Consider the following 57671-nt stretch of genomic DNA (forward strand, 5'->3'; position numbering starts at 1 on the left):
TGCGAAACCTACGCTGTCTGTCGCGAAGGGCACAACTATAGCGCAGTTTTGGGCCTCCCCGGCTGAAATGATGGAATTTTCAGTAAAAATCCTATTTATCTCTCGACCGCAAGGTGGTAGGAGCCACTGCCGCGTGTAAACAAACGGTCTTGTGCCAACACGTCACCCGGCTGCAAATCACTTTGGCATGCGATACGCTGGTAGAGCGGGGCAAAATCGATTTGTGCCAGCTCCAGCAACTCATTCAAATCCCGAATGACAAAGTAGCTCTCTTGAAAATCATCTATGCGGTACTGGGTTCGCATGACCCGCTCTAGATCAAAGCGAATCCGGTTGGGCGAGGCATCGTCCAAAGCAAACACGGTTTCTGTGCGTGAGGATGCAATGCCTGCGCCGTAAATACGCAACTCGCCCTCTTCCTGCACCAAGCCAAACTCCACCGTATACCAATAAACACGCGCCAACTTGTCGAGCACCCCCAATTCCTTGGCGCGCATACCGCCCTGGCCATAGGCTTGGATGAAATCGGCAATCGCAGGGTTCATCAGCATGGGGACATGGCCAAACACGTCATGGAATACGTCAGGCTCTTCCAAGTAGTCCAATTCATGCGGCTTACGAATGAACTGTCCCGCCGGAAAGCGCCGATTGGCCAGGTGGTCAAAGAAGACATCGTCTGGCACCAAACCAGGGACGGCCACGATTTGCCAGCCGGTGTGCTGCATCAGGACTTCTGAAAGGCGCCTGAAATCCGGGATTTCATCGGCCCGCATCGGCAACTGCTGCATACCAGCGACAAATTCTTTGCACGCACGGCCAGGCAGCAATTGGCTTTGACGCTCGAACAAGGTTTTCCAGACACCGTGTTCTTCGGCGGTGTAGGCTTCCCAGCCTTGGTCAATGGTCCAGTCCGAGCGCTCTGGCACAGCGCCGGCAGCCAAGCCGTGTTTGCTGGAGCTGTCTAATGCATCTGCCACGCTGCTGGCTGTGATCATGGCGTTGTCTCCTTGCTCTAATGGCTTATGGGCATTGCAAGCGCCTCCCAGGCTCAAGCCCAGGGTGCGCTGCTTGTTGTTGTGAGTTGCCCGTTTGGAATGTCAGTGGTTGGCCTCTGGGCTCAAATGCGAGTCCAAGTATTGGCAATGGTGTCAATCACATGGGCCAAGCCGATGTCACGCTGGCTCAATCCATCGGCATCATGGGTGGTCAGCGTGATCGAGACTTTGTTGTAGACGTTGAACCATTCAGGGTGGTGGTCGGCCTTCTCGGCATGGAAGGCGACCTGCGTCATAAAAGCAAATGCCTGCGTAAAGTCGGCAAATACAAACTCTCTGTGAATCAATCCGCCACGCTCAGGCGCATACCGCCATTGAGGCACGGAGGACAGCGCAGCATCGCGTTCGGTATCGGTCAGTCGTTTCATGGCAGCTCCTTATGGCTATGCAGATTGGCACCTCTGCAATGGGTGCACGACAGCACCACATTGAGAGGTGGTGCTGAATCTACCTTACAGCCTCCAGCTTGTCCTTTATGCCGATGCAGGCTCTACCTGCAACACACCGCGGTTGATTTGGTCACGCTCAAGCGATTCAAACAAGGCTTTGAAGTTGCCTTCACCAAAGCCTTCGCGGTAATCACCTTTGCGCTCAATGAATTCGAAGAACACCGGACCCAGCATGGCCTGCGAGAAGATTTGCAGCAGCAAGCGCGGTTTGCCGCCCTCGGTCGTGCCATCGAGCAAAATGCCGCGCGCTTGCAGCTCACCGACGGGCTGACCGTGACCGGGCAGGCGTGTGTCGAGGTTTTGGTAGTACACGTCGTTGGGAGCGTTCAGCAGTGGCACACCTGCCATTTGCAGTTTGTCGATGGCTTCGATCAAGTCGTCGCACAGCAAGGCGATGTGCTGAATGCCTTCGCCATTGAACTGCATCAAGAACTCTTCAATCTGGCCGCCGCCTTGTTTGGATTCTTCGTTCAGGGGAATACGGATCTTGCCATCTGGCGCGGTCATGGCTTTGGAGGTCAAGCCGGTGTATTCACCTGAGATATCGAAGTAGCGGATTTCGCGGAAGTTGAACAATTTCTCGTAAAAATCAGCCCAATAGGCCATGCGGCCACGATAGACGTTGTGGGTCAGATGGTCCACGACTTGGAAGCCGTGGCCTTCAGGATTGCGGTCTACGCCTTCAATCCATTCGAAGTCGATGTCGTAAATCGTTTTGCCTTCTTCGTAGCGGTCGATCAGATAAATCGGCATGCCACCAATGCCTTTGATCGCAGGCAAATTCAGCTCCATCGGGCCAGTGGCAATGTGGATAGGCTGCGCGCCTTTCTCAAGCAGTTGCTTATAAGCTTTGTGCGCGTCTTTGACACGAAATGCCAGACCACAGGCCGATGGACCATGCTCAGCGGCAAAGTAGCCCGCTAGGCTCTTGGGTTCGCGGTTGACAATGAAGTTGATGCCACCTTGGCGGTACAACGACACGTTTTTGGAGCGGTGCTTGGCCACTTCGGTAAAGCCCATTTGGACAAACAAAGGCTCCAAAAAATTGGCCTCTGGCGCGGCAAACTCGACAAATTCAAAGCCATCCAAGCCAGCGGGGTTGTCAAACAGGTCAGCCATAGCGAATCTCCGTGGGTAATTGAATCAAAAGTACTGGGCCTCAATAGGCAACTTTTATCTCTTGATGGTACGCATGGCCGCTTGCATTTTTATTGCAAACAGTCCCCGTACAAACCCTTGACGTTGCAATATTCATGCAAAATTTGATTTATGAATACAGATTTATCCCTCGACACGCTTGATATTCGCATTATTCGTGTCCTTCAAACGCATGCGCGCACCACTTTTGATGAAATTGGCGAGCAAGTGGGCTTGTCCGCATCCACCGTCTTGCGCCGCGTCAAACGCCTGGAGGATACGGGCATCATCACGCGCTATGCGGCCATCATCAATGCCGAGGCCGTTGGCTTGGGACTGACTGCGTATTTGAATGTGCGTCTGGAAAAGCATACGGCAGCGCATAAGCGCAGCCCCATGGATGCGTTTCGTGCCTCGATCGAGACCTGGCCCGAGGTGGTTGAGTGCAGCGCCTTGACCGGTGAAATGGATTATTTGCTGCGCGTGGTGGTGCGCGATATGGCGCATTACTCACGCTTTGTCATTGACACCTTGCTGCGCCACCCAAGCGTGCAGGATTGCAAAACGAGTTTTGTGCTCGACCGCGTCAAACACACGACAGCGCTGCCGCTTTAAGAACCTGTTTACGATCTTTTCGCAGACCGCGTTGGATTCCAAAAGGATACGGTGCGGCAAAAATCGCAGTCGGGCTAGCTGCCCGGCGAGGATTTTTAACAAAACAGTGCGCCTTTTGGGCTTCAACACTAAGAGCAAGGTATAAAAAAACGCCTGCGGCAATCGCAGGCGTTGTGCTTGAGCGCAGTGCTTGGCTTATGCGCGCGCTGCCAAACGTTCTTGGTGCGCAGCAATTTGCAGGCGAATTTGCGCAGGGGCTGTGCCGCCCAGTGTATTGCGTGCATTGAGCGAGCCGCGCAAGCTCAGGGCTTCAAACACATCGGCCTCAATGGCGCTATTGAAACGCTGCAGGTCTTGCAGCTCCAGCTCGCTCAGGTCCACACCGCGCTCAATCGCAATGCGCACTGCGTGCGCCACGGTTTCGTGCGCGTCACGGAACGGCAGGCCTTTTTTGACCAAGTAGTCGGCCAGATCGGTCGCTGTAGCATAACCACGCAAAGCGGCCTGCTCCATCGCAGCGGCGTTGACGGTGATGCCACCAGCGCGCTGGCCGGTTTGTGCATCGACCTGGCCGCCAATCATTTCGGCAAAAATGCGCAGCGTATCGCGCAAAGTGTCAACGGTGTCAAACAGCGGCTCTTTGTCTTCTTGGTTGTCTTTGTTGTAGGCCAGCGGCTGGCCTTTCATCAAAGTGATCAAGCCCATCAAGTGGCCGACCACACGGCCAGTCTTGCCGCGCGCCAACTCCGGCACGTCGGGGTTTTTCTTTTGCGGCATGATCGAGCTGCCGGTGGTGAAGCGATCAGCAATGCGGATAAAGCCAAAGTTCTGGCTCATCCAAATAATCAGCTCTTCCGACAAGCGGCTGATGTGCACCATCACCAACGAGGCGGCAGCGGTGAATTCAATCGCAAAGTCGCGATCGCTGACAGCATCCAAGCTGTTTTGGCAAATTTGCGGCACGCCGTGCGCATCCACCATACCCAAGGTTTTAGCAACCAAGGCGCGATCCAGCGGGTAGCTGGTGCCTGCCAGTGCGGCCGCGCCCAGTGGCAAGGTATTCGTGCGGCGGCGCACATCTTGCAGCCGCTCTGCATCGCGTTTGAACATTTCCACATAGGCCAGCAGATGGTGGGCAAAGCTGACTGGCTGAGCCACTTGCAAGTGGGTAAAACCTGGCAGGATCACCTCGATGTTGCGTGAGGCCACGTCGACCAAGGCGGTTTGCACGTCCAGCAGCAATGCATGGATGCCATCGATTTCGTCGCGCAACCACAAGCGCACGTCGGTAGCGACCTGGTCGTTGCGGCTGCGGCCAGTGTGCAAGCGTTTGCCCGCATCGCCAATCAAGGCGGTCAGGCGCGCTTCGATGTTCAGGTGCACATCTTCCAGATCGAGCTGCCATTCAAACACGCCGCTTTCAATTTCTTCACTGATTTGCTGCAGGCCACGCTGAATCGCCGCCTCGTCTTCGGCCGACAAAATACCAACTGTGTGCAACATATGCGCATGGGCGCGGCTACCTGCAATATCGGCCCGCCATAAACGCTGGTCGAAAAACACACTGGCCGTATAGCGCTTGACCAGATCGCTCATAGGCTCGGTGAACAAGGCCGACCAGCCATGCTCTTTAGCAGCGAGCTGGTTGGCAGAAGGTTGATATGTGTGGTTTTCAGACATGGAACTCGGGATAATGGCAGCGAATAGGGCTGTTATTTTATGCATGGGCGCGGCGACGCGGCATGCCAAGCAGCCAAGAAGGGGGCAGACAAGCCCCGACCACACACGCCAAGCATGCCATGAACGGGACTCAACGGACTATTCTATCTGCGCCAAGCCCTCGCGCGGCGCCTGCCGGCTTGCTCGCGCCTGACAAACCCTCTTTGCTGATGTTTGACGCCTGTCACACCGGCGTGATGCTGCGGGCCTTGTTATTGGTGGAGTTGCCGCTGGCCTTGCTGCTGCTGTTCAGCAGCCAGTCACTGCCGGACTGGCTGGGTCGTTTTGCGCTGCTGACTGGTGTCTGCTTGCCGGCTGTATTGCTGTGGCTGCTGTGCGGCTGTGTCTGCAAACAATGGCTGAACCGGCAAACCCATAGCGTGCAGTGGAGTTTTTCGCTGCTACTAGGCCTGTGTGGGGGGCTCTTGAGCATGGCAATTTATGACACGCTCAGCACCACGCCGAACAACAAAATCGCCTGGTTGGCAGCGGGCCTGACTGGCATTGGCTTAGCCTGCATGCTCACCAGCATGCTGCTGATGCGCCAGCGCGCCAGCCAACCGGCGCAAACCGTGGCCAAACTGGCGGAATTGCAATCGCGCATCCGGCCCCACTTTCTCTTCAATACCCTCAACAGCGCGATTGCTCTGGTCCGGCAAGACCCGGCCCTGGCCGAAAGCATGCTCGAAGACCTCAGCGACCTGTTCCACCATGCGCTCAAGGATGCGCGCACGACCTCCAGCCTGGACAAGGAAATTGAAATTGCCAAACAGTATTTGCGCATTGAAGGCATCCGCTTTGAAGACCGGCTGCGGGTGAAGTGGTCCATTGACCCTGAGGCGCTGCAAGCCAGCATGCCGCCATTGATTTTGCAGCCGCTGGTCGAAAATGCCATCAAGCACGGCGTCGAGCCCAGCCTTGATGGTGGCAACATTGATGTGCTGGTGCGCCGCAAAGGCGAGCGCGTGTATGTGCGCATTCGCAACAGCGTGGCTGCGAAAGACCGCCACAGCGATGGCCAGGCCTCGTCCGCAGGCAATGGCATCGCGCTGGAGAATGTGCGCGGACGTTTGCGCCTGATGCACGATGTGAACGCCGAATTCAAAGCTGGTATGCGAGGCGATAGCTATGAAGTGCTGCTGAACCTACCTGCGGCCCCACTGATGGGGCGCGATGCTTTGGCCAAACACCCATAAGGCAATAGCGACGATCAGCCAGCGCAACGATTAGCCTGGCAGCCCAGGCCTCCTAAGATGCGTGTTTGCGCTCTTTTCACAGGCCGCGTTGGAGGCAAAAAGCATTGCGGCGCAGTCAGCGTACAAACGCAAGAGCGGTCATAGCCGCCTTGCATTGTCGCTTTCTTGTGCCTTGCGCGACTGCGTAGAGTGGATGTACAGGCTCTTAGAATGCAACCATGAACGTTTTGATTGTTGACGACGAATCACTGGCCCGCAAACGCTTGCGCAGTTTGCTGGAAGAATTGCCTGAGTTTCCATGCCGCATCATGGAGGCATCGGCAGTGAGTCTGGCAGAGGAGATTCTGCAAAAGACACAAGCCAATGCTGCCATTGATCTGGTCTTGCTGGATATACAAATGCCTTGTACTGACGGCGTGAGCTTTGCACAGGCCATCAGCCAACGCCGCAATGCACCAGCCGTGGTATTTGTCACTGCCCACGCCGAATACGCCGCTGCCGCGTTTGATCTGGAGGCCGTGGATTACCTGACCAAACCGGTACGGCTTGAACGCTTGCGCCAGGCCCTCAAGCGCGTGCAGGCCAGGCGTATGATCAGCTCTGGCGTACCCGCCACTGAGGCCTTGCCCCAAGCTACCAGCGATGTGGCTAACGCCCCGCAGGCTGATGCGTCGTTTTTGATCATCAATGAGCGTAACCGCACAGAGCGGGTAGCCATCAGCCAAATTGTGTTTTGCCGCGCAGAAATGAAATATGTGACCTTGCATACCCGGCAGCGGGAATACCTGTGGAATGGCTCGCTGAGCGAGCTTGAACGCGACTACCCCGAGAGCTTTCTGCGCATCCACCGCAATGCCCTGGTGGCGCGCAAATCCCTCAAAGGCCTGATCAAACAAAGCGCCAAGGAAGAAGGCGATCCATGGGCGATTGAATTGCACGGCACCGACCAATTGCTGCCAGTCTCACGCCGCATGCTGCCCACAGTGCGCGCCGTACTCTATGGCCGTCAAGGTTGAATCAACCACGAACAATGCATCCACCATGGCCATGTGGTGCGCACTCACGTGCCGCTGGCTTATAGGTATGATGAACAGCATATGGCGGTCTGGTTGGCACACTTTGTTCACGCCAATGCGGCAAAATACGCTGATTGGCTGAACCTGCCGCTGGACTCGGCCCACCCCATTTTAGAGAACACTTTCTAGCTAGGAGATATCCATGAGTAACGAATCCATTGTGATCATTGGCGCCACCCGCACCCCAATGGGTGGCTTTCAGGGTGTATTCAGCCCTTTGCAGGCCTGGGAGCTGGGCGCAGTGGCCATCAAAGGCGCGCTGGAGCAAGCTGGCGTAGCGCCCGAAAAAGTCGACGAGGTGTTTTTCGGCAACGTGCTGGTCGCCGGCCAAGGCCAGGCACCTGCACGCCAAGCCACACTGGCAGCTGGCTTGCCCAAGGGCGTTGCCGCCACCACCGTGGGCAAGGTCTGCGGCTCGGCGATGAAAGCGGCCATGCTCGGCCATGATGCCCTCAAGGCTGGCTCAGTCGATGTGGTGGTTGCCGGTGGCATGGAAAGCATGACCAATGCGCCCTACTTGCTGAAAAAAGGCCGTGGCGGCTACCGCTTGGGCCACGACAAGATTTTTGACCACATGATGCTCGACGGTCTGGAAGATGCGTACACCGGTGGCTCGATGGGCACGTTTGGCGAACTCTGCGCGGGCAAATACAGCTTCAGCCGCGAGCAGCAAGACGCGTTTGCGTCGGCCAGCGTCACACGCGCCCAAAAAGCCATTGCCGATGGTGCGTTTGCCAATGAAATCGTGCCCGTCACGGTCAAAACCCGCAAGGGCGATGTGGTGGTGACTGAAGACGAAGGTCCAGGCAAGATCAACGTCGACAAAATCCCCACGCTCAAGCCAGCGTTCAAAAAAGACGGCACGATCACCGCTGCGGCCAGCTCCAGCATCAACGACGGCGCTGCGGCGCTGGTACTGGTGCGTGAGTCCACCGCCAAAGAGCTGGGTGCAACGCCACTGGCCCGCATTGTCTCTACAGCCCAGCATTCGCAGGACCCAGAATGGTTCACCACAGCCCCCGTTGATGCCGCCAAAAATGCGCTGAAAAAAGCGGGCTGGAGCGTAGAAGATGTGGACCTGTGGGAGGTCAACGAAGCTTTTGCCGTTGTCACCATGGCCTTGATGGAAGAGCTCAAAGTGCCGCACGAAAAAGTCAACGTCAACGGCGGCGCCTGCGCACTGGGCCACCCCATTGGTGCCAGCGGTGCGCGCATCGTTGTGACCTTGCTGCATGCATTGAAAGCACGCGGCCTGAAAAAGGGTCTGGCGACTTTGTGTATTGGTGGTGGCGAAGCGACTGCCGTCACGGTTGAGATTCTGTAAAAAGAAGGCGGCACAGACCGCCTTCAAACAACAAAAAAGGCGTCCAAGACGCCTTTTTTTGTTGTTTGCATGCCTGCTAAGAACCTGCAAAACCCGTGCTTAGTCAGCCTTGATCGCTTCAATCTGGATCACGACTTTGACCTCTTTCGGAGCTCCCCATTGCAGGCCAAAGTCAGAGCCCCATTTGGTGCGGTCGAGTTTGAACTCGAAATCACCACCGCAAACCTCACGGCCTTGCAGCATTTGGTTGGCGTAGCAATTGAATTTCTCAGCCTCAACTGTGACTGGGTGGGTTTGACCCAACAAGGTCAGCTGGCCTTTGACTTCATCGACTTTATCGCCTTTGAATTCGAATTTTTCGCTGACAAAACGTGCAGTTGGGTACTTGGCGGCATCCAACAGCTGGTCAGATTGCAAGTGTTTGTCAAAGCCGGCTGTGCCCGTGTTGATCGAGGCTACACCCACAGTCACATCCACTTTGCCCGTTTTCGCTGCACGGTCGAATTCGATCGTGCCTTCGACATTGTCAAAGCGGCCACGGTTGGTAGAAGCGCCGTAGTGGTCAATCTCAAAAGTCACGAAAGTGTGTGTAGGGTCAATGGTGTAGTTAGCGGCCATTGCCGAGCCAGCGCACAGTGTCAAAGCCGTGGCGGTAGAGACGATAAATGGAATACGCATGGAACTCTCCTGTTAAACGTTAAGATAAAAGTGAAATAGATAAGCGGGCAACCCGGCGTGAAGGGCTGCGCATCATATACACAGCACGCCTGGCCCTCACACAGCACACCCCAAAGGCAAATCAATTACAGCGCGCCAACACCATCAATGGCCAGCTTGAATGTCACCTTCACATCGTTGGCAACAATAGAAGCATCGCTCCACTCGCCCTCACCGATTTTGAAGTTCAAACGTTGCAGCGGTATTTCACCAGTCGCAACGGTCACTCCACCGCTTTGCTGCAAGCTCACAGGCACGGTGATTGGGGAGCTGACACCTTTGATGTCCAGAGTACCTTGCGCCTCGTACTTGCCATCGCCCAATGCTTTGATGCTGGAAGACGTAAACGTCGCTTGTGGAAATTGGGCGGTATTAAACCAAAGCGGCTTGGCCAACTCGGCATCAGTATCTGGCACACCAATCGTGGCACTGCCTGTATCCACTTTGACATTGACGCTGCTACCAGCCAACTCTTTGGGGTCGAGCTTGATCTGCGCATCAAATTTTTGGAATTGCCCAGTCACCGGCACACCCAGCTGTTTGAAGGTGAATTTGATTTCGCTTTGATCGGCCAGCAGGCTTTGATCGGCCCAGGCACTGGCAGTCAGGCTCAAAACAGACAATGCCGCCACGGCGATGAAGGAAGATTTGGTCATGCGAGTCCCTTGTATAAATGGATGAAAACACAATGTGCGGCAACCGAAGCAGCCAAAAATTGGGAAAAGCCTTAGCAGCCAACTTCACGCAGGCCAATCACCAAGGCAGCATACGTTTGAGCAAACCGTCACGATCGATCACTTGGTGCTTCACCACGGCCAGAATATGCAACACAATCAAAGCCATCAGTGCAAATGCGGACCATTTGTGCCACGGCCTCAGCGCAAATGCCAGCTCCCGATTCACAGGCACCAAATCAGGCAGAGGAATTTGACCAAACAACACGATCGGAAAACCCACTGCCGAGCTATGCGCCCAGCCCAGTAAAGGCACGACAAGAAACAGCAAATACATCATATGGTGCGTGCCGTGATGGGCAATGCGCTGCCAGCGAGGCATTTTTTTGGCCATGCTCTCAGGCAGCGCAGGCGGGCGTTTGACCAGTCTATTGACCAGTCGGAGCACGGAAAACACCAAAATCATGATGCCCACCCATTTGTGCCAGTTCATGTATTTCAGTTTGGCCAAGGAGAACGGCAGGTTCACCATGTACAGGCCAAAGAAAAACAGAAACACAATGGCTGCCGCTAATAGCCAATGCAGTGTAATAGCCAGCAGGCCATAGCGTTTGGGGTTCGAAGTCGGCATACGTTAAAACTGTGTGGAAGAGTTTTTATTTTTGTAATCGTGCCAAAATTTTTCAATCCCATAAAGTGAGACAAAAGAAATAAATAATTTCAAAAAACGGAACAAACCAGTATGGAGCCTGGCTAAAGCCTTGGTTTGCAAAAGCAATATTAAGTTCAACTCGCAGCCAAAATACCGGTATGTGTTGCTGGCATCATCGCACAGCCACTACGTTTGCGTTTCCGTCTACCACGGCAGGCAGGCAAATCCAGCCCGCTCTTTTTACCGCACTCCACGACCATCGGCCGCATCGGGATGATAAACAGGTTCTCAGAAGGGGGTTGGGCGCTGCTTAAGCACAAAAAGCCAAGCATCTGCATGCGAGTCATCGCGCTGGTGCTGACAGTCGCAACAAGCGCCCTTGGTTGCCGTCTTCAAGCAACCACAGCGCACCATCGGGGCCTTGCGCGACCGCACGGATGCGCTCGCCCATGTCAAAACGCTGCACTTCCTGTGCAGACTCACCGGTCAACGCCACCCGCACCAGCGCCTGTGAAGACAGTCCACCAATAAAGGCATTGCCCTTCCAGTCGGGGAATAAATCACCCGTGTAGATGACCAAACTCGATGGCGATACCACCGGTGTCCAGGTGATCGCTGGTGCCTTGAATTCTGGCCGTGTGTCATGGTTTGGAATCGGTTTGCCGCTGTAATGGTCACCGTTAGAGACAATCGGGTAGCCGTAATTCTCGCCGCGCACAATGAAATTGAGCTCATCACCGCCGCGTGGCCCCATTTCTGCAACCCACAATCGGCCTTGTGGATCGAAGGCCATACCCAAAGGGTTGCGGTGCCCCAGCGACCAGACCTGTGCGGCCACACCGCCTTGATCCGCAAAGGGATTGCCCACTGCAGGACTGCCGTCGTCGTTGAGTTTCAGCACCTTGCCCAAATTCGATTGCATGTCTTGGGCGGGATCAAACTGCTGGCGCTCGCCACTGCTGACCCACAAAAACCCATCGCGATCAAACTGCATGCGATGGGCATAGTGGCCACGGCCGGTGACTTTGGGCACTTGGCGCCAAATTACACGCACATCTTGCAAGCCCGCGCCCTCGGCAGTGGGGACCAAAGTGGCTTGGGCAATCGCCGCGCCTGCGGTGTTGCGTTCACCGGCCTCAGCGTAACTGATATAGATCCGCTGGTTATTGGCAAACTGCGGGTGCAAGACCACATCGCCCAGACCTCCCTGTCCGCCGTACACGACTTCTGGCAAGCCTGCGACATTCAGGCTCTGCCCTGTCTTGGGGTCGAGCAGCTTGAGCGCGCCAGCGCGCTCGGTCACCAACAGCTTCCCATCTGGCAAAAAGGCCATCGCCCAAGGCTGGGCAAAACGTGCAATCGCTTCTGACTCAAACGCCTGGGCAGCCGCATCGCTGGCACTGACTGACCCGACTTGGGCCGAACTGGCAAAACCAGTGGCATTGGCGCCCATTAAACAAACAGACACAACCGCAGAGCGTGACCAGGTTTTGGGCAATGCCATTTTCATAAAAAAAATTTAGTCATGGTAGAAAAGCGGCAACATGCGTGTTGCGGTTTTTTTGACTATAAAAGTGCGCAAGAGCCTGTCCATCATCGCCGCACAGTCGCACCTGTCACAAAAAAGAGGCCGTGCACATGCACCAACACAGCGGTGTGTAACAAAAACGTGGTGTCTATGATGGCGCAGTCCCGGACTGCGCCATCCATTTAAACCCGTCAACACAGCGGAAAACGCAGCACACGAACACTTGGCGCATACAATGGCAAATTCACTGTTTTGTATCTGTATGCACAAACAGCCATGGCCGTGCACCGGCGATGGGGTATTTTTCATGCACTGCATGCGTTGCAGCGCGCCTAATCACAACGCAAATAGCTGTCTAATCAATGGCCATTTGCAGTTGTTTTTCGCACGCCCGCCCCCATATGCGGTGCCTTACGCATACGATGAGACTTTTCTTGGAGCTTTGATTCAATGATTTCTACTGCCTTTGCCCAAACTGCCCCAGCTGCTGCTGAAGGTGGCGCCTCCATGCTGACTGGCATGTTGCCGCTGATTTTGATGTTCGTGGTCTTGTACTTCATCATGATCCGTCCTCAAATGAAGCGTCAAAAAGAACACCGCGCCATGATCGATGCTTTGGCCAAAGGCGACGAAGTCACCACATCCGGTGGTATCGTTGGCCGTGTGAGCAAAATCAGCGACCAATGGATCCACCTCGAAATCGCCAACGGTGTGGAAATTCAAGTGCAACGCTCTGCCGTAGGCCAAGTGCTGCCAAAAGGCACTTTCGATAAAAACGCTGCTTGATTATTCAAGTCTGTCCTGTGACAACATGCCCCATTGACTGTGTTGAAAGCATCGTCAGTCGCATGCTGGCACAGGATTTTTTGTTTTGAGATCCTGTCTCATCGGTCTCCCGCCTCCGACTTCAAGCGAACGATTCAGTAAAGAAACGATCATGAACCGCTATCCGGTATGGAAATACGCAATCATGGTGATTGCGTTGATTGTTGGGTTCCTCTATACGCTTCCCAATATTTACGGTGAAGACTACGCCGTACAAGTAGCTTCGCTGCGCACCGATGCCCCAATCGACAATGCCTTGCAAGCGCGTGTGATGAATGTGCTGCAAAGCCAGGGCATCACAGCCAAAAGCATTGAAATCGAGGATGGCTCCTTGCGTGTGCGCTTGACACAACAAGACGACCAGGCCAAAGCACGCGATGCGATTGCTGCTGTGCTGGTGCCCAATGAAGACAGCCCGGCCTACTCAGTCGCGCTGAACCTGCTCTCGCGCACACCAGCTTGGCTGCGTGCCATCAATGCCAAGCCAATGTACCTGGGCCTGGATTTGCGCGGCGGCGTGCACTTCACCTTGCAAGTGGACATGGAAGGCGCGCTGGTGCAACGCAGTGAAGCCATTCTGAGCGGCCTGCGCAGCAGCTTGCGTGAAAAAGACATCCGCGCCGGTCTTCGCCGCGACGGTCAAGCCATCGAAGTGAGTCTGCGCTCACCAGATGACGCCACCAAGATTCGCAATCTCGTCAGCGACACGTACCCAGACATGGTGCCAGCGACCACGCCTACCGGCCCTGACACACTGCGCTTTGTGTTCTCGCCTGAAGCCACGGCACGCGTGCAAGAGCAGGCTATCAAGCAAAACATTAGCACGCTGCACAACCGCATCAACGAATTGGGTGTGGCTGAACCTGTGATCCAACAAGCGGGCCCAAACCGCATTGTCGTGCAGTTGCCTGGCGTGCAGGATGTAGCCCAAGCCAAACGACTGATTGGCCGCACAGCCACCTTGCAAATTCGCCTGGTCGACGAGTCGTCTGAAGGCCGAGCCGCTGAGCGTGGCGCAGGCCCAGTGCCATTTGGCTCGGAAGTGTTTGAAGACGCCTCAGGCCAAAAAGTGGTGGTGCAACGCCCCGTCATCCTGACCGGAGAGAACCTGCTCAACGCCCAGCCCGGCTTTGATCAGCAACAAGGCAATATGGCCGTGGTGAATCTGGAGTTTGATGCGCCTGGTTCGCGTATTTTCCGTGACATCACACGTGCCAACGTCAACAAGCGCATGGCGATTGTGCTGTTTGAGCGTGGCCAGGGCATGGTCGTGACCGCGCCAGTGATTCGCCAAGAAATCAGCGGCGGACGCGTGCAGATTTCCGGCTCAATGACCGCGCGTGAAGCCACAGAAACCTCCGTGCTGCTGCGCTCGGGGGCCTTGGCTGCGCCTATGGAAATCATTGAGGAATACACGATTGGCCCAAGCCTGGGTAAAGAGAACATTGAGCGCGGACAAAACAGCGTGATCTGGGGCATGGTTCTGATCATGGTGTTCATGTGTGTGTACTACATGGTCTTTGGCGTGATTTCCTCGCTGGGGCTGCTGGTCAACGTCCTGCTGCTGCTAGCGGTACTGTCGATGCTGCAAGCAACTCTGACCCTGCCGGGTATTGCCGCACTGGCACTGGCGCTGGGCGTGGCGATTGACTCCAACGTGTTGATCAATGAACGGATTCGCGAAGAATTGCGCGCGGGAGCATCGCCCCAAGCGGCGATTCACGCCGGTTACGAGCGCGCCTGGGCCACTATTTTGGACTCCAACGTGACCACCTTGATTGCCGGCTTTGCTTTGCTGGCATTTGGCCACGGGCCAGTGCGCGCCTTTGCGGTCGTGCACTGTTTGGGCGTGCTAACCAGCATGTTCTCTGCGGTATTTTTCTCACGTGGTTTGACCAACCTCTGGTATGGCCGCCGTAAGCGTCTGAAATCGATTGCAATTGGACAGGTCTGGAAGCCTGCCGCCCCGTCTGCGACCAGCACTGCCATCGCCAATAGCGATCTGGCAAGCAGCGAGTCTGAGTCTGTTAGCAAAGCATAAAGAGCGCCATCATGGAATTTTTCAAAATCCAGAAGGACATTCCTTTCATGAAGCACGTGTTGGTCTTCAACATCGTGTCGATCGTGGTGTTTGTTCTGTCCGTCTTCTTCCTATTTACCAAAGGCCTGAACCTCTCGGTAGAGTTCACCGGCGGCACGGTCATCCAAGTCCAGTATGCGCAAGCGCCCAACCTTGAGAAAGTGCGCGGCACCATCTCTGCCATGGGCTACCGCGACGTGCAGGTGCAAAATATCGGCACAGCGCGAGATATCTTGATTCGCCTGCCAGTGCAAGAGGGCGCGACCTCTGACCAGCAAAGCGCACAAGTGCTCGCTGAGCTGCAGAAAGAAACACCCGATGTGCAATTGCTGCGCACCGAATTCGTCGGCCCCCAGGTTGGCGATGAGTTGACGCAGCAAGGCTTATTGGCGCTGGCCTTTGTGGCGCTGGGCATCACGATCTATCTGGCATTCCGCTTTGAATGGAAGTTCGGTGTGGCTGCGATTGTGGCCAACTTGCACGACGTGGTGATTATTTTGGGCTGCTTTGCGTTCTTCCAGTGGGAATTCTCCCTGGCCGTGCTGGCAGGCGTCTTGGCGGTGTTTGGCTACTCGGTCAACGAAGTGGTGGTGATTTTTGACCGCGTGCGCGAAATGTTCCGCAAGCAACGCAAAATGACCACCAGCCAAGTGCTCGACCACGCGATCACCAGTACCATGAGCCGCACAATCATCACCCATGCCTCGACTGAAGCCATGGTCTTGTGCATGCTGTTCTTTGGCGGCCCAAGCTTGCACTACTTTGCGCTGGCACTGACAATTGGTATCGTGTTTGGTGTGTACTCGTCGATCTTCGTTGGCTCAGGCCTGGTGCTGTGGATGGGCGTGAAGCGCGAAGACCTGGTCAAAGCACCCAAAGCATCGGTTGACCCCAATGATCCAAACGCAGGAGCGGTGGTGTAATTCATCAAACTGGCCTAGCAGATCAATCACATGGACCATTCACCTGCCAAAGACAATGACCCTGAAGTCCTGATCCGCTTGGCCAGGAAATGCTTTTTGCAAAGCCTGTGCAATAGCATTCCTGAGCTCGACCGCCTGCTGGTCAGGCGCTTTGAAGCTGGTGGGGATACCAGCTCCAAAGACAACAGCGTCGATGTCCGCCTGATCCCCGAATGGCTGCGCAGCTACATGCAACACCGCCGCAGCTGGGCACAAAACCTGCTGACCATTTGGCGCGCTGGCTTGGTCAGCAAACCAGACCATCCCCCACCCTCTGCGTTCGAAGAAACCAGCAGCCTGGCGCAGCTGAGCCTGATCAGCAACGATGCGATTGAAGGCATGATTGCCTCTTCGCGCCTGAATACGCGGGTGCTGGAGGTCATTGAGCCGCTGTTTACACAGCTGCGCAAGCGGCTGCTCAGCCTCGACCCCAAAGGCCTGGCCAACAAAGACTTATTGCAGCCCTTGGCAGTGGCCCAATCGCTCATGGACGCCTGGAGCGAAGCCAAACTCGACCAGCGTGCCTTTGTATGGGTCATGGACGGCGTCGCCAAAGAATGGGGTGAGCACATGCTCAAGGCCTACGAGGCCAGCAACGCTTTGCTGCAAGAAAAAGGCATTCAACCATATGCAAGGCCCACGCCATCGCCAACCTCTGCCTCGGCAGCATTGGCCAGCTCGCACCCAGGCCTGCCACACAGCGGCGCATTCGCCCCTTCGGCCGCTGCCACCATCGCCCAGCCCGCTGCGGTATTAGGCCCAGCAACGCACCTTGGCCCCCCCGCAACAGCCATCCATCAACCATTTCCTGGTGCCCTGCCGAATCCGCCAGAGTATTTGGCGCCCCAGTTTCTGGCGCCGCAAATGGTGATTCCTGGTGGCTACACGCCAAGCTCGGCCACGGCCTCGCTGCACACTTCTGTGCCAGGCCAAATACCAGTGTCAACAGCGCCAATGGCGCACATGGCGCACATGGCGCAGTTGCCACAATTGCCCCAGCCATCGATCCAGCAAATCCATGCACTGTGGGCGGACATCCGCCAACGCTTGGAACAGGTGGTCGGGCCTGGTCATAAACCCACGCCTGGCAATACCGTCACCGAGCTGGCACCGTCGGTAGAGCTGATGGATGCAATGCAGGCGCAAGTCCAAGCGGGGTATGTCCAAAAACTGGAAAAAGCGGCCAGCCACTCGGCCTTGATCAGAACCCCTGCTGAGGTCAGCGCGGAAGTCGCGCAACTGGCCAAAGCGCAGTCCGAATCGCTCAAGCAAGAAGCAGCTCGCCCCAATGAAAAGGCCATCATTGAGATGGTCGCCTTGATGTTCCAAAGCGTGATTGCAGAGGACCGTGTGCCCGCCTCAGTGCGGGTGCTGTTTGCGCGCCTGCAAGTGCCAGTGCTGCGCATCGCCCTGACCGACAACGCCTTCTTCAGCGACGAAGCGCACCCCGCGCGCCGCCTGATTGACCGCATGGGCAGTGCTGCAATGGGTTTTGATGGCGCCAACTTCCAAGGCAGCTCCTTGGAAATGGAGCTCAGCCGCATTGTCCAAATGATCGAGCAATACCCGGATACCGGCATCAAGGTGTTCCAGCTTGCACTCAATGAATTTGAAAAATTCCTGCAACAATTTTTAGCAGAAACACGCCAGGCGGGCAAAGCCATGTCGGTGGCGCAGCAAGTCGAAGAGAAAGAAACGCTGCTGGTGAAATTCACCATCGAGCTGCGCACCATGCTGCAGGACTTGCCAATCCAGGATGATATCCGCGCCTTCCTATTCAAAACATGGGCCGAAGTGCTGGCCGTCTCTGCCGTGCGTGCAGGCGCGCAAAGCCCGCAAACCCAGCGCCATAAACACACCGCCGCCTTGCTGATCTGGGCCCTGAGCGGCACCAGTGACGCTGTGCAGCGCAAACGCGTGGCCCAGGCTTTACCGGGGCTGCGGGCACGGCTGCGCGCGGGCATGGCGATGGTGGGTGTGACCGAGATAGCGCAAGAGGCGATTCAGACCCAGATTATTCAGTCGATCCAGAACACCTTTCTCACCCATACCGAGGGCTTGTCGATGGCCCGCCTGGAGCAAATCGCAGCACGCCTTAAAGGCCTGGAAAACCTGGTCTCCGAGGGCCAGGTCCAGGACATTGCGCTGAGCCCTGAAAACCTGGAGATGATGACCGGGCTGGAGTTGACAGGACTCGTGGTGATTGAAGAGCCAGTGAACACGGGTGTGAGTGATGCGGTTGTGGACTGGGCGAAAAACCGCGCAATTGGCGAGTGGTTTTACCTGGCCCCCAAGAATGCCAAAACCACCACGCAAACGAGCGAGCGTAAAGCCGGCCCGCGCGTGCAATATGCGTGGCATAGCGCGCAGCGCCACCTGCATCTGCTGTTGATGCCCGATGGCCGCAGCCTGCTGATGAAACTCAAAACCTTTGCCGTCTGCATTGAGCAAGGCCAGTTGATCCCGCTGGACCAAGAAGGCCTGATGCTGCGCGCCACCCGTGAAGCCTTGAACCAGTTTCAACCCAGCTCGGTGTATTTGATGACCGATATGCCCGAAGGCGAGATGGCCGAGTCACAGGCACACTTCACCCATGCGATGGCCTTCGAGCAACCCACCAAGCCCCGCACCACGAGCAGCCCATCAGCGCTGAGCAATTAAGTCCATGCCAGCGGCCACGTTGGCCAGCGGCAGACACAGCGCACAATGGGCAGCGCCGCAATGCGCTTTCTGGTGCCTTGCAGCTCCTTTGGGTGTTGGTGTTGGGGTTGAAACCCACAGGCACACTGCTGTGTTAAAAATCCTCGCCGGGCAGCCAGCCCGACTGCGATGTTTGCCGCGCATTACATCCTTTTGGGCTTCAACGCGGCTGCGTCAAGATTGTGAACAGGCTCTTAGCCCTCGCCACCGGATGCCCGACTGCGCAGCACACGGTGAGGATTGAGCAACTGCTGCGGATCCAATGCCTGTTTAATGCGCTGCATGAGCTCCAAGGCCACTGGCGATTTGTAATGCGGTAACTTGTCGCGCTTGAGCGCGCCTATGCCATGCTCAGCAGAAATCGAGCCACCATGCTGGTGCACCGCCTGGTAGACCACCTCCCCCACAGCATCTTCAAACTGCGCGACAAAAGCGGCCGCGTCGCTGCCCTCAGGCGCCTGGGTGTTGTAGTGCAAATTACCATCGCCCAAATGGCCAAAATTAACCAAACGAATACCGGGCACCAAGGCCTGCAATGCAGCATCGGTCTGCGCAACAAACGCGGGAATGCGCGAGACTGGCAGGGATACATCGTGCTTGACATTCACCCCTTCTGCCGCTTGCGCAAGCGTGATGCTTTCGCGGATATGCCATAAATCATGGGCTTGCTTGAGATTCTCGGCAATGATCGCGTCAACCACCAGCTCTTGCTCCATGGCCGCTTCGAGCAAACGCTCGAATGCTGCTCTGGCATGGCTTTCAGACTCACTGTCCGAAGCTTCAAGCAGCACACAAAAAGGCGTTTGCTGCCACATCGGCACACGCAAATGCGGGTAGTGTTTATCCACCAATTGCAGCGCTTGCTGGTTCATGACTTCAAAGCCCGTCAAGGCCGCGCCCAGCTGCGTATGCGCCAGCGCCAGCAGCGCATTGGCCGCTTCCAGACTGGCTACGGCGGTCCACGCAGTCAACTGCGCTGCAGGCTGCGGGAACATGCGCAGCGTCGCCGCGGTGATGATGCCCAAAGTGCCTTCGCTGCCAATGAACAGGTTGCGCAAGTCGTAGCCGGTGTTGTCTTTGCGCAGGCCGTGCAGACCCTCCCAGACCTGGCCATCGGCAGTGACCACCTCCAGCCCCAGACACAAATCGCGCGCATTGCCATAGCGCACAACCTGCGTGCCGCCAGCATTTGTTGCCAGATTGCCGCCAATCGTGCAACTGCCCTCAGCGCCCAGGCTCAAGGGGAATAAAAACCCCGCCTCATCCACCGTTTTCTGCAAGTTTTGCAGCACCACGCCGGCCTCGACTGTGATGGTCATATTGTGCGGATCAATCGCCCGCACCGCCGCCATGCGGCGCAAGCTCAGCACCACCTGCTCGCCGGTGGCTTGAGGGATCGAGCCTTCCACCAAACCGGTGTTGCCGCCTTGTGGCACGATCGCCACTTGTGCCTGCGCGCAGGCCTGGACGACCTCAGCGACTTGCTGCGTGCTGCCAGGGCGCACCACGCACAGCGCCTGGCCGTGCGTGCGCTGTCGCCAGTCAGTCACATAGTCTGCTGTGGCATCGCCCACCAGCACATTGTTATCGCCCACGATGCGCTGCAGCGCAGCAATCAATTGCGTTTGCATCTCAGTGTTTCTTGCCTGTTGTTGTCGTTTGTTTGCCCAAGCCGTTTACATTTTTTCTACGCCAGCGGCTTCAATCACCGCGTTCCAGCGCTTGTATTCGTCTTGCGTATAACGCTTGAATTCTGCAGGTGGCATTGCGCGGGGCTGGCCGCCCATTTCAGCGACTTTTTTCTGGAAATCCGGATCTTGCGCAGACTTGATCACAGCGGCACTGATGCGCTCGGTGATCTCAGCCGGTGTGCCTTTAGGTGCCAGCACGCCATTCCAGGTGCCCGTGACAAAGTTGTCATACCCGCTCTCAATCATCGTCGGCACATCGGGCAAAGCGGCCACGCGCTCTTCAGAGGCCACAGCCAGCGCCTTGAGCTTGCCCGAGGTCACAAACGGCATCGCCGGGGTGATGTTTTCAAAAATGAAATCGAGCTGAGCACCCATCAAATCGGACAGTGCTGGCGCGCTGCCGCGGTAAGGCACATGCAGCAAGCTCAGATCCGCTGTTGTGCCCAGCATTTCTGCCGACAAATGGATGGTTGAGCCTGCGCCTGGCGAGCCATAGCTCAGGCCTTCTGCTTGCTGTTTGGCAAATTCGACAAACTCGGCCACATTTTTGGCTGGCACGCGGCTTTCATTCACAACCAGAATATTGGGGATGTAAGCGACCAAACCCAGGTACTCGTAGTCATCGAGGTTTTTCTCGCTCAGACTTTTGTAGAGGCTTTGGTTAATCGCCTGTGTGCCAGCCGTGCCAAACAACAAGGTATAGCCATCTTTGGCTGCACTGGCAACGCGGCTGGCGCCGATCGAGCCATTGGCACCCGCCACGTTTTCCACCACCACTGGCTGGCCCAGTTCTTCGGACAGGGACTGGCCCAAAATACGCGCCATCAAATCGGTATTGCCGCCCGGAGCAAACGGCACAACCAGACGGATTGGGCGATTCGGGTAAGCATCGGCGGCGACAGCGGACATGGGCGCAATGCAGGCGGCAACGCCCAGCGCCAGCATCGATTGAAGGAAATTTTTTCTAGTGAGGCGGGTGTTGGACATGCTTGTCTCCTTGTTGGTGTGTGCGCGAAAAAAATGACAAAAAATCAGACTGCAGCCGCAGCGCCCAGTGCCACAGCGGCGTGCAGCGCCGCTTGCACCTGGTCTTGCGAGCGCTGCTGGGCTTGGGCATACAGAGCCAGCTCATCCAAGGCGGCAGCGCCAAGGTCGTGCTCAAACGCCTGTCTGGCCGCATGCGCCTGGTATTGGCGCTGCTCTTGGCCGCCCAGATTCGACTGGAAAATCCCAGCAGCACTGACCGGCAAAAAGTCTTCATAAGTAATCGGCTCGGCCGCCACCCAAGCGGCAGCCACCAACGCGTCCATTCCGGCGGCAGGGTCTTGCAACAAAGCCAAGGCACGCTGGGCCTGCTGCGCGCCAGCCTCGGTCAGGCTGTAGCGGTAATACGCCAAGCCTTGCTCACGCATCTGCACATGGCTGTCAGGAAACTGCTCAAAAGCCTGGGCCAAGCGGGTTACATAATCGGGCGCGGCGCTGCCCGCATTGCCCATGCTGCGCACTTGTGCCAACAAATCGTCGTACAGCGCGCGGCCTTTGGCTGTCAGCGCAACGCCACGTTGCTCAATTTCGCCAAAACGCGCGGTGTGCGAGCCAGTGTGGTCGCTAAAGCGCACGGTCTCTTCCAGCGCCTTGAAGCTGGTTTGCCGCAGCAAAATGGGGCAGGTACGGCGCGGTGGGCCTTCAACCACATCCTTGGCGTTGATGCCACGTGCAGGCATCAAGGCTTGAATCGCATCGATATCCAGCGTGCGCGGTGTCAAGTGGTTGATGTGCGGGCCTTTGAAACACACCACATCGGCCAGCAGACGGTGCGACTGCTGCAGGCTCTCGTATGTGGCCAAATCCACGGTGGCATCGCTGTGCCAACGGAATGTCTCCAGGGCAGCAGCCACAAACGCATTGGCCTGGTCATCGCTCAAACCGCCTGCGGTTTCGTGCAGGTCGATCAAGTGCAATGCCTCTGGCGTGAAGATCTGGCGCTTGGCCACGATATCCGCTGCTTTGGCGCGCAGGTCGGCATCGGCAATCAACTCCAGGCGCAGCAAGGAGGTAAAGACCCGAAACGGGTTATTGCGCAAGGCCTCATCGGCCACTGGCCGAAACGCCGTCGCATGCACAGGCACACCGGCGACCGACAAATCATAATAACCAACCGCTTGCATGCCCATCACGGCAAACAAACGCCGCATGGTGCTGAGCTCATAGGCCGTGCCCAAACGGATCGCACCGTGGCGCTCCAAGTTCAAACGCTCTAAGTCGCCTGCGCGTGCCAGCTCCTGCTGCACCGCTGGCTGGCTTTGCAATACGTCGGCATTGACCTCGGCGACCAGGTCCAGCAATGTGCCGTACTGCGGCACTTCATCGCGGTACATGTCCGACATCGCACGCGAGAACCGCGTGCGAATTTCGTCGGCCGAAACAAAAGGCGTAAGACTGCTGGTGGCTTGGGTGTCTGCCATAGTGGAGCGTGGGTGTGTAAGAGCTGGTGCCCCATGTCCGCAGCTGCGTGGATGATGGTGCACCGGCTCTAAGAGTAATAAAAGCGCAGATACTAGGAGTGCTGCAGGCCACTAGCAAACAATGATTTCCACTGCATGTATTCCCAAATGGAATAGATCCGTACAAACCCTAGGAAAAACGCGCGCAAAACCCTGCCATGGTCTAGGCGCGGCTTCAGGGCAGTAGGGCCGCCGATGCTGCACAATGCGGCACGCCCAAACCCAGCGTTCACACAAGTTTTACTGCCGCACAGAAAACGATGCAATACCTATCGCAATGGACCTTGCTGGAGCCGCTTTACTTGCTGATGGACGACCCTTTTGGTGCGCTGGATGCGTAGAACGCCTGACCTGTGCGACTGATTTAAGCGGCCCGCACCCGCGCAGCTGGCATGCGCCACGCACGCCAAAGCAACAGCGGTGCATCCCCTTTGGCAATGGTTGGGCGCTGCACATAGCATTGATAGCCGCCTTGCTCCATTTTTTCAAGCACGCGCAAACCGGCCTGGATAATCACCCGAATCTCCCAGCCAGCGCGGCCTGTGAGGCGCTGCGCCAGCGGCATGCCCTGCTGCATGCACTCTTTGGCCCAGCCGACCAAATGGCGCATCAACTCGGTCAAGGCTTGGTTTTGCTTGCCCAGCGCAATCGCTTGCTGCTGCAGCGGCCTGGAGACCGCAAACGCGCTGGCATCGCGCTCGGGCACATACCAGCGCCCGCGTGGGATGTCGTGCTGCAGGTCTTGCCAGAAATTGATCAACTGCAAAGCAGTGCAGACCGCATCGCTTTGTTGTAGCGCCATCTCGTCATGGACGCCATGCAAATGCAGCAGCAGGCGACCGACCGGATTGGCCGAACGCTCACAATACTCCAGCAACTCGGTCTGGTCCTGGTAGCCTTGGCCGGTCGCGGTTTTTTTCACATCTTGCTCAAACGCACTCAGCAACGCGTCCAGTAACGACACTGGCAGGCCAAACACCTGGACATTCTGGTGCAAGCTTGTGAAGATGGTGGCCCATTGGGCTGGTGGCTCAGCCTCTTGCCACAGGCACAAACGGTACTCGCGCAGCAAGCGCAGGCGCTCACCCACCGGCAGATCGCCTTCATCGGCAATGTCATCGGCGGTGCGGGCGTAGTGGTAGATCGCTGCGATTGGCGCGCGCAAATGCGCAGGGCACAACCACGTGGCGACAGGAAAATTTTCGTAGTGCCCAATGGGCTGGTGAGCAGCAGTGACTGAAGGCATGGCTCGTATTAGAACCTGAATCGCGCCTGCTGCAAATTAGCCAAGTGCGGCAATGAGCGCTTGGCCTGCATCAAACTGGCACGATTGCGACGTACTGTCTCCCAAATCACCCGGAAATCGGCCAAAATCTCTCTGAACTTGTCCAAACGCACCAGCAATGGCCGCCTTGAGACATCTTTGTATCTGGCCTGCTTGGTGCCTCTGTGCTGAGTGCCTTTGACTGAATGTGCTTTTGCGATGCCCTACTCACCTTCTTTTTATGTGTATCGGCTCTTCGTGGCGATCTGCTCTGCGATCTTGCTGGGCAGCGTGCTGAGCGCCTGCTCCAAACCAGAGACACCACCACCACCGGTACGTGCCGTCAAACTGGCCACCGTCGGCACCAGCGGCCAGCAAAGCGCGATCCAGTACGCTGGCACTGTCACCGCACGCAGCGAAGCGGCCGTGGGCTTTCGGGTCGCTGGCAAGTTGCTCAGCCGTCCCGTTGAGCAAGGCCAGTCGGTGCGCCAAGGGCAGTTGCTGGCCCAACTGGACCCGACTGACTACCAGCTCTCAACGGCGGCCGCACAAGCCCAGCTCAATGCCGCGATTACCGAGCGTGATCTGCAACAAGCCGATTTAAAGCGTTTTGAAGAATTGCGTGCGCAAAACTTCATCAGCGCCGCCGAACTCGACCGCCGCACCGCCAGCCTCAAAGCCGCGCAATCGCAAGTCGCCCAGGCCCAGGCCCAGCTCAAGGCCCAGGGCAACCAAACCCAGTACACACAATTGGTGGCTGACGGCGATGCCATCGTGATTGCGACCCTGGCCGAACCAGGCCAGGTCGTCGCGTCTGGCACACCGGTACTGCGCCTGGCCATGGATGGCGCGCGCGATGTCAGCTTTGCGGTACCTGAGCAGCGCCTGGCGCAAGTCAAAGTGGGCCAGGAAGTCACGGTGCGGACCTGGGGCGACAACCAGACACCACGGGCGGCGCGGGTGCGAGAGATCGCCGCCAGCGCCGATCCGGCAACCCGCACCTATGCGGTCAAGGTAGAGCTGCTCGATGAGCCACAGCCGCCACTGGGCGCGACGATCACCGTCGATTGGCCGATTGCCCACAGCGCGCCTGACAGCATCCGCCTGCCAAGCACGGCCATCTGGCGCAACAATGCGGGTCAAAGCGCCGTCTGGGTATTTGATGGCAAGACCCACACCGTGCAAGCGCGCCCGGTTGAGATCGAGCGCGCCGATGGCAATGATTGGGTGCTCAAAAGCGGTTTGCAAGCCGGTGAGCAAATCGTCGTCACTGGCGTGCATGTGTTGCAAGCTGGCGAGAAAGTCACCGTCTTCAAAGGCGATGCACCCGATGTGCCCAGCATCGCCTCGTCCACAACGCCTGCGGCTGGAGCCACACCATGAGCACCAGTCCTCCCGTCTCGCGCCACAACCTCTCCAAATGGGCCTTGGACCACCCGGCCCTGACCCGCTACTTATTGATTGTGCTGCTGGTGCTGGGTTGCTTGGCCTACTTCCAGCTCGGCCAGGATGAGGACCCGCCCTTCACCTTCCGGGCGATGGTGATCCAAACCCAGTGGCCTGGCGCGACCGCCGAGCAAGTGGCAGAGCAGGTCACCAGCCGCATCGAGCGCACCTTGCAAGAGGTGCCCTACGCCGACAAGATTGACAGCTACTCCAAACCCGGCGTCTCGCAGATCATCTTCCAGTTGGCCGAGAACAGCCCGCCCAATGAGGTGCCGCAGCTGTGGTACACAGTGCGCAAGAAAATTGGCGACATGGCCTACCAGCTGCCGCAAGGCGTGCAGGGGCCGTTTTTCATTGACGATTTTGGCGATGTCTATGGCGTGATTTACGCGCTGTCTGGTGAAGGCTACACCTTTGCCGAACTGAAAGTGCAGGCCGACAACATTCGCCAGCAACTGCTGCGCGTGCCCGATGTGGCCAAAGTCGAGCTGTTTGGCGAGCAGGAGGAGCGCATTTACATTGAAGCGCCCCAGCAGCGTCTGTCGCAGCTGGGCCTGAACATCCCCGAAGTGCTGAACCAACTGGGCCAGCAAAATGCCGTGACACCAGCGGGTAGTGTGCACAGCGTGGGCGAGCAGGTGCGCATTCGCGTCCAAGGCCAGTTCGATGCGCTGGAAGACCTGCGCGCAATGCCCATTCGCGCCGCTTCCGGCCAGCAATTGCGTCTGGGCGATATTGCCGAGGTTTGGCGCGGCTACGAAGACCCGGCCTCAGTCAAAGTGCGCTTTCAGGGCCAGCCGGTGATTGCGCTGGGCATCTCGATGGCCAAGGGTGGTGATATTGTCAAGCTGGGCAAATCGCTGCACCAGTTGGCCGACGCGATTGACCGCCAACTGCCAGCAGGTATGCAGTTGCAAAACGTGCAAGACCAGCCCAAAGCCGTCACCACCGCAGTGGATGAATTCGTCATGGTCTTGATGGAGGCCGTGGCGATTGTGCTGGTGGTGAGTTTTCTCAGCCTGGGCCTGCACAAGCGCCCCGGCCAGCACCCCATCTGGCGGCGCTATACGCTGGACATGCGGCCCGGCCTGGTCGTGGCGATCACGATTCCGATGGTGCTGGCTTTGACGTTTTTGGCCATGCTGTACTGGGGCATTGGCCTGCACAAAATCTCGCTGGGCTCCTTGATCATTGCGCTGGGCCTGCTGGTCGATGATGCGATCATTGCTGTCGAGATGATGGTGCGCAAAATGGAAGAAGGCTACAGCAAGTTCCGCTCAGCGCTGTTTGCCTACGACATCACAGCCAAGCCGATGCTGACCGGCACCCTGATCACTGCAGCGGGCTTTTTACCCATTGGTATTGCCAAGTCGACGACCGGCGAATACACCTTTGCCATTTTTGGCGTCACCGTCGTGGCGTTGCTGCTGTCGTGGCTGGTATCGGTGTATTTTGTGCCGTATTTGGGCGTGTGGCTGCTCAAGCCACCAGCGAATGTGCCGCCCCGTGACGATGACGAATACGCCAACCATCCAGCCAATGGCCCAGTGGCTGCGCAACACGCCGCCCATACCGCCCATGCGGATGCGCCAGCCAACCATGGGCACGATGTCTACAACACGCCTTTCTACCAACGATTCCGTGCCATGGTCGACTGGTGTCTGGTACACCGCTGGACCACCATCATTGCGACGCTGCTGCTCTTTGCCGCAGGCCTGTTTGGCATGAGCAAGGTGCAACAACAATTCTTCCCCGACTCAGCCCGACCTGAAATCATGCTGGACATCTGGTTGCCTGAGGGTGCTTCATTCGTGGGCATTGAGGCGATTGCCAACCGTGCAGAAGCGCAACTGCTGCAAATGGAGGGCGTGGACAACGTCGCCACTTGGATTGGCTCGGGCGTGCCGCGCTTTTACCTGCCACTGGACCAGATCTTTCCGCAGTCCAACGTCGCGCAATTCATTGTCATGCCTGGCTCGCTCAAAGAGCGCGATGTGCTGCTCAAGCAGCTGCCGCAGTACATGGCCGAGCACTTCCCCGAAGTCAGAGCGCGTATCAAGCTCTTGCCAATGGGCCCCCCCGTGCCCTACCCGGTGCAATTCAAAGTGATTGGCCCGGAGCCCGACAAACTCAGAGCCTACGCAGACGAGATCAAAGCGGCGATGATTGACAACGCCTCGATGCGTGGCGTGAATGACAGCTGGAACGAACGGATCAAAACCTGGCGCCTGAACATCGACCAGGACAAGGCTTTGGCGCTGGGCGTGAACAGCCAATCGATTGCGCGTGGCACGCAAGTGATTCTGGAGGGCGAGACCATCGGCCAGTACCGCGAGGATGACAAGCTGATCAGCATCGTGCTGCGCCCACCGCTGGACGAGCGCGAATCACTGTCGGCGCTGAGCAATGCCTACATCAGCACCAACACTGGCGGCGCGATTCCGCTGTCGCAAATTGCCGAGCCTGAGCTGGCCTGGGAATGGGGCGTGCTGTGGCGCAGTGGCAAGGAATACGCCATCACCGTGCAAGGCGATGTGATCGCCGGCATGCAGGGCGCCACCGTGACCAACGCCTTGCTGCCGCAGCTGCGCGATATCGAAGCCAGCTGGCACGCCAAAGGCGACCGGGACTACCGCATTGAAGTGGCCGGCGCGATTGCCGAAAGCTCCAAAGGCTCGGCCTCGATTGCTGCGGGTGTGCCGCTGATGCTGTTCATTGTGTTCACTTTGCTGGTGATTCAAATGCACAGCTTCTCCCGCGCCATGTTGGTGTTCCTGACCGGCCCACTGGGCATCGCCGGCATTGCCGCAGCCTTGCTGATCACCGGCAAGCCGTTTGGCTTTGTTGCCCTGCTGGGCGTGATTGCGCTGATGGGCATGATCCAGCGCAATGCAGTGATTCTGATCGACCAAATTGAGCTCGAACGCGCTGAAGGCATTGCGCCCTGGCAAGCCATTTTGGATGCGGCCATGCACCGGCTGCGCCCGATTGTGCTGACGGCTGCAGCAGCGGTGCTGGCGATGATTCCGCTCTCACGCAGCGTGTTCTGGGGCCCAATGGCTGTGGCGATCATGGGCGGCTTGATCATCGCCACGATTCTGACCTTGCTGGCCTTGCCTGCGATGTATGCCGCCTGGTTCAGAATTCACCGCGACACGCCAGCTGCGCCTGCTGCTGCACTGCCACGTTGACAGCCACACACTAAGAACGTGTTTACGATCTAAAGTGTGCCCCATTGACCGTACTGGCAGTGGGGCGACACGCACCTCTTGGTTTGGGCCTTGTTGCCCAAACCAGCTAGTGGCACAGCCGCAAAACGGCGCTGCGCAGCGTGAGGAACATCGGGTTTTACCAGCAACCGGTGCACAATGCAGACCATCTTTGCCGCTTGTGTAGCACCCTGCCAAGCCAAATTGACCATCCAAAACCTCGCAGCGATGTGCTGCCGTCCAGGATTGCTACTGTGGAAATCATCTCTCTGCTTATCGACTTCATCCTCCATGTAGACCAGTATTTGGAAATGTTTGTCGTCAACTACGGCGCTTGGGTCTATCTGATCCTGTTTTTGATCGTGTTTGTCGAAACCGGCGTCGTCGTCATGCCATTTTTGCCTGGTGACTCGCTGCTGTTCATTGTCGGCGCGCTGTGTGGCGCAGGCCTGATGCATTACTCGGTGGCCGTGCCCGTGCTGCTGGTGGCGGCCATTGCCGGCGACCAATGCAACTTCTACATTGGCCACCGCATTGGCCCCAAGGTCTTCCAATGGGAGAATTCGCGCTGGTTCAACCGCAAGGCTTTCGAGCGCAGCCATGCGTTCTACCAGCGCTATGGCGGCATCACCATTGTGCTGGCGCGCTTTATGCCGTTCATGCGCACCTTTGCGCCTTTTGTGGCCGGCGTCTCGCGCATGCACCGCCCCACCTTCACGTTCTACAACGTGCTGGGCGCTTTTTTATGGGTTGTGGGCATTTGCACCGCTGGCTATTTCTTTGGCAACCTGCCCTGGGTCAAAAACAACCTGGAAAAAATCATCTGGGCCTTGATTTTGATTCCAGGCCTGCTGGCAATTTTCGGTGCCTGGCGCGCTGGCAAGCAGTCCGAGACAGCCTTGCCCGAGCAAGAAAAAACACCTGCCCAGCCATAAACTGCAGCCCCCACAAGGGGCTTTGTGTATGCTTTGTGCTTGGCAAAATGGCCGCAAACCAGCAGTGGCACAGGCCTTGTGCCAGCTTTTGCATGCCTAAACACTGCTCTTTATCGTGATTTTGCATTTTAAATGGGCAAGAAATGCGGCGCAGAGTCGAAATATCTGTAGAATCTGCCGGTTTTACTGAGTCATAATTTGCCGCTCATAGAATCCCAAGAAGATCTGAGCGGCGCTGAAACTACCTTCAGCACCATGATTGAGCGAAATTCAGTGCGCGGGTGGCGAAATTGGTAGACGCACCAGGTTTAGGTCCTGACGCCAGCAATGGTGTGGGGGTTCGAGTCCCCCCCCGCGCACCACCTTTTTAAACAAGTTGCACTCGCACTAACAGCGGGTGCACTGACGAATTTTGAGTGTGTGGTGGTTTGGCCAGCGGCCATTGCCAAGGCAATGGCGCACCCAAACCTTCACCCTTTAGCCCTATAGGATAGATCTCATGGCAGTGAATGTTGAAGTACTGGAAAAACTCGAGCGCAAAATTACGCTGAATGTGCCTGTCAACGCCATTCAGGGTGAAGTTGAAACACGCCTCAAGCGTCTGGCCCGCACGGTCAAAATGGACGGTTTCCGTCCAGGCAAAGTGCCGATGTCGGTCGTCGCCCAGCGTTACGGCAACTCCGTTCAGTACGAAGTGCTGAATGACAAAGTCAGCGCCGCATTCAACGAAGCTGCCAACGAAGCCCAATTGCGCGTAGCTGGCCAGCCCCGCATCAGCGAGAAAGAAAGCTCGACCGAAGGCTTTGTCGATTTTGAAGCCATCTTCGAAGTATTCCCAGAAGTCAAGATCGCCGATTTGAGCGACCTGGAAATCGAACGCGTCAACGTCGAAGTGGACGATGCCGCGATTGACCGCACCGTCGACATCCTGCGCAAACAACGTCGCACCTTTGCCCAACGCGGCAAAGAAGACGCTGTGCAAGACGGCGACCGCGTGACTGTGGACTTCGAAGGCAAGATCGACGGCGACGCCTTTGCTGGCGGCAAGGCCGAAGGTTTTGCATTCCTGGTTGGCGAAGGCCAAATGCTCAAAGAGTTTGAAGATGCGGTGCGCGGCATGAAAGTGGGCGAGAGCAAAACTTTCCCATTGGCATTCCCAGCTGACTACCACGGCGCTGAAGTTGCAGGCAAAACCGCCGACTTCCTGGTCACTGTGAACAAAGTCGAAGCGGCCAACCTGCCAGAGGTGACTGACGAGCTGGCCAAGTCTTTGGGCGTGGAAGCAGGCACTGTCGAAGGTCTGCGTGCAGACATTCGCAAAAACCTCGAGCGCGAAGTGAAGTTCCGCGTGCAGGCACGCAACAAACAAGCCGTACTGGACGCATTGCTGACCAAGGCCGAGCTGGATCTGCCAAACGCCAGCATCCAAAACGAAATCGCACGTCTGGAGCAAGGTGCTCGTGAAGAGCTGCGCCAACGCGGCATCAAGGATGTGGACCAGTCCCCTATCCCTGCTGAAATCTTCCGCCCACAAGCTGAGCGCCGCGTGCGTTTGGGCCTGGTGGTCGCTGAGCTGGTGCGTGCAAACGAACTGCAAGCCAAACCAGAGCAACTGCGCGCCCACATCGAAGAGCTGGCCGCCAGCTACGAGAAGCCAGAAGAAGTCGTGCAGTGGTACTACAGCGACCGCAACCGCCTGGCCGATGCCGAGGCCGTTGTGATCGAAAACAACGTGACCGACTTTGTGCTGCAACAAGCCAAAGCACTGGACAAAACCATTGGCTTTGAAGAGCTGATGAACCCACAAGCGGCGCAAACTGCAGAAGCTTAAAAAGCGTCTAACGACCAGGGCTGGCGCGAGGTGACTTGCTGCTGCCCTAGCCACATTCAAGGGCTTGTGTTTTTGACACAAGCCCTTATTTATTGGTGACGCGCATCCACTGGGCGCTGCGATGGATTGACCTGATGCCATAAACAATGTGTGCAAGCCAGCAATCACGATGGCAGTGTTTCATGTACCATGCCCTCAGTTAGGCCTCAACCCGCTCACACGGCGTGTGCGAGCCGCAGAGTCATTCCACTTACAGGAGATTGCAAAGTGCATTTGCTGGAAACCCAAAATCTGGGCTTGATCCCTACCGTCATTGAACAATCAGGCCGTGGTGAGCGCGCCTATGATATTTATTCGCGCCTGCTCAAAGAGCGCGTGGTCTTTTTGGTCGGCGAAGTCAATGACCAAACTGCCAACCTGGTCGTGGCCCAGTTGCTGTTCCTCGAGAGTGAAAATCCAGACAAGGACATCTCGCTCTACATCAACTCACCTGGCGGCAGCGTCACCGCAGGCATGTCGATTTTTGACACCATGCAGTTCATCAAGCCCGATGTCTCGACCATGTGCTTGGGCTTTGCCGCCAGCATGGGCGCGTTCTTGTTGGCAGCCGGTGCCAAAGGCAAGCGTTTCTCGCTGCCGAACTCGAAAATCATGATCCACCAGGTACTGGGTGGTGCACGCGGCCAGGCAACCGACATCGAAATCCATGCCCGTGACATCTTGCGCACCAAGGACCAAATGAACCGCATTTTGGCCGAGCGCACGGGCCAGCCACTGGAGAAAGTCGTGCACGACACCGAGCGCGATTACTTCATGACCGCTGGCGAAGCCAAGGATTACGGCTTGGTCGACTCGGTGGTGGAAAAACGCAGCTAAGCCACTACAGCCATAGAACAAGGCCGCCCTGTGCGGCCTGTTCTATGGCCTTATGCCTAGTTGCTTCGCGGTGTGTGATGGATCGCTGCCCGCACTGTGAGTGCCTGCGCCACACTTTCAGAAAACTGTGCCTGAAGCCAAAAAGAAGGCACAATAGCCGCCATGAGTATTGATCAGCACGTCATTCGCATCGCCGCAGAGGTCATGGGCATAGCCCCTAGTGAGCTGCAGCTCGATGCCCCTCTGCAAGACTGGGGCCATAAGTCCACCATCAATGATGAGACCTGCATGGCCTTGAATATCAATATCAGCACCCAATCGGCCAGCCAATGCCGCAGCATTGCCGAATACCTCGCGCTGGTAAAAAACATGTACTGAACGCGGCAAGCACAGACTCACAAGCGCCAGCCCACCCAGCAGGCAACCTCAGGTACACAGTCCCATCCAATCAGGCCAATACCTGCTGGCTTTGCCAACTGCCAGGCCCATTGCAGCCAAGGCACAACCGCCGCATGTCGCTGCACTGCCAATCAATTCCGACAGCGACTGCAGCTGGCGCCGCTGCTTCATGGCTTTAATTGTTATTATTTCGTCACTTATAGGCTTATGATGCCGATATGAGTACGTGCGTGCACGCGCCAATTTGCAGCGGCATGGCCCTGCCTTAAAGGCGCTTAGAGCCTATGCACCATCTCCACGCAGCACATTGGAGCACAGCAAAGCGCATTGCGGCATTGCCCGTTGTGCTCATACAGGCGTATGGGCAGCAACAGCCGCCTTGCACTGCCTCTTTTTGTGCCTTGCGCAACTGCGTGAAGATTGTGAGCAGGCCCTTTAGCAACTTGCGCGTTACGCAGCGAAACTTCATAGAAAACATGCAGCTCGAGTGAAGCAGGTGTGCGAGCACCAGCTCCACGTTTGCTTGTTCGTGTGTGACCCTTCCTGATTCAAGCCTTCTGTGCCAAACCGACACGCCCAGCCATCAAGCTTTCAAGCGTTGCAATCGATTCACGAGACGCTCAAAGCCGCCGATGCGGACCTGCAACAACTCGATGTGATGCTCAGCCACCACAGCGAGCGTTTGCTTGCGGCCTTTGAAGGCGCGATGGAGACGGTCGATGAAGCCAAGCATGCACCCACGGCCAATCTGACCTTGACGATCGAGTCGATTCAACAGCTTCGTCAACAACTTGCGCAAGCGGTGCTGCATCTACAGTTTCAAGACATATCCTCGCAAATGCTCAGCCATTGCCAAGTACGATTGCAGGCCTGTCAAACACTGCTTGAGCAAGTGCAAACCCAGCCATCGCAGCTTGCTGAAGCCATGACCATCCCTCCTCTCCAAGGCCCAGTCACACAAGCGAGCTTAGATGCAGGCACGATCGAGCTGTTCGACACCCTTGCCCACCCCTCTATTTCAGGAGACCACCCATGAGTGCTGAGCCTATCCAAATTCTGGCAGTCGACGACTCGCCTTCCATGCGAAAAATGGTCGCCTTCACACTGCAAGAGGCTGGCTTTCACGTGATTGAGGCCGTGGATGGCGAAGACGCCCTGGAGAAGGCCCAACAACACCAAGGCATCTCGGTGGTGTTGGCTGACCAGAATATGCCTCGCCTGGATGGTTTGGGCCTGACACGCAAACTGCGCTGTCTGGACAATTTCCGCACAACCCCGATTTTGATTCTGACCACCGAGTCCAGCGACGCAATGAAGCAAGCTGGCCGCGCAGCTGGTGCGACTGGCTGGCTGGTCAAGCCGTTTGATCCAGCCAAATTGGTCGATGTGATTCGCCGTGTGGCCACGCCTGCGGCGCCTTCAGCGGCCTGATAACGGCCTCGCGTATGCCCGATCGCTCACCACCGCCAGATTTTTCGCCTCCGCAAATTGACTTGCGGCAGTTCTACCAGCTGTTCTTTGAAGAAACGCAGGAAAATCTGGACCAGCTCGAGCGCATGCTGCTGGACAGCACGTGGCAGCAGGCGACAGACGAAGACTTCCATGCGCTGTTTCGCTGCGCGCATTCGATCAAAGGCAGTGCAGCCACCTTTGGCTTTGATGCGGTTGCCCAGCTCGCGCACCACATGGAATCACTGCTGGATCTCTGGCGCAAGCGGCTGGTCGTGCCAAACACCGAAGCCATTAACCACATGCTGGCAGCAGCCGATGTGATTCGCGGCATGGTGCAAGCGCACGCGCAGCAGCAGCCAATCAACGCTGCGCTGCAAGCGCAAATCGCCCCCGTCACGGCCGCACTGGAGGGCCATTACGCAGCCCATGAACAGGCAGCGGCGCCTGCCACCGCAGCCGGAGCTGCAGCGCCCGCTACGGCGCCATTGTCGTTGCCGCCAGCCGTAGCTCCTGCGGTTATAGATACGCACAACACCCTAACCAGCGCGGTACCCGCCGTATATGAAGAAGACGAATTTGGCTTTTTCAGTGATGCGCCTGGTGCGCCCGCAGACTTAGAGACTAATCCTGCACCAACAGCGCCAGCAGGCGCTTTCACCACCGTCGAATCCAGCGAAGCGAGCCAAGCTCCTACACTCGTCACACCGCCAGCCAACCAGCAAGACACGCCAAGCACCGCCAGCCTGCTCAATCCAACAGACGCGGCCATGCAAAGCGTGCGCGTGCCGGTCGAGCGGGTCGACGAAATGGTCAATTTGTTGGGCGAGCTGGTGGTGTCACAAACGGCTTTGCAGCAAAGCATTCTGCGCCTTGAAAAAAGCCAGCGCGATGCGCTGCAAATCCAACTCGACGAGCAACAGACGCTGATTCGCAAGATGCGTGACACCGTCATGCACATCCGCATGGTGCCTGCCTCGCAATTGTTCAAACGCTTTCCGCGCCTCATCCATGACCTGTCACAGCGGCTGGGCAAGCAAGTGCAATTGCGCACCGAGGGTGACGCTACTGAACTCGACAAAGGCATCATCGAGCGCATCAGCGACCCTTTGACCCATTTGCTGCGCAATTGCATGGACCATGGCTTTGAGACGCCACAAGAGCGTGTGCAAAACAACAAGCCTGCCGAAGGCAGCTTGTGGGTGCGTGCGCAAACCCACGGCAGCCAGGTAGCTTTGCAAGTGCAGGACGATGGCCGCGGCTTGTCACGCGACAAACTGCTGGCGATTGCCGCCAGCAAGGGCATTGAGATGCCTGCCAATGCGCCCGATAGCCAAGTCTGGCAGCTGGCATTTTTACCAGGCGTCAGCACGTCACCAGCGGTCTCCGACGTCTCTGGCCGTGGGGTCGGCATGGATGTGGTCAAACGCAATATTGAAAGCCTTGGCGGGCGGGTGGAGATCGAATCAGCGGCCCAACAGGGCACCACCATCACGCTATGGCTGCCCTTGACCTTGGCCATCACCGATGGCCTGCTGATCCAGTCCGGCGCCGAGCAATACATTGTGCCGCTGGCCTCGGTGCTGGAGTCGATGCCAGCCAAACCACTGCGCATGGAGACACTGGGCAATCGCGCCCGCGTAGTGCAATTGCACGACAATTACTACCCGGTGCTTGCCTTGGATGCCTTGATGGGCATTGCCCGACCCACGCCACCTGCGCCGGATGACACACACAACACCACCTTGCTGCTGCTACAAGCAGGCTCGCACCGGGTCGGTTTGCTGGTCGACACGTTGATTGGACAGCAGCAAGTGGTCATCAAAAGTGTCGAGACACACTACCGAAAAATCCCCTACATCTCAGCGGCCACGGTGTTGGGCGACGGCCAGGTAGCCTTGATCCTGGACGCGCCCGAGCTAGCGGCGATGGGCCAACGCACTGACTGGAAGGGATCCGAAAATAGCGCCAACGCAGCCGTGCATGGCGCTGGCGCAAGGAGTGAGAGCGTATGAGACTGACCCCCTCTTTCAAAGTGGCACACGCCACCCAAGAGCCCAGCACCACTTATTTGAGCTTTATTCTGGCTCAGGAGGCTTACGGCGTCGATGTGGCTTATGTGCGTGAAATCCGCCACTACCAGAGCCCAACACGCATCGCCAATACGCCTGACTTCGTCAAAGGCGTGATGCACCTGCATGGCGCCATCGTGCCGGTGATGGACCTGCGCATCCGCTTCCAGTGCGCGCAAGCTGACTACGGTCCGTTTACCGTGATGGTCGTATTGCAGCTCGATGAGCGCATGGTCGCCCTGGTGGTCGACGGTGTGGCGGAAGTCGCTGAAATTGCTGCCAGCGCCATCCAGCCCGTGCCAGACATGCAAAGCGTGATTCATAGCAGCAGCTTCACCGGCCTCGTGCAACAAAACCAACAGCTGCTGATTTTGCTGGATGCCGAGCGACTCATCGCAGAAGTGGACGATTACTTGCAGCAACAAGAGGCGGCCACAACACGCAACGAGAATGCATGAAACGCCCCTGAATTGTCCGTTTCTCAGCCCAGCCACGCACTGCCTTAGCGCCAACGCACCCACTCCAGCTCCGCCCATAGACCGTGTCTGCTAGCCCAAACCCACCGCCTGTGCCAACCACTCCTTTGCCCTCAGCTCAGCATGCGATGACCAGCCGCTCAAACGCAGCCACGGCCAATAGCGCGATCGAGTTGGACTACCAGGACCAGGACTTTCAGCGCATCCGCAGCATGATTTTTGCGCAAGCCGGCATTTACCTGCACGAGGGCAAACGGGCGATGGTGTTCAACCGCCTCTCAAAACGCCTGCGGCAAACCCAGCAGCGCAGCTTTAGCGACTACCTGGATGCCTTGGACTGCTCGGCTGACAGCCCAGAGTGGGAGTTCTTCATCAATGCGCTGACCACCAACCTCACGGCCTTTTTTCGTGAGGCTCACCACTTTGACATGCTGCGTGAGATGCTGCAAAACAAGCCGGCCAAGCAGGCTTGGTCAATCTGGAGCGGCGCCACCGCCAGTGGCGAAGAAGCTTACTCGATTGCCATCACTGCTGCTGCCAGCCTGCCCGCAGCGCAAGAGAGTGTGCGCATCATCGCCAGTGACATCAATACCCACACCTTGGCACGCGCCAGCCAAGGCATCTACCCACTCAGCAAAGTGGAACACCTGGGCGATGGCATCCTGAAAAATTACTTCCAACGCGGCACCGGCGAGCGCGATGGCCTGGTGCGTATCCAACCTTGGCTGACCCAATGGATTGCATTCACACAAATTAACCTGCAAAGCCACAGCTGGCCAACGGACATCGCCCAACTCAATGCCATCTTCTGTCGTAACGTATTGATTTACTTTCAAGAAACCACCCAGCGCCAGGTGCTAGAGCGGCTGCACCACGCATTGGCCCCAGGCGGCTACTTGTTCATGGGCCATGCTGAACATCTGGGCAAACACGAGGACCTGTTCAAGCCGATTGGAAAGACGGTGTATGCAAAACGCTGAAGCATCCAAGCCGCACAGCGATGCCGATCTGACCTACTGCCAAGGAGCAACCAGCCGCTACTTTGACCGGGAGTTCCAGCAAGCGGCGATCAAAATCCATCCCGGCGGCTATGCCGCCACTGCCAGCGACTACGCTATCACCACGGTGCTGGGCTCCTGCATCTCGGCCTGCATCTGGTCGCCGCAACTCGGTATCGGCGGCATGAACCATTTCATGTTGCCCGACTCGGACAATACCGCACCGATGTCACAGGGGCTCTACGGTATCATGGCCATGGAACTGCTGATCAACGCCTTGATGAAACTCGGCGTGCCACGCGCGCAATTACAAGCCAAGATTTTTGGCGGCGCTCAACTGCTAATGCCAACCGGCAATAGCCTGGCCTTTGGCAACGTCGGCGAGCGCAATACCCAGTTTGTCGAAAACTACCTGCAGGAAGAGCGCATCCCCATCATTGCCAAAGACCTGCTGGGCAGGCAGCCCAGGCGCTTGGTGTTTTTTCCAAAAACCGGTGCAGCCCTGGTCAAACGTCTAGGTGCAGTCTCCTTCACGGAACAAGAAATGGTGCAGCAAAGCCGCAGTGCGCTGCGGTTGGCGCAGCGCAATGCGGGTGGCTCGGTCGAGCTTTTTGACTAAACACATAACGGCCCCTGCACACTGACCACCACGATTGATTAGCCCCTGATGTCCACCACTTTGCCGCACGAGACCATACCCACCGCTTCGCTCATCAAAGTGCTGGTAGTCGATGACTCTGCACTGGTGCGCCAGCTGCTCAAAACCATCATCGATGCGCAAGAGGGCATGCAATGCATTGGTGTGGCCAAACATGCCGATATGGCGCTGCGCATGGTCAAGGAGCTGCACCCTGATGTGCTGACACTCGATGTCGAAATGCCCGGCATGAGTGGGCTGCAGCTGCTCAGAATCTTGATGCACTCACAGCCACTGCCTGTGATCATGGTCTCCTCGCTCACCCTCGACGGTGCCCAAACTACCTTGGACGCACTTGAATTAGGCGCGCTGGACTTTGTCACCAAACCCAGCGTAGGGGTGGCCGACGGTTTGACACAACTGGCCCAGCAAGTGGTGGAGAAAATACGCACCGCCGCAACAGCCCGCATCGGCTACGCCGTCAAGCCGCAGCCAGCGCGCCGTGTGGCAGAGCCAGCTGCAGCATTCACGCCCACCAAGCCATTCCCACCCAATCCGCTGCACTGGCACCCAACCGGACCTCACGCTCATCCAACAGCCAAAGCCCCCCCCAAAGTCGCGGCGCATGCGCCAAGGCACACGCAGCACCTGCCCCATACCGCAATCAAGCTGATTGCCATTGGCGCATCCACTGGCGGAACAGATGCCATTCGCACCATTTTGCAAGCAATGCCTGCGCTTTGCCCACCCATTGCCATCGTGCAGCACATGCCGGCCGGCTTTACACGCAGTTTTGCCGAGCGCTTGAACAGCATGTGCGCCATTGAAGTGCACGAGGCAGAAGACGGCGAGCGGCTGCAACGCGGCCACGCCTATATTGCCCCGGGCGGCCGACACTTGCGCATCCGCCAGAACGCCGGCATCGCACAGATCGCTTTGGGTGACGATGAGCCGGTGCTGCGCCACCGCCCTTCAGTCGATGCCTTGTTCCGCTCAATCCCCCACACCATAGGTGCCACGCACTGCGTGGCCGCGCTCCTGACCGGCATGGGCGCCGATGGCGCAGCTGCGATGCTGGAGCTGCGCTTGGCCGGCGCCCACACCATTGCACAAGATGCAGAGTCCTGCGTGGTCTATGGCATGCCGCGCGAAGCCGCGCTGCTGGGTGCGGCCAGCGAAATACGGCCGCTAGCGCACATTGCCCAGGCCATTCTGGACTATGCCGAGACTCGCCAAGCACCACTAAGCAAGCCCCATTCATAAGCTTGGCATACGAGCTGCGAAGCTGAAAGCGTCACCACCTCCCTGTTGACCAAACCCTGCTCAGGCGGCTGGGCTGGTGCAGAAAAAGATGGGTTAATACAAGCAAGCAATCAGGCTGTCTTTAGTAGCGCGTGCATGTGCAGGATGTTGGACTTACACCCTAGCGGTTATTACGCCTGGAAGCCCAAGCCTGAGAGTGAGCGTGCCCTTGACGACCTTAGGCTGCTGGGAGGCTCAAAACTGTCTAGTAAATACTGGTCGATTCATACTCGCTCTAACCCTTCACGCAAAACCACAGACATCTCCTCCAGTATGATTCACCTATGAAACGCAAGCATACTCGTATAGTTATCGAATTTTTTACTCTGGAATCGAATTTATTTATATAAATTAGCTACTTATCAGGGTGAGGGGAGCCATTAGGCTGTGGTTAAACCGTCGAACCCGAAGGGCTGTCCACATCAGGTTATCCACGGGCATAGCCGGTGGGTAACGTGTTGTGGTCAGGACGGCTTATCCACGGTCAACGGCGTTGGGGGCGGGGCTCCGCCTCCAGGTCACCGACTAGGTGACAGTGGTTTCAAGTTCCCTGACCTGCTATGCTTCGCCTATGTCTACACTTAAACCCATTCAAGGCAAAACACCTCCAGCAACCGAGCAAGAGGTGCAAGAGCGCTATGCGTTGATGGACAAGGCCATCCGTCAAACAGGGCTGCAAATTGACGAGCTTGAATCAGCACTGGGTATGTACATGGTAGGCTTTCACTTTGGCTGGAAAGTGCTGCATGTCATCCACAGCAAAAAGACTATTGCCAAGTACGAAGGCATCTTAGGCATCAAGGTGCGCGAGGCTTTTCCAGAGTACGGCCCTGATGCAGATCGCACCAATGCATTCAAACTGATCAAGTCAGTTTCCAGCTTCTGGAAGCTGGTTTCAGGTGACGAGCGCCCACCGATTCAGCTGGATAAGCGCACAATTCAAGATTAGGGAACTTTAAATCCCTTGACAGGAATTTTATATTCCCTTTAAATAGGGAGCATGAAATTCCCTATCCGTTTTACACAACCAGCGCCTAGCGCTGCTCCCGCATCTGCAAGCGCCACGCATGACGCGCAGAGGGGCCCCGCTTGCGGGGAGACTGGCGCGGCATCGGGGCGCTTGCAAGAAGCGGGCGGAACGCCTGCTTCTGGGCTTGTCAAAATATCAACAAGTGCGACGACCTATCGTGACTTCATTGAAATTGACCCCAAAAAAACACGAGTCCAAAGACTCAGAAAAACAATTCCCTCAGCTGCTAATCTGCTGCAACAAGCCCTAGGCCCAAAACGCTACAAAGCGGCCATGATCACCTTGACCTACCGGGGTGTGGACGACTTCGAGCCCAAGCACATTTCACGCTTCTTGGACTCAGCCCGCAAGTGGATGGCAAGACGCGGCTACAAGCTGCATTACGTGTGGGTGGCAGAGCTGCAAAAACGCGGGGCGCTTCACTACCATGTGCTGATCTGGCTACCCAAAGGCTTGACCCTGCCAAAGCCCGATAAACAAGGCTGGTGGCCGCATGGCATGAGCAAGATTGAGTGGGCACGCAACGCAGTAGGCTATATGGTTAAGTACCTGTCGAAGATGGACAGCGAAGGAAGCTTTCCAAAAGGGTGCAGACTCAGCGGTCGTGGTGGCTTGGACGCTTCGGCACGCTCTATTTGCCGGTGGATCAATTACTCAAGCTGGCTCAAACGCATAGCCGGTGTCAACACTCCCATCAAACGCATCAAAGGCCTTGGACTGGTCAACATGGCAAGCGGGGAAGTGCTGCGCAGTCCTTGGCAGGTCATCGTGGCAGGAGGAAAAATCATCGTTTACCAAGTCTTCGAGCTGGTCGGTGGCGTCGACTACCACGGCCCCTACTCCATGCTGAAAGAATCGCATGACTGACAAGATGCCGCCACGTTTGAACCAAAAGGGCCGCATGTGGTTTCACACTACCAAAGGCCGTAATCGTGTCTGGACACCTCTGTCAAGCGACCTAGAGGAAGCCAAAGTCTTATGGGCGCAGATTGAGGCCAACACCACCATAGACGCGCCAGACTCCGTATCCGAAGTCATCAAGCGCTACATGCAAGACGTGATGCCCAAAAAAGCCCCACGCACACGCAAAGACAACGAAGCAGAAATGCCCAATCTGTTGCGTGCTTTTGGTGCCATGCGCATAGGCGATGTACAGCCGTTTCATGTGCGCAAGTACATGGACCAGCGGGGCGAGTCTGCACCAGTCAGAGCCAATAGAGAAAAGGCTCTGCTCTCTCACATCTTTAACAAGGCACGTGAATGGGGCTACACCAACACAGCCAACCCATGCCAAGGCGTGCGGGGCTTTCGTGAAACGGGCCGCACACGCTACGTGCAAGATGCAGAGTTTGCCGCTGTCAAACGTGCGGCAAGCCCTGTGGTAGCTGACGCTATGGACTTGGCGTACTTGACCGCTCAACGCCCTGCTGACCTGCTAAAAATGCAATGGGCAGATGTGTACCTTGGGGCATTGCATGTGCGCCAGAACAAAACTGGGGCACGTCTGGCGATTGAGTTATCGGGTGATCTCGCTTCGGTCGTTGAGCGTATCCAAAGCCGTGAGGTGTCACAGAAAAGCGATTGGATTTTGCAGCGTGACAACGGCGAGGCGTTGAGCTATGCGGGGCTGTTTCAGGGCTTTGACAAAGCACGACAGGCCGCAGGCGTGATTTTCCAGTTCCGTGACATTCGCGCTAAAGCGGCTACCGATCTTGGCGACCTGGCCCACGCTCAACAGCTTTTAGGCCATAGCAAACGGGATATGACGGAACACTATGTCCGCTCCCGGCAAGGCATCAAAGTGATGCCACTGCGCCTTAGATAAAAGTGTGTACATCAGGTGTACAAAAGGGCTTACACCTTTTAGAGTGTAAGCCCTTGATTTATATGGAGGCGCGACCCGGAATCGAACCGGGCTAAACGGATTTGCAATCCGCTGCATAACCTCTTTGCTATCGCGCCATGTCTGCTTTTGTTCAAACAGAAAAACCTATTCTACACAAGTTTTTGGCTTCGTGCAGCGAGTGCATGAAAGCACCGTGTTTTTTCTGCTCAGCCAACAGATTTTCACTCTGTTGGCTCGTGGTTTAGGCTTTTTTGCTTTCCTCGCGCAACACCATCAGTGGTGGCTTGTTCTCGGTGATGGTGGCTTCTTCGACAACGACTTTGTCGACGTTGCTCATCGAGGGCAGCTCGTACATCGTCGACATCAGCGCTTGCTCCAGAATCGAACGCAGGCCACGCGCACCGGTTTTGCGGGCAATGGCTTTGCGGGCCACGGCTTTGAGCGCTTCTGGGCGGATCTCCAGCTCGGCGTCTTCCATCGCAAACAGCTTGGCGTATTGCTTCACCACCGCATTGCGTGGCTCGGTCAGAATTTGCACCAAAGCATTTTCGTCCAGCTCGGTCAATGCAGTGACCACCGGCAGTCGGCCAATCAGCTCGGGGATGATGCCGTACTTGATCAGGTCTTCTGGCTCGATCTCCGAGAACAGCTCGGTGATGCTGCGGTTTTGTTTGGATTTGACGGCTGCGCCAAATCCAATGCCCGAAGCTTGCGTGCGGTTTTCAATGACTTTTTCAAGGCCCGCAAACGCACCGCCGCAGATGAACAAGATATTGGTCGTGTCGACCTGCAAAAAGTCTTGATTGGGGTGCTTGCGCCCGCCTTGTGGTGGAATGCTGGCGACCGTGCCTTCAATCAGTTTCAGCAGCGCTTGTTGAACACCTTCGCCCGAGACGTCGCGGGTGATCGATGGGTTGTCCGCCTTGCGCGAAATTTTGTCAATTTCGTCGATGTAGACAATTCCGCGTTGCGCTTCTTCGACTTTGTAGTCGCAGCTTTGCAAAAGCTTTTGCACGATGTTCTCAACATCCTCACCCACATAACCGGCTTCGGTCAGCGTGGTTGCATCTGCCATCACAAAGGGTACGTTGAGCATTTTGGCCAGGGTTTGGGCCAACAAGGTTTTGCCTGAGCCGGTGGGGCCAATCAACAAAATATTGCTTTTGGACAACTCGACATCGTCTTTGGCGCCGCTCAAGTCTTTGTGCCACAAACGTTTGTAGTGGTTGTAGACCGCCACGGCCAAGGCTTGTTTGGCCTTGTCCTGGCCAATCACATAGTTGTCCAGATTGCCTTTGATCTCTGTGGGGGTAGGCAAGCTGGGGCGCGCATTCGCGTCCACGCCGACCTCCTTGACCTCTTCCTGCACGATTTCATTGCACAGGTCGATGCATTCATCACAGATGAATACGGACGGCCCTGCAATGAGCTTTTTCACTTCATGCTGGCTTTTGCCGCAAAAAGAACAGTAAAGCGTTTTTTCGCTAGAAGGGTTTTTCTTCTCAGCCATTCAAAAAGTACCTTTGAATCATAGAAACCGGATGATTTGCTGCAGGCGATGCCGACTTAAACGACCAACAAGCACTTGCACAAGCATCTTACATATACCTGTCAATAAGGAGGCCGTTATAACCGAAAACGCCGACCACTGCATCAAATGTCTAAATGTCTGCACGGGCAACGGGATTGTTTGGCCTCGGGCTCTTAGAGCCTGTTCAAGGCGCGATTGCAAGCTATGCAAACGTCTCCTCGCAAGGCCATAAGCATCTTTACCCTGCTCCCTTGTGTAAATACCTGCGACCAGGACCTGCCTCTTGGCACTTAGAACAGATCAACCTCACTGTTTTGCACCGGCAGATGCACTTTGCCCGATGCCAGTAAATCTTCATAATAGGCCACTTGGTTTTTGCCGTTCTTTTTGACGAAATACAAGGCGCGATCGGCTTGTTCGAGCAAATTGGCCAGCACAACGCCATCAGCACGCGCAAAGCCGATGCTGACGGTGACCTTCCCAACCTGGGGGAAGCTAAAGGCAGCCACCGATTGGCGCAATTGCTCCAAAATGGCTTTCACACCGCACAGCTCAGCTTCCTTGAGCAGCACAATGAACTCCTCTCCGCCATATCGAAATAGGCGGTCGGTATGGCGAAAATTTTTCCGCAGGATGTTCGACACCAAAATGAGCACTTCATCGCCATACAAATGGCCAAACTGGTCATTGATTTGTTTGAAGCTGTCAATGTCAATCATCGCCAGCCATTGGGCAAGGGGTTTATCGCTATGTGCGTGCTTGCACTGGCGGTCATCGCACTGGCATCTGTTGCCCATCGATCCAGCAGCATTGTGCGCGGCTGCGCCGTCGCGCAGCTGGAACCGCAAGTCGTCGAATGTTTTTCGGTTGAGCAATCCAGTGAGCGCATCACGCTCGCTGTAATCGAGCAGGTTTTGGTAGTTTTGATAGACCTGAAAAACGGCGCAAATGAGCTCGATGCGCTGCGCATTAAAAGACTCGTATTGACGCAATTCAATGCATTGAATGGCTTTTTGCTGCCGCCAGACAATCAACCAAATACCATGGCCGAACTGGCCGCTGGCATCGCGCCAGCGCATCAGGCAATAGCTGCGCCCAGCCGAAATGGCCTGGCGTAAATGGGCTACGTCTTGGAGGGGTTGTTTGTCTTCTAAGCGCTGCATTGGCGGCGCAATAAATGCAGACAGTTCAGACACCCCAACTTGCCGGTACTTGTAGAACAAAGAGTCCGCGCCGTTGTCTTGCAGCAGATCCACCATGCCCACGCTGTGCACCTGCGGCAAACGCAGCAGCGTGCCGATGACTGATTCTTCCAGGCGCGAATGCGTCCTGTGGCCAGTCATTTCGGCCAGATCTTGCAAAATAGGGGAAATATGGTGGGGCTCTGGCATAAATTGACAAACCAAGTCACGCAGCTCTTACCAACACTGCATATTGTGCTACAAACATCGCTCCAGAGTCTAATGGAATGCTTTTTCGCTCCCTATGACATCATCAAAAACTGTCTTTAGAGCCGCCAACACCACCCAGAAAAACCGTAGGCAGTACGCAGGTACGTACCAGGTTTTACAACGACGTACCAAGGGTGGTGTTAGCGGCTCTTATTGCTTATGAAAAACAATGTCCCAGACGCCATGGCCTAAGCGCAGGCCACGTTTCTCAAATTTGGTGACTGGGCGGTACCAAGGCCGCTCGGCAAAGCCTTGCGGCAAAGCACTTTGGTTGCGCAAACCGGGCGTGGCCTGCAGCACATCACGAATTTGAATTGCATACTCTTCCCAGTCAGTCGCGCAGTGCAAGTAACCACCAACGGCGACGTGTTTGAGCAAGCCATTGATAAACGGGGCCTGGATCAAACGGCGTTTATGGTGGCGTTTTTTATGCCAAGGATCTGGGAAGTAAATATGCACTCCGGCCAAGCTCTCAGCCGGCACCATGTGCTCAAGCACTTCGACCGCGTCATGCTGCACAATGCGGATATTTTCAATGCCCTCTTCCTGAATGCGTTTGAGCAATGCGCCCACGCCTGGGGTGTGGACCTCGCAGCAGAGGAAATTGTCTTCAGGGCGCGCCTTGGCAATGGTGGCGGTGGCATCGCCCATGCCAAAACCGATTTCGAGAATGACCGGGGCCTTGCGGCCGAAGGCCTGCTCCATATCCAACGCAGCGGCGCTGTAAGGGATCACATAACGGCTGGCCAGCGCGTCAATGGCTTGCTGCTGGCCTGTCGTGGTGCGGCCAGCGCGCACCACAAAGCTGCGAATGCGTTTGAAATGGGCAGGTGCCGCGTCGCGGCTCGAATCGTCGGTCGATGGAGGGATTGGGTTATTGTTTTCTGCAGTCATCGCAGTCAGTCGGCAAAGGCTTGAAAGCCGCACAGGGGCATGCCTGAGGCTTTCAAAACACACTATAAAGCGCAGATTGTGCCGCATTCTGGCAGCGCACTGGCAATCTGGCCTTTGCATACCACCGGGCCAAGTCCATCAAGGGCCTTGGTGGAGGCTTGTATCTAGCATGCCCAGCATGGCGCATGCAGTGAATGGCTGTTGTACGTTTCCCCAAAAACAGTGTGGGCGCGCGCGCAAAAAAGCAGGTGTTTTCACACCTGCTCTGCGAGTGCATGCATGGTGCATGCTGCTTGGGCCTTATGCGTCCGGCAACAAAGCGTGCGGATTGAACAGGTTAAGCGGGTCCAACGCGCCTTTGATCGCACGCATCATGCCCAGCGCTACCGGGTCTTTGTAATGGGCCAGGTCGTGGCGTTTAAGGCGGCCTACGCCGTGCTCGGCCGAGAACGAACCACCGAAGGATGCCACCACATCGTAAATCGCTTGCTCAGCCGTTTGCTGGCAGGTATCGACAAACTCGCGTGGGTTCGCACCCTCTGGGGCCTGCACATTGAAATGCAGATTGCCATCACCCAAATGGCCGAAATTGATCACGCGAGCGTCTGGCAGCACTTTGGCCAACTCTTCCTTGGCTTTGCGCACAAACGCCGGAATGCTCGATGAAGGCACCGAGATGTCGTGTTTCAGGTGCAAGCCTTCGGCCGCTTGTGCCAGCGTGATGTGCTCACGGATATCCCACATTTTCTGCGCTTGGTCGAGGTTTTGGGCCACCGCACCATCGGTCAGCAAACCTGCTTCAAAAGCCGCTTCCAGCAAACCTTCCAAGCGTGCACGCGCCCGGTCTTCACTTTCGTCGTCAGAGTATTCGAGCAAGATGAAAGCAGCGCCAGTGCTGGCATCGATTGGCATGCGCATATGCGGCATGTGCTTTTCCACCAGCTTGAGCGCATCCTGCTCCATGGCTTCAAAGCCGGTCAAGCCAGAAGCGAGCTGCTGCTGGGCCAAGGCCAGCAACTCGACAGCATGGTCCAAAGTATCGACGGCCAACCACGCGCAGGTTGTGGCCGCTGGCTGTGGGTACAGCTTCAAGGTGGCTGCAGTGATGATCCCCAACGTGCCTTCGCTGCCAATCATCAAATGGCGCAGGTCATAGCCGGTATTGTTTTTGCGCAGACCAGACAGGCCATTCCAGATCTCGCCTTTGGCATTGACCATCTCGATCCCCAGGCACAAATCGCGGGTATTGCCGTAGCGCACGACTTGCGTGCCTCCGGCGTTGGTGGCCAGGTTGCCACCAATCACACAACTGCCTTCTGCAGCCAGGCTCAAAGGAAACAACAAACCTTGCTCAGCCGCCAGGTTTTGCAGGTTTTGCAAAATGCAGCCAGCTTCCACCGTCATCGACAGGTTCTGCTTGTCAAAAGCCCGCACAGCTTGCATGCGCTTGAGGCTCACGACTACTTGCAGGCCGGACGCATCTGGCGTGCCGCCCAGCACCAGGCCGGTATTGCCGCCTTGCGGCACGATCGAGACATTCAAACCGGATTCTTTGGCCGCCAGACAAGCTTGCACCACAGCAGCTACCTCAGCGGTGGACGCTGGACTAACTACGGCCAAGGCCTTGCCTTTGGCCAGCTGACGCCAATCCTCTTCCCATGCCGTCAGGTCACCACCAGAACGGGCGTGGTCTGCGCCCAGCAAGCTTTGGAGTTGTTCTACGAGTTGTTCAGCGGTGATGGTCATTGGCAATCCATGTGTCAAAGAGCGGGTCAAAGAGCGAAATAGCGCGCGTATTATCGCGCGCCAGACGGTGAGTCAATGGCAATGGCCCCCATCCCCGTTGCCTACGCCAGCCATTACCCGCAATAATTTGCTAAGAGCCTACTCAAAGAAAGCGCTGTATAACACCCGCTCGCAGGAATACTACGGCACCAGGATGGGCCGTCAGGCGCCTTGGTCGCTGATAGCCACCGCTGTAGGCGACAAAGAGTGGCGCAGCAAATCGCCTGTGACCGGGCTCAGACTACAACAGGCAGTGGTGCAGCGCTTTCCTCTGTGCTTGTGTGTTTGGCGTGGTCGTTATTGATCCGTGCCTTCTGCAGGCTTGGGCGAGGACGGTGATTCCGCCGGCATGTGGTGCAAACGGGCATACAAGCCGTTCTCAGCCAATAAGCTGGCATGCGTGCCCTGCTCGACAATCTGGCCGCGGTCCATCACCACAACGCGATCAGCATGCTCGATCGTGCTCAGGCGGTGGGCAATCACCAAGGTGGTACGACCGACCATCAAGCGCTGCAAGGCCTCTTGCACCAAACGCTCAGACTGGGTGTCGAGCGCCGAGGTCGCCTCATCCAAAATCAGGATCGGCGCGTCTTTGTACAAAGCGCGGGCAATGGCCAGACGCTGACGCTGGCCACCAGAGAGCTTCGATGCGTTGTGGCCTACCAACGTATGCATGCCCTTGGGCAAGCCGGCCACCAAATCGCCCAGATTGGCCGCGTCCAAACATGCCTGCACGCGCTGCTCGTCGGGTTTGCTGCCAAGCGCGACGTTCTCGGCCACGCTGACGTTGAGCATCACCACATCCTGACTGACCATCGCAAACTGGTTGCGCAGGGCTTGAATGTCCCACTGCTCGATCGGCTCGCCGTCGAGCAGCAATTGCCCACCACTGGGTTCAAGAAAGCGTGGCAGCAAATTCACCAATGTGGTCTTGCCAGCCCCAGAGGGGCCGACCAAGGCCACAGTTTGCCCTGCCTGCACTTCCAGGCTCAGCTCACGCAACGCGGGTACCCCGTGGCCATCAAAATGCACGCTGACGGACTGGAGTTGAATGTGGCCCTGCGCCCGCGCTTTGGTATAGCGGCCGCCTTTTTCATCGCCCAGTGAGTCCAGCAGTGCCAGGCCGCGCTCCAGCGCAGCGACGCCGCGTGTGAGTGGGTTGGCCACATCGGTTAGGCGACGCATTGGAGCCACCAAGCCCAGCATGGCCAGCGCAAACTGCATGAAGGCCCCCACCGTGAGCGGATCTTGCGTACGGCTTTGCCACATCGCCAAACAAACAATGACTGAAATCGCGCCAGCGGCCATCACTTGCGTCATAGGCGTCATCGCTGCAGAGGCAATGGTGCTGCGAATCGCAAGGCCCTCTAGCCGGCGACTGAGGCCATTAAAGCGTTGAATCTGCTGGTTTTGCGCTGCATGCAGGCGCACCATGCGATTGGCCAGCGAGTTCTCTTCCACGACATAGGCCAGTTCATCGGTAGCGTCCTGGCTCATTTTGGTGACTTTATAGAGCCGCTTGGAGAGCACCTTCATGATGAAGGCGATGAAAGGCACCATAAAAAACACCAGCAATGTCAGCTGCCAATTCAAATACAGCAAAAAGACGATCAAGGCGACCAAGCTGAAACCATCACGCGAGAGAATCAGTGCCGCGCCCACCAGCATTTGGGCGCCATTTTGCGTCTCATACACCACCGTGTTGGCCAGTTTGCTGGCGGAGTTTTGCTGAAACACCCGGATATCAGCACGCATCAAGCGTTCAAACAACATGGTTCGGATCAAATACATGCCGTGGTTGGAAATGCGCGCCAGCGAATACTGGTTGATGAACTGCGCAATACCGCGAATCACGAAAATCCCCACCAAACCCAGTGGAATCATCCACAAAGGCATGGTTTCTTTGGTAAAACCATCATCTACGATGAAGCGAATGGCAGTGGCCATCATGACCTCGGTACCACCGATCACCGTTGAGGCCAACACCATCACCACCCAAGCCCAGCGATGCTTGCCAAAATAGGGCACAAGACGTTTGAGTCGATCGAGCATCGAGCCGTTCATGGCTGCGGACTTGGAGGGGGCATCAAAACCCTCGTTGTTCTCTGGAGTATCTTTAGGGGTCGCTTGCATAATGCGGCAGATTCTACGGTCTATCACGGAACTGCGAAGCACGAAAAAGCTCACACTTACTTTCAGTGGTGCTTTAGGCCTTGAAAAGGCTTGATTTCAACCTTAAAGAGCAACAATGCATGCAGTGCAATTGCAAAAAAAGATTGCAGCATGCGTCAAATGAAAAATATTCTTTTCGTACGGCAAGGGGTTAGTATTCCTCTGTACGCTTTGGGGCACAATCTCTTCCGTTTCAAACAACGGACTCAATCAACTTGGCCTTTGACAAGTGTCCATTGAGTGATTGTTCTGTTCAGTATTTTCGGCAACGCAAACATCAAATTGTGCGGCACACAGCAAGAGTGGAAAAAGGCATGAAAAAACGCAGTGATCTGTGGAATCAACCCACTATGAACCACACCATGGCAATGACGACACGCCGCAGTGCCGTAGCAGCCTTGTTGGCTGCAGGTGCTGCACCACAGTTGTTTGCACAAAGCCCACGTGTGGATATTGGTGGCCGCGACTACCAGTACCCGATTGCAATTGCCACCTTCCGAGGTGAGGCCCAATCGCCTCAAAAAATCTCCGCCATCGTGCGCGCTGACCTGGAGCGCAGTGGCTATTTCCGCAATATCGATACAGCCGGTGTGACGCTGGACGAATTGTCCCGCCCCGACCTCAACGAATGGCGCCAACGCTCAGCCAGCTGGCTGAGCGCCGGCAGTGTCACACGCCAAGCCGATGGCCGCTACGACGTGCGCTTTCGCCTGTGGGATGTGGCGCGCGGCGAGGACATTGGCGGCGAGAGCTATCTGGTGCCAGCGGCTGATTTGCGTTTGGCCGCACACCGCATCTCTGATTTCATTTACGAAAAAATCATTGGCCAACCCGGCGTGTTTTCCACCCGCATTGCCTATGTGACCAAGGCCGCTCGCTACACCCTCTGGGTCGCAGATGCCGATGGCGAAAATGCCCAAGCAGCGCTGATCAGCTCCGAGCCCATCATCTCGCCAGCCTGGTCACCCGATGGCAAGCAACTGGCCTATGTGTCATTTGAATCGCGCAAGCCCGTGGTCTATATCCACAACGTGGCCACAGGCCAGCGCCGTTTGCTTGCCAACTTCCCGGGTTCAAACAGCGCCCCAACATGGGCGCCTACCGGCGACCGCTTGGCTGTGACCCTGACGCGTGACGGCAACTCGCAGCTCTATACCATCAGTGCCAATGGCGGTGAGCCCACCCGCATCATGCAAAGCCCTGGCATTGATACAGAACCCGATTACTCCGCTAACGGCCAGTACATTTACTTCGTTAGCGACCGTGGCGGCTCGCCACAAATCTACCGCGTCGGCGCCACTGGTGGTGCCGCACAGCGCGTTACCTTCTCAGGTAACTACAACATCTCTCCATCGATCAGCCCGGACGGCGCCTTTTTGGCTTTTATTTCCCGCTCAAACGGCTATCGCTTGCATGTGATGGACTTGGCCAATAGCAGCGTTGCTGCCTTGACCGATACAACTGCTGATGAAAGTCCTAGTTTTGCACCTAACAGTCAACAGTTACTGTATGCAACACGTTTAGGAGGAGCGAGTGCACTGATGACTACTACCGTGGATGGCCGAGTCAAAGTGCGACTACCCGCCCAAGGAGGAGAAATCCGAGAACCAGCCTGGGGACCTCTGTTGCGTTAAGCAGCGAGCACACCCTCTGGAAGAACCAGTAAGTTCGCGTCATTCGTCTTTCGTCTGTCAGTTGTTAATAAAAAAGTCCTTGCGTTAAAAACGCAAACATTGGAGTAAATCATGTTGAGTCTCAAACATACCCTGTCCTATTCCTTGCTGGCCGCGGCCGTCGTGCTGGCTGGTTGCAGCTCTAAAACCAAGTTGGATGACCAAGCCAACGCCGCAGGTACAGGCACAGCCGCCTACGATGCCAGCAGCCAAGGCCAAAGCACCATCTCTGGTGTAGACTTGTCCATCTCGCCTATCGACGGTGAAGGCCCTGTCAATGTCGCGCACACCATCTACTTTGACTTTGACAGCTACTCCGTCAAGCCAGAGTACCAAGCCACGCTGCAACAGCACGCTGATTTCATGCGCGCCAACCGCAACATCACCGTGACCCTGGAAGGCCACACCGACGAGCGCGGCGGTCGTGAATACAACCTGGCACTTGGCCAGCGTCGTGCTGAAGCCGTGCGCCAGACTCTGGATCTGCTGGGCGTGCCAGCATCCCAGCTTGAAGCCATCAGCTACGGCAAAGAAAAGCCAAAATTGAGTGGTTTTAGCGAAGAAGCTTTCGCCCAAAACCGTCGTGTAGAAATCCGCTACAACAAGTAATCACACTATGAAACGACTCGTGCTGCCACCTGTTTCCGCGACCATTCAGCGCATTGCCGCCCTGGCCTTGGTCAGTACTGCGATGCTTCCTGGCGCAGCTCACGCGCTGTTTGAAGATGGTGACGCCAGGCGCGCTATTTTGGAGTTGCGCAGCCGAGTCGATCAACTGCAATTGGTGGATCAAAACACCGCCTCTGAAATCCAGCAAATGCGCTCCAGCCTGCTGGAATTGCAAGGCCAGATCAGCACTCTGCGCAGTGAAATGTCTACTTTGCGTGGGCAAAACGAAGAATTAGCGCAAAACCTCCAGCAAGCAGAAACCCGCCTCAAAGCCTTTGAGCCGCAGCCAGTGCAAGTGGACGGAGCCAGCTTCCAGGCTCAGCCAGCCGAGCAGCAAGCCTTTGATGCCGCGTTGCAGTTATTGCGAAACGGTCAATACGAGCAAGCGCGCAACGCTTTCAAAAGTTTCATCGACCAGCACCCTAATAGCGGCTACGTGCCATCGGCGCAGTTCTGGCTGGGCAACTCGCAATATGCGACCCGCGAATACCAGCAAGCCATTGCCACTTTCAACGAATTGCTGAAACAGTCGCCACAGCACGAACGCGCACCCGACGCCGCCCTGGCCATTGCGAACTCGCAAATCGAGTTGAAAAACGTGCCTGCAGCGCGCCAGACCCTGCAAAACTTGATCACCGTTTATCCCGAATCTTCTGCCGCCAATGATGCACGCGAGCGTTTAGCACGTTTGCGCTAAGAACCTACGCACGAACCCCACAGTCGCGCAAGGCACGCAAAGAGGCTACGCCGCAATGCGCTTTGAAGCCTTGTCTCTCTTTGTCGTGTTGAGGGTTGGAGCCCGAAAGGCACCCGACTGTGTGGCGATGATCAACAGGCTCTAAAATCGACCTGACACCAACAGCAGCACGGCATTGGCCGTGCTTTTTTCTGCAGTGAACGCATGGCTGCAGCACTCACCCTGAGACCCTTGGCATGACAGAAGTGGATCACCAGCGTCGTTTTGGCGGCTTACAACGACTCTATGGCGTCAGCGGAGCACAACGCATTCAGCAAGCCCATGTGGCCGTAGTCGGCATTGGCGGCGTCGGCTCTTGGGCGGCCGAAGCGCTGGCACGCAACGGCGTTGGCAGCATCACTTTGATTGACCTGGACAATGTGGCTGAATCGAACATCAACCGCCAAATCCACGCCTTGACCAGCACCATCGGCCAACCCAAAGTCGAAGCGATGCAAGCGCGTATTGCCCAGATCAACCCGGCCTGCACCGTGCATGTTGTTGAAGATTTTCTGGATGAAAACAATGTCACGCAGCTGCTAGGCTCACAAGCGCTGCACGCAGTGATCGATGCCTGCGACCAAGTACGTGCCAAAGCCGCGATTGCCAACACCATGGTGCGCAGCAAACGACCATTCATCACAGTCGGTGCGGCAGGCGGCAGAACCCAGGCCCAGCTCGTCGAGATCGAAGACCTGGGCCAACTGACCCATGACCCGCTGCTCGCGCAATTGCGCTACCGGCTGCGGCGCTACAACGGCTTTCCCAGCGCACCTAAAAAAATGCAGGTGCCTTGCGTGTTTAGCCGTGAAGCCGTGCGCCCTGCCGACAGCAGCTGTGAAATCCAGCAAGAAGGCTCGCTCAATTGCGCAGGCTACGGCTCAGCCGTGGCAGTGACAGCGACTTTTGGCATGGTGGCTGCAGGTTGGATTACAAATAAATTAAGCATTTCTTAGTTTTTCGCAAAAGTCCAAAAAAAATGCTGCTATACTCACGTTCTTCGCAAAACAGCATTAAACACTGTTAAGCCTAGGTCGGGTCGTTAGCTCAGTTGGTAGAGCAGCGGACTTTTAATCCGTTTGTCACAAGTTCGAATCTTGTACGACCCACCACAATTCAAAGGCTTAGCGCTCACGCGCTAAGCCTTTTTTCTTGCTCCTATTACAAACCTTTCGGAATGCACAAGCCATTGGCTTAGCCCACCGAGGCCCTCCCCGATGATTCCTGTTGCGCTGCCTTCACTGAGCTTTGTCTTAATGGTAGTGTGCTTGCTCGGCACCACACTGCTATGGCTGCTCTGGACGCTGAGTTTGGCATTAAAACCTGCCCAAACAAGACTGCCAACGCGCTGGAGTAAAGCTTTCTACACACTGATCTCTTGCATCTCGCTGTGGACGCTCTACCAATTACTGGATTTCAAATGGCAAATGGATGCTTACAAAGCCCAGCTACAGGCAGAGTTTGAACCGACACTGCAAGTCGCCACCCACTTAGATGGCATTGACATGCCAGCTGGGACGCAATTGACTCTGACGATTGCCAATACACCAGAAAGCTTTCGAAAAGCCCAATTTCCCTTCCCCATTGAGATTGCCAACATATCCGCCACGCAGATTGAGCGCCATATAGCGATTCAAACGGATGCGAAGCACCACACCAGCGGTTTTCAGCCTGAATCCATGCGCATCACTGGACAAGGAGTCACGCTTCAACAAGGCTGGCGCTGTGATGCCAGCCAACCAGTGGAATTTGATTTGCAAAGCGATGGAGGTATTGCAGCATTCAAGCGCTGCACACTGGCAGCCGGCAATCATGCTGCAGACATAGAACTGCCCAAAGGCACCGCCGTCTGGCGCACTACAGGCAATACCTACACCGATGGCTTTGTCGACGATGACCGCTGGAGCCTTGACATACCAGCCAACGAAGTGGTCGCCATTACAGGACTGCCATTGCAGAGCCCATTCATCCGTCTAACAGAACAGCGGCAACTGCATGAGGTCAGCAGAGCTACACTGGCACAGACGGCGCAGTTTGCCGGCCAGTCTTACCCTGCAGGAGCACAAGCGAGCTTCAATGCACGCAGTGAACGCGCCCTGCGCCCTCTGCAATGGCGCATCGCCGCATCACCGTAAAGCCCGCAATGAGCCATCACGGCAACCAAGCCGGGCTATGGCAGTGCAAATGGCAGAAACCAAAAAAAGCCTGAACAGTCGCTCAGGCTTGATCTCGCAGAACCAGTATCAGACGCTGCCACGACATGCCGCAGCGGCTTAAGGTCTATTTTGCATATTGCGCTGGATGTCTGAAAGGGTTTGTTGCTGCTGGTCTTTATCCATCGCAGTGAACTCCGCAGGCGAAATTCCCAGCTCACGCAGCTGCTCTTCCAGCATGACTTGCCCAGCAGTCATCAAGGCTGAAGTGGCAGCAATCACAGCACCAAAAATAGTAAAGGCAATAATGGCTTTGCGCTTGCTGATGCCATGCACCTCGACGCTGGCAATCACCAGCAAATACATGGTCCACACCACATTGACCCAGAAGCCAATCATGGGAATTAAGGCCACAATCGCCGTGACCGGTGTTATGGCCAACGTGGCAACCGAGCAGCGAAACGCCACACCATAGCCTTGCCTAGAGCCCAGTACCTTCCAGAGCAGGAACAAAATTCCGGCACCGATAATCGATGCCGTCACAATCATTCCAGGTGCCAGAATCAACAAGTCAAGCACCGACATGCCATCGTTTTGATTCAGTGCAGCGCCAATCAAAACAGAGATCAAGGTCGTCGCAATCGACAACACAATCGCAAAAGCCAATGGCTCAGCCAAGCTGCCCTGCCTAGGCATGGTTCGGAAATAATCTGCCGGGCGCACAATAATGTACAAAGCCATTTGTACAATGCGCATCAAATTGAATGGGGATGTGGTTGGCATAGGTATTTATCAAACAGGCATCAAACGGTCCACGAGCAGTTTTGCAACTGCCCGCGCGCTAACAGCCTACAAACATGGAGCGGATCAAGCGCGTCTATTCCTCCAGCCCGAGCACAATCAGCAACAGATCAGCTAAGCGCCACCACCCAACTTGGGTGGGCATACCTAGCGTATCACGCTACAGCGCGCTCAACCTCACGTTCAAACGCTATTTCCCCAGCCACGATGGTTGTTTGTACACGGCCAGGCAATGCGCTGCCATCAAACGGCGTGAACTTGCCTTGGCTTAGCAAGGCTTGCGCTTGCACTTGCCATGTCGCATTTGGATCGTAAACTGCAACGTCAGCAACGCCGCCTTGCACCAATTGACCAATGCTGGCATTGAGCGTGCCCAAGGCATGCTGCAGAATACCTGCTGCGCCACTGGTAATGCGTGCCAATGCCTGCGTGAAAGAGATATCCTGCGCCTGCGCCCATTTATGGGCCAAGGGCAGCAGTAGCTCAACTCCAGTGGCACCTGGCTCTGCTTCCGCAAAAGGCAGCTCCTTCTCATCATTGTCCACTGGCGCATGGTCAGACACCAATGCATCAATCGTTCCATCCAGCAGACCTGCAACCAGAGCATCTCTATCACGCTGCTGGCGCAGCGGTGGCTGCAATCTGGCCCGGCTATCAAAATAGCCAATATCCATATCGGTCAAGAAGAGCGAGTTGATACTCACATCAGCAGTCACATTCAAACCTTCTCGCTTGGCCTGACGGATCAGCTCTACACCTTGCGCGCTGCTGATACGACACAAATGCACATGGCAAGGACTGCTGCGCAATAATTCAAAGATCGTATGCAAAGCAATCGTTTCAGCCGCCACCGGCACCCCCGATAAGCCCATGCGCTGGGCCAAAGCACCACTGGCTGCTACTCCACCGCCCAAAGCAGCGTCTTGCGGGCGCAACCAAACCGAAAAATTGAAAGTACCTGCATATTGCAACACGCGCTGCAGCACCTGGTTGTTTTTCAAGGGCCACTCAGCCTGGCCAAAACCAATACAACCTGCGCGCGTCAGATGCGACATTTCAGTGAGCACTTCGCCTTGCAAGCCCTTGGTCAACGCACCCAGCGGCAACAAACGCGCCTGGCGTACATTTTTGG

General features: G+C 56.4%; 48 protein-coding genes and 3 tRNA genes (1 of these 51 running past the window's edge). 31 read left to right on the forward strand and 20 right to left on the reverse strand.

Annotated elements, in window-relative coordinates; all coding sequences use genetic code 11:
• Positions 1-95: 95 nt before the first annotated feature.
• The 3 genes from phhA to hppD form a co-directional block, all read right to left on the reverse strand.
• Positions 96-995, reverse strand: a complete 900-nt coding sequence (phhA, locus tag E8K88_RS15350; protein ID WP_136407559.1) for a phenylalanine 4-monooxygenase — start codon at positions 993-995, stop codon at positions 96-98.
• Positions 996-1117: 122 nt separating this feature from the next.
• A complete protein-coding gene (locus tag E8K88_RS15355) occupies positions 1118-1423 on the reverse strand; it encodes a 4a-hydroxytetrahydrobiopterin dehydratase (RefSeq protein WP_136407560.1) in 306 nt (101 codons plus the stop codon).
• Between the two features lie 105 nt (positions 1424-1528).
• Positions 1529-2623 (reverse strand): 4-hydroxyphenylpyruvate dioxygenase, encoded by a 1095-nt coding sequence (gene hppD / locus E8K88_RS15360; protein WP_136407561.1) that lies wholly within the window; start codon positions 2621-2623, stop codon positions 1529-1531.
• Positions 2624-2773: 150 nt separating this feature from the next.
• On the opposite strand from hppD, the gene E8K88_RS15365 reads away from it, so the two are divergent.
• Complete coding sequence (locus E8K88_RS15365) at positions 2774-3256, forward strand: Lrp/AsnC family transcriptional regulator (RefSeq protein ID WP_136407562.1); 483 nt, start codon at positions 2774-2776, stop codon at positions 3254-3256.
• Between the two features lie 195 nt (positions 3257-3451).
• On the opposite strand, the gene argH is transcribed toward E8K88_RS15365, so the two are convergent.
• On the reverse strand, positions 3452-4936 hold the full coding sequence (gene argH, locus E8K88_RS15370) for an argininosuccinate lyase (RefSeq protein WP_136407563.1): 1485 nt from the start codon (positions 4934-4936) through the stop codon (positions 3452-3454).
• Positions 4937-5055: 119 nt separating this feature from the next.
• Between argH and E8K88_RS15375 the strand changes: the two genes are divergently transcribed.
• From E8K88_RS15375 to E8K88_RS15385, 3 genes are all read left to right on the forward strand, one after another.
• Complete coding sequence (locus E8K88_RS15375) at positions 5056-6171, forward strand: sensor histidine kinase (protein WP_240754560.1); 1116 nt, start codon at positions 5056-5058, stop codon at positions 6169-6171.
• A 218-nt stretch (positions 6172-6389) separates the two neighbouring features.
• A complete protein-coding gene (locus tag E8K88_RS15380) occupies positions 6390-7187 on the forward strand; it encodes a LytR/AlgR family response regulator transcription factor (RefSeq protein ID WP_136407564.1) in 798 nt (265 codons plus the stop codon).
• 202 nt (positions 7188-7389) lie between these two features.
• Positions 7390-8571, forward strand: a complete 1182-nt coding sequence (locus E8K88_RS15385; protein ID WP_136407565.1) for an acetyl-CoA C-acyltransferase — start codon at positions 7390-7392, stop codon at positions 8569-8571.
• A 99-nt stretch (positions 8572-8670) separates the two neighbouring features.
• On the opposite strand, the gene E8K88_RS15390 is transcribed toward E8K88_RS15385, so the two are convergent.
• From E8K88_RS15390 to E8K88_RS15405, 4 genes are all read right to left on the reverse strand, one after another.
• A complete protein-coding gene (locus E8K88_RS15390) occupies positions 8671-9249 on the reverse strand; it encodes a YceI family protein (RefSeq protein WP_136407566.1) in 579 nt (192 codons plus the stop codon).
• A gap of 125 nt (positions 9250-9374) precedes the next feature.
• Positions 9375-9944, reverse strand: a complete 570-nt coding sequence (locus E8K88_RS15395; RefSeq protein WP_136407567.1) for a YceI family protein — start codon at positions 9942-9944, stop codon at positions 9375-9377.
• 97 nt (positions 9945-10041) lie between these two features.
• Complete coding sequence (locus E8K88_RS15400) at positions 10042-10593, reverse strand: cytochrome b (protein WP_136407568.1); 552 nt, start codon at positions 10591-10593, stop codon at positions 10042-10044.
• Between the two features lie 364 nt (positions 10594-10957).
• Positions 10958-12124 (reverse strand): PQQ-dependent sugar dehydrogenase, encoded by a 1167-nt coding sequence (locus E8K88_RS15405; protein WP_205880103.1) that lies wholly within the window; start codon positions 12122-12124, stop codon positions 10958-10960.
• A gap of 468 nt (positions 12125-12592) precedes the next feature.
• Here E8K88_RS15405 and yajC point away from each other — a divergent pair, with 468 nt between their 5' ends.
• The 4 genes from yajC to E8K88_RS15425 all read left to right on the forward strand — a co-directional run bounded on the left by yajC (position 12593) and on the right by E8K88_RS15425 (position 18670).
• The gene (gene yajC, locus E8K88_RS15410; protein WP_136407569.1) at positions 12593-12928 is read left to right on the forward strand and encodes a preprotein translocase subunit YajC; all 336 of its coding nucleotides are present in this window, start codon (positions 12593-12595) and stop codon (positions 12926-12928) included.
• Positions 12929-13079: 151 nt separating this feature from the next.
• Entirely contained in the window at positions 13080-15008 is a 1929-nt protein-coding gene (gene secD, locus E8K88_RS15415; protein WP_136407570.1) for a protein translocase subunit SecD, read from the forward strand.
• Between the two features lie 11 nt (positions 15009-15019).
• Positions 15020-15970 (forward strand): protein translocase subunit SecF, encoded by a 951-nt coding sequence (gene secF, locus E8K88_RS15420; RefSeq protein WP_136407571.1) that lies wholly within the window; start codon positions 15020-15022, stop codon positions 15968-15970.
• 30 nt (positions 15971-16000) lie between these two features.
• Positions 16001-18670 carry a DUF1631 family protein gene (locus E8K88_RS15425; RefSeq protein WP_136407572.1) on the forward strand — a complete coding sequence of 890 codons (2670 nt, stop codon included), beginning with the start codon at positions 16001-16003 and terminating at the stop codon, positions 18668-18670.
• Between the two features lie 233 nt (positions 18671-18903).
• Here the strand turns inward: E8K88_RS15425 and E8K88_RS15430 are convergent, their stop codons facing one another.
• The 4 genes from E8K88_RS15430 to hpnC form a co-directional block, all read right to left on the reverse strand.
• Positions 18904-20340: an FAD-binding oxidoreductase gene (locus tag E8K88_RS15430; RefSeq protein ID WP_136407573.1), complete on the reverse strand. Its 1437-nt coding sequence runs from the start codon at positions 20338-20340 to the stop codon at positions 18904-18906.
• A 45-nt stretch (positions 20341-20385) separates the two neighbouring features.
• On the reverse strand, positions 20386-21387 hold the full coding sequence (locus E8K88_RS15435) for a Bug family tripartite tricarboxylate transporter substrate binding protein (RefSeq protein ID WP_136407574.1): 1002 nt from the start codon (positions 21385-21387) through the stop codon (positions 20386-20388).
• A gap of 44 nt (positions 21388-21431) precedes the next feature.
• Entirely contained in the window at positions 21432-22865 is a 1434-nt protein-coding gene (gene hglS, locus E8K88_RS15440; protein ID WP_136407575.1) for a 2-oxoadipate dioxygenase/decarboxylase HglS, read from the reverse strand.
• 403 nt (positions 22866-23268) lie between these two features.
• Positions 23269-24150 carry a squalene synthase HpnC gene (hpnC, locus tag E8K88_RS15445; protein ID WP_136407576.1) on the reverse strand — a complete coding sequence of 294 codons (882 nt, stop codon included), beginning with the start codon at positions 24148-24150 and terminating at the stop codon, positions 23269-23271.
• A gap of 237 nt (positions 24151-24387) precedes the next feature.
• On the opposite strand from hpnC, the gene E8K88_RS15450 reads away from it, so the two are divergent.
• From E8K88_RS15450 to E8K88_RS15530, 17 genes are all read left to right on the forward strand, one after another.
• A complete protein-coding gene (locus E8K88_RS15450) occupies positions 24388-25551 on the forward strand; it encodes an efflux RND transporter periplasmic adaptor subunit (protein WP_136407577.1) in 1164 nt (387 codons plus the stop codon).
• A complete protein-coding gene (locus tag E8K88_RS15455) occupies positions 25548-28805 on the forward strand; it encodes an efflux RND transporter permease subunit (RefSeq protein WP_136407578.1) in 3258 nt (1085 codons plus the stop codon). Before E8K88_RS15450 ends, E8K88_RS15455 begins: the two co-directional genes overlap by 4 nt.
• A 272-nt stretch (positions 28806-29077) precedes the next feature.
• The gene (locus tag E8K88_RS15460) at positions 29078-29758 is read left to right on the forward strand and encodes a VTT domain-containing protein (protein WP_136407579.1); all 681 of its coding nucleotides are present in this window, start codon (positions 29078-29080) and stop codon (positions 29756-29758) included.
• 275 nt (positions 29759-30033) lie between these two features.
• Positions 30034-30120, forward strand: a tRNA-Leu gene (locus tag E8K88_RS15465).
• Between the two features lie 137 nt (positions 30121-30257).
• Positions 30258-31589 carry a trigger factor gene (gene tig / locus E8K88_RS15470; RefSeq protein WP_136407580.1) on the forward strand — a complete coding sequence of 444 codons (1332 nt, stop codon included), beginning with the start codon at positions 30258-30260 and terminating at the stop codon, positions 31587-31589.
• 267 nt (positions 31590-31856) lie between these two features.
• On the forward strand, positions 31857-32465 hold the full coding sequence (gene clpP, locus E8K88_RS15475) for an ATP-dependent Clp endopeptidase proteolytic subunit ClpP (protein WP_136407581.1): 609 nt from the start codon (positions 31857-31859) through the stop codon (positions 32463-32465).
• Positions 32466-32627: 162 nt separating this feature from the next.
• Complete coding sequence (locus E8K88_RS15480) at positions 32628-32843, forward strand: hypothetical protein (RefSeq protein ID WP_136407582.1); 216 nt, start codon at positions 32628-32630, stop codon at positions 32841-32843.
• Between the two features lie 580 nt (positions 32844-33423).
• Positions 33424-33900 carry a hypothetical protein gene (locus tag E8K88_RS15485; RefSeq protein WP_136407583.1) on the forward strand — a complete coding sequence of 159 codons (477 nt, stop codon included), beginning with the start codon at positions 33424-33426 and terminating at the stop codon, positions 33898-33900.
• Positions 33897-34295, forward strand: a complete 399-nt coding sequence (locus tag E8K88_RS15490; protein ID WP_136407584.1) for a response regulator — start codon at positions 33897-33899, stop codon at positions 34293-34295. The genes E8K88_RS15485 and E8K88_RS15490 overlap by 4 nt, the downstream gene beginning before the upstream one ends.
• A 14-nt stretch (positions 34296-34309) precedes the next feature.
• A complete protein-coding gene (locus E8K88_RS15495; RefSeq protein WP_136407585.1) occupies positions 34310-36328 on the forward strand; it encodes a chemotaxis protein CheA in 2019 nt (672 codons plus the stop codon).
• Positions 36325-36843, forward strand: a complete 519-nt coding sequence (locus E8K88_RS15500) for a chemotaxis protein CheW (RefSeq protein WP_136407586.1) — start codon at positions 36325-36327, stop codon at positions 36841-36843. Before E8K88_RS15495 ends, E8K88_RS15500 begins: the two co-directional genes overlap by 4 nt.
• A 146-nt stretch (positions 36844-36989) precedes the next feature.
• Positions 36990-37841, forward strand: coding sequence for a CheR family methyltransferase (locus E8K88_RS15505; protein WP_136407587.1), 852 nt, complete (start codon positions 36990-36992; stop codon positions 37839-37841).
• On the forward strand, positions 37828-38478 hold the full coding sequence (cheD, locus tag E8K88_RS15510; RefSeq protein WP_136407588.1) for a chemoreceptor glutamine deamidase CheD: 651 nt from the start codon (positions 37828-37830) through the stop codon (positions 38476-38478). The genes E8K88_RS15505 and cheD overlap by 14 nt, the downstream gene beginning before the upstream one ends.
• A gap of 48 nt (positions 38479-38526) precedes the next feature.
• Positions 38527-39759: a protein-glutamate methylesterase/protein-glutamine glutaminase gene (locus tag E8K88_RS15515; protein WP_136407589.1), complete on the forward strand. Its 1233-nt coding sequence runs from the start codon at positions 38527-38529 to the stop codon at positions 39757-39759.
• Between the two features lie 610 nt (positions 39760-40369).
• The gene (locus tag E8K88_RS15520; protein WP_136407590.1) at positions 40370-40747 is read left to right on the forward strand and encodes a hypothetical protein; all 378 of its coding nucleotides are present in this window, start codon (positions 40370-40372) and stop codon (positions 40745-40747) included.
• Between the two features lie 171 nt (positions 40748-40918).
• Entirely contained in the window at positions 40919-41695 is a 777-nt protein-coding gene (locus E8K88_RS15525; protein ID WP_205880104.1) for a rolling circle replication-associated protein, read from the forward strand.
• Positions 41688-42653 carry a tyrosine-type recombinase/integrase gene (locus E8K88_RS15530; RefSeq protein WP_240754561.1) on the forward strand — a complete coding sequence of 322 codons (966 nt, stop codon included), beginning with the start codon at positions 41688-41690 and terminating at the stop codon, positions 42651-42653. The genes E8K88_RS15525 and E8K88_RS15530 overlap by 8 nt, the downstream gene beginning before the upstream one ends.
• Before the next feature lie 63 nt (positions 42654-42716).
• Here E8K88_RS15530 and E8K88_RS15535 read toward each other — a convergent pair.
• The 6 genes from E8K88_RS15535 to msbA form a co-directional block, all read right to left on the reverse strand.
• Positions 42717-42790, reverse strand: a tRNA-Cys gene (locus E8K88_RS15535).
• A 125-nt stretch (positions 42791-42915) separates the two neighbouring features.
• Positions 42916-44184, reverse strand: coding sequence for an ATP-dependent Clp protease ATP-binding subunit ClpX (gene clpX / locus E8K88_RS15540; protein WP_136407592.1), 1269 nt, complete (start codon positions 44182-44184; stop codon positions 42916-42918).
• Between the two features lie 311 nt (positions 44185-44495).
• Complete coding sequence (locus E8K88_RS15545; RefSeq protein WP_136407593.1) at positions 44496-45596, reverse strand: GGDEF domain-containing protein; 1101 nt, start codon at positions 45594-45596, stop codon at positions 44496-44498.
• 210 nt (positions 45597-45806) lie between these two features.
• Positions 45807-46550: a tRNA (guanosine(46)-N7)-methyltransferase TrmB gene (trmB, locus tag E8K88_RS15550; protein WP_136407594.1), complete on the reverse strand. Its 744-nt coding sequence runs from the start codon at positions 46548-46550 to the stop codon at positions 45807-45809.
• Positions 46551-46850: 300 nt separating this feature from the next.
• Positions 46851-48296 (reverse strand): FAD-binding oxidoreductase, encoded by a 1446-nt coding sequence (locus E8K88_RS15555; protein ID WP_136407595.1) that lies wholly within the window; start codon positions 48294-48296, stop codon positions 46851-46853.
• 336 nt (positions 48297-48632) lie between these two features.
• On the reverse strand, positions 48633-50468 hold the full coding sequence (msbA, locus tag E8K88_RS15560; protein ID WP_136407596.1) for a lipid A export permease/ATP-binding protein MsbA: 1836 nt from the start codon (positions 50466-50468) through the stop codon (positions 48633-48635).
• Positions 50469-50857: 389 nt separating this feature from the next.
• Here msbA and tolB point away from each other — a divergent pair, with 389 nt between their 5' ends.
• The 6 genes from tolB to E8K88_RS15590 all read left to right on the forward strand — a co-directional run bounded on the left by tolB (position 50858) and on the right by E8K88_RS15590 (position 55720).
• Positions 50858-52141 carry a Tol-Pal system beta propeller repeat protein TolB gene (tolB, locus tag E8K88_RS15565; protein ID WP_205880105.1) on the forward strand — a complete coding sequence of 428 codons (1284 nt, stop codon included), beginning with the start codon at positions 50858-50860 and terminating at the stop codon, positions 52139-52141.
• Between the two features lie 111 nt (positions 52142-52252).
• Entirely contained in the window at positions 52253-52789 is a 537-nt protein-coding gene (gene pal, locus E8K88_RS15570) for a peptidoglycan-associated lipoprotein Pal (RefSeq protein WP_136407597.1), read from the forward strand.
• Between the two features lie 7 nt (positions 52790-52796).
• Positions 52797-53546 (forward strand): tol-pal system protein YbgF, encoded by a 750-nt coding sequence (ybgF, locus tag E8K88_RS15575; RefSeq protein ID WP_136407598.1) that lies wholly within the window; start codon positions 52797-52799, stop codon positions 53544-53546.
• Between the two features lie 236 nt (positions 53547-53782).
• A complete protein-coding gene (locus tag E8K88_RS15580; protein WP_136407599.1) occupies positions 53783-54541 on the forward strand; it encodes a tRNA threonylcarbamoyladenosine dehydratase in 759 nt (252 codons plus the stop codon).
• 80 nt (positions 54542-54621) lie between these two features.
• Positions 54622-54697, forward strand: a tRNA-Lys gene (locus E8K88_RS15585).
• 198 nt (positions 54698-54895) lie between these two features.
• A complete protein-coding gene (locus E8K88_RS15590; protein WP_136407600.1) occupies positions 54896-55720 on the forward strand; it encodes a hypothetical protein in 825 nt (274 codons plus the stop codon).
• A 138-nt stretch (positions 55721-55858) separates the two neighbouring features.
• On the opposite strand, the gene E8K88_RS15595 is transcribed toward E8K88_RS15590, so the two are convergent.
• Both E8K88_RS15595 and E8K88_RS15600 read right to left on the reverse strand, forming a co-directional pair.
• On the reverse strand, positions 55859-56521 hold the full coding sequence (locus E8K88_RS15595) for a YIP1 family protein (protein ID WP_136407601.1): 663 nt from the start codon (positions 56519-56521) through the stop codon (positions 55859-55861).
• 173 nt (positions 56522-56694) lie between these two features.
• On the reverse strand, positions 56695-57671 hold the 3' portion of the coding sequence (locus E8K88_RS15600; protein WP_136407602.1) for a dihydroorotase. 337 nt of this gene lie beyond the right edge of the window; the window shows 977 of its 1314 coding nt (coding positions 338-1314); its start codon lies beyond the right edge, outside the window; it ends in the stop codon at positions 56695-56697.

Source organism: Lampropedia aestuarii, from assembly GCF_004803635.1.
Classification (GTDB): Bacteria; Pseudomonadota; Gammaproteobacteria; order Burkholderiales; family Burkholderiaceae_C; genus Lampropedia; species Lampropedia aestuarii.

What these genes read in the sequence shown, in the direction of transcription:
- phhA (WP_136407559.1), bottom strand. Translation starts at nt 995, where the DNA reads ATGATCACAGCCAGCAGCGTGGCAGATGCATTAGACAGCTCCAGCAAA.
- E8K88_RS15355 (WP_136407560.1), bottom strand. Translation starts at nt 1,423, where the DNA reads ATGAAACGACTGACCGATACCGAACGCGATGCTGCGCTGTCCTCCGTG.
- hppD (WP_136407561.1), bottom strand. Translation starts at nt 2,623, where the DNA reads ATGGCTGACCTGTTTGACAACCCCGCTGGCTTGGATGGCTTTGAATTT.
- E8K88_RS15365 (WP_136407562.1), top strand. Translation starts at nt 2,774, where the DNA reads ATGAATACAGATTTATCCCTCGACACGCTTGATATTCGCATTATTCGT.
- argH (WP_136407563.1), bottom strand. Translation starts at nt 4,936, where the DNA reads ATGTCTGAAAACCACACATATCAACCTTCTGCCAACCAGCTCGCTGCT.
- E8K88_RS15375 (WP_240754560.1), top strand. Translation starts at nt 5,056, where the DNA reads ATGAACGGGACTCAACGGACTATTCTATCTGCGCCAAGCCCTCGCGCG.
- E8K88_RS15380 (WP_136407564.1), top strand. Translation starts at nt 6,390, where the DNA reads ATGAACGTTTTGATTGTTGACGACGAATCACTGGCCCGCAAACGCTTG.
- E8K88_RS15385 (WP_136407565.1), top strand. Translation starts at nt 7,390, where the DNA reads ATGAGTAACGAATCCATTGTGATCATTGGCGCCACCCGCACCCCAATG.
- E8K88_RS15390 (WP_136407566.1), bottom strand. Translation starts at nt 9,249, where the DNA reads ATGCGTATTCCATTTATCGTCTCTACCGCCACGGCTTTGACACTGTGC.
- E8K88_RS15395 (WP_136407567.1), bottom strand. Translation starts at nt 9,944, where the DNA reads ATGACCAAATCTTCCTTCATCGCCGTGGCGGCATTGTCTGTTTTGAGC.
- E8K88_RS15400 (WP_136407568.1), bottom strand. Translation starts at nt 10,593, where the DNA reads ATGCCGACTTCGAACCCCAAACGCTATGGCCTGCTGGCTATTACACTG.
- E8K88_RS15405 (WP_205880103.1), bottom strand. Translation starts at nt 12,124, where the DNA reads ATGAAAATGGCATTGCCCAAAACCTGGTCACGCTCTGCGGTTGTGTCT.
- yajC (WP_136407569.1), top strand. Translation starts at nt 12,593, where the DNA reads ATGATTTCTACTGCCTTTGCCCAAACTGCCCCAGCTGCTGCTGAAGGT.
- secD (WP_136407570.1), top strand. Translation starts at nt 13,080, where the DNA reads ATGAACCGCTATCCGGTATGGAAATACGCAATCATGGTGATTGCGTTG.
- secF (WP_136407571.1), top strand. Translation starts at nt 15,020, where the DNA reads ATGGAATTTTTCAAAATCCAGAAGGACATTCCTTTCATGAAGCACGTG.
- E8K88_RS15425 (WP_136407572.1), top strand. Translation starts at nt 16,001, where the DNA reads ATGGACCATTCACCTGCCAAAGACAATGACCCTGAAGTCCTGATCCGC.
- E8K88_RS15430 (WP_136407573.1), bottom strand. Translation starts at nt 20,340, where the DNA reads ATGCAAACGCAATTGATTGCTGCGCTGCAGCGCATCGTGGGCGATAAC.
- E8K88_RS15435 (WP_136407574.1), bottom strand. Translation starts at nt 21,387, where the DNA reads ATGTCCAACACCCGCCTCACTAGAAAAAATTTCCTTCAATCGATGCTG.
- hglS (WP_136407575.1), bottom strand. Translation starts at nt 22,865, where the DNA reads ATGGCAGACACCCAAGCCACCAGCAGTCTTACGCCTTTTGTTTCGGCC.
- hpnC (WP_136407576.1), bottom strand. Translation starts at nt 24,150, where the DNA reads ATGCCTTCAGTCACTGCTGCTCACCAGCCCATTGGGCACTACGAAAAT.
- E8K88_RS15450 (WP_136407577.1), top strand. Translation starts at nt 24,388, where the DNA reads ATGCCCTACTCACCTTCTTTTTATGTGTATCGGCTCTTCGTGGCGATC.
- E8K88_RS15455 (WP_136407578.1), top strand. Translation starts at nt 25,548, where the DNA reads ATGAGCACCAGTCCTCCCGTCTCGCGCCACAACCTCTCCAAATGGGCC.
- tig (WP_136407580.1), top strand. Translation starts at nt 30,258, where the DNA reads ATGGCAGTGAATGTTGAAGTACTGGAAAAACTCGAGCGCAAAATTACG.
- E8K88_RS15480 (WP_136407582.1), top strand. Translation starts at nt 32,628, where the DNA reads ATGAGTATTGATCAGCACGTCATTCGCATCGCCGCAGAGGTCATGGGC.
- E8K88_RS15490 (WP_136407584.1), top strand. Translation starts at nt 33,897, where the DNA reads ATGAGTGCTGAGCCTATCCAAATTCTGGCAGTCGACGACTCGCCTTCC.
- E8K88_RS15495 (WP_136407585.1), top strand. Translation starts at nt 34,310, where the DNA reads ATGCCCGATCGCTCACCACCGCCAGATTTTTCGCCTCCGCAAATTGAC.
- E8K88_RS15500 (WP_136407586.1), top strand. Translation starts at nt 36,325, where the DNA reads ATGAGACTGACCCCCTCTTTCAAAGTGGCACACGCCACCCAAGAGCCC.
- E8K88_RS15505 (WP_136407587.1), top strand. Translation starts at nt 36,990, where the DNA reads ATGACCAGCCGCTCAAACGCAGCCACGGCCAATAGCGCGATCGAGTTG.
- cheD (WP_136407588.1), top strand. Translation starts at nt 37,828, where the DNA reads ATGCAAAACGCTGAAGCATCCAAGCCGCACAGCGATGCCGATCTGACC.
- E8K88_RS15515 (WP_136407589.1), top strand. Translation starts at nt 38,527, where the DNA reads ATGTCCACCACTTTGCCGCACGAGACCATACCCACCGCTTCGCTCATC.
- E8K88_RS15520 (WP_136407590.1), top strand. Translation starts at nt 40,370, where the DNA reads ATGTCTACACTTAAACCCATTCAAGGCAAAACACCTCCAGCAACCGAG.
- E8K88_RS15530 (WP_240754561.1), top strand. Translation starts at nt 41,688, where the DNA reads ATGACTGACAAGATGCCGCCACGTTTGAACCAAAAGGGCCGCATGTGG.
- clpX (WP_136407592.1), bottom strand. Translation starts at nt 44,184, where the DNA reads ATGGCTGAGAAGAAAAACCCTTCTAGCGAAAAAACGCTTTACTGTTCT.
- E8K88_RS15545 (WP_136407593.1), bottom strand. Translation starts at nt 45,596, where the DNA reads ATGCCAGAGCCCCACCATATTTCCCCTATTTTGCAAGATCTGGCCGAA.
- trmB (WP_136407594.1), bottom strand. Translation starts at nt 46,550, where the DNA reads ATGACTGCAGAAAACAATAACCCAATCCCTCCATCGACCGACGATTCG.
- E8K88_RS15555 (WP_136407595.1), bottom strand. Translation starts at nt 48,296, where the DNA reads ATGACCATCACCGCTGAACAACTCGTAGAACAACTCCAAAGCTTGCTG.
- msbA (WP_136407596.1), bottom strand. Translation starts at nt 50,468, where the DNA reads ATGCAAGCGACCCCTAAAGATACTCCAGAGAACAACGAGGGTTTTGAT.
- tolB (WP_205880105.1), top strand. Translation starts at nt 50,858, where the DNA reads ATGAACCACACCATGGCAATGACGACACGCCGCAGTGCCGTAGCAGCC.
- pal (WP_136407597.1), top strand. Translation starts at nt 52,253, where the DNA reads ATGTTGAGTCTCAAACATACCCTGTCCTATTCCTTGCTGGCCGCGGCC.
- ybgF (WP_136407598.1), top strand. Translation starts at nt 52,797, where the DNA reads ATGAAACGACTCGTGCTGCCACCTGTTTCCGCGACCATTCAGCGCATT.
- E8K88_RS15580 (WP_136407599.1), top strand. Translation starts at nt 53,783, where the DNA reads ATGACAGAAGTGGATCACCAGCGTCGTTTTGGCGGCTTACAACGACTC.
- E8K88_RS15595 (WP_136407601.1), bottom strand. Translation starts at nt 56,521, where the DNA reads ATGCCAACCACATCCCCATTCAATTTGATGCGCATTGTACAAATGGCT.